Consider the following 55,576-nt stretch of genomic DNA (forward strand, 5'->3'; position numbering starts at 1 on the left):
TGCCGTTCGGCTAGTAGTTCCCCTTACCGGGCCCACAGGGGACTTGCACCCCCAAGTCATCCGGCCAGCACCACCTGTACCAGAACAGCGCCCGTCAAGGCGCTACGCGCCATGCCTGGCGCACCAATAAAAAACCCGCCTCGATCCGAGGCGGGTTTTCACAGCGACCCGCGTGTTCAACGCTTCCGGATCACGACGCTGCCGATCGAATAACCGGCCCCGAAGGAACAGATAACACCCAGGTCACCGCTGTCCAGGTCATCGCGATGCAGGTGGAACGCGATGATCGAACCCGCGGAACTGGTATTGGCGTACTCATCCAGAATGACCGGCGCTTCCTCGATGGTGGCATCCCGGCCCAGCACCCGCCGCGCGATCAGTTGGTTCATGTTCAGGTTGGCCTGATGCAGCCACATCCGGCGCAGGTCCCCGGGCGCCAGTTCCAGCGCCGCCAGATGGCCCTGGATGGTTTCGGCGACCAGGGGCGAAACCTCCTTGAACACCTTGCGACCCTGCTGGATAAAGAGCTTGTCCGGCTGGCCGATGCCCTCTTCGGCAGCCCGGTTCAGGAAGCCGAAATTGTTACGGATGTTGTTGGAGAACTGGGTCTTCAGGCGCGTGCCCAGAATGTCGAAGCCCTGTCCGTCGGCCACCCGGTCACTGCGCTCCACCAGGATGGCGGTGCAGGCGTCACCAAAGATGAAGTGGCTGTCCCGGTCCCGGAAGTTCAGGTGGCCGGAACAGATCTCCGGGCTGATCACCAGTACCGCGTTGGCGGTGCCGTTCTCCACCGCGTTGACGGCCGCCTGCAAACCGAAGGTCGCCGAGCTGCAGGCCACGTTCATGTCATAGGCAAAGCCGTCGATCCCCAGTGCGGCCTGGACCTCGATGGAAACCGCCGGATACGCCCGCTGCAGGTTCGAACAGGCCACGATGACCGCGTCCACGTCATCGGTGCTGCGACCGGCCTGCTCCAGTGCCTGCCGGGCGGCAACGACGGACATGTCGCACTGGACACTGGGCTCGTCGTTGGAGCGCTCGGGAATCCGCGGGCACATGCGCTCGGGGTCCAGGATGCCGTCCTTGTCGATGACATGGCGGCGCTTGATGCCAGACGCCTTCTCGATGAAGTCCGGTGCCGACGGCAGAAGGGCTTCGCATTCACCGCGTTCGATTTCCCCGGCATGGTCCTGGTTGAAACGTTCGACATAGGCGTTGAACGCCTGGACCAGCTCTTCGTTATCGATAAACGCTGGCGGGGTATACAGCCCGGTTCCGCTGATGACGGCTTTGATCACGTGACACTCCAGAATTCAGATGTAATGGCGCCAAGATGTCGTTGCACGAAATAGTAACACACGGAGCCCGTTCTGCAGCCGTAGCGACCCATCACGAACATGGGGACCATCCGGCAACCGCGTCAGGTACTGACCTTCTCCCACTGCCGCTCCAGCCGCTGGACGGATACGGTCATCGCGGTGCCCAGTTGCTGCGCGAAGAACGATACCCGATACTCCTCCAGCATCCAGCGATAAAGCTGTAGCTCGGGATCGCTGATGCCCTGCTTTTCGTGCGCCTCAAGACGTTTGGCATAACGGGACCAGAGTCCTTCGAATTCGTGCAGGAAGGTCCGTTCCCGGCCCATCTCGCGGGGCATTTTTTCCATGCGCACGTCGACGGCGTCCAGGTAACGCGGAATGCGCGCCAGCCATTCGCCCGGCGTCGCCACCAGGAACCCCGGATAGACCAGTTGTGAAAGCTGGAACTTCACGTCGGCCATACTGTTGGCCAGCGCCAGCGGAATCTTGCCCTTGAGCTGTTTCATCAGGCCGTTGTAGCCCTTGAGGATTGCGTGCACCAGTCGGGTCCGCCCTTCCAGGAACGGGATGAAGTCGCCACGATGGGCATCGAACACGGCATCAAAGGCCGCTTTATCCCGCGGCAGCGTTTCCCCCAGAAAATGATCGATCACCGATGAGATCAACAGATCATCCCTCAGTTGCTCCGCCTTGCCGACGGGCGCAAACAGCAGGGCCGCATTCTTAAACTCCGGCAACTTGCGCTCGATGCCTTCCAGCGTGCTGCCAAACCGGTTCACGATCAGTCTTGCGACGCCGCGCTCAGTCACCCGCCGGCTCGTAAGCGGGTCCAGGCAACGTATGGGGCGCACCTGACGTCCCAGGTCTTCCAGCGCCGGATAGACCCGCACGCGCATGCCGCCCTTTTCCGTGTCGACCGAGTCGGGCAACGTGCCGAACGACCAGCGGTCGGCAGGTTCGCTGTCCTGCGAGCGGCCGATCTCCGGCGCCTGCGACAGGGCTTCCTCGGCCCGCCCCTCCAGGCGGGACTGGATATCGGCCACGTCCCGCCCCTCGGCCAGCTTGCTGCCCTGATCGTCCACCACACGGATGTTCATGCGGAGATGAGCCGGCAACTCGATGCCCTGCCAGGCTTCCGGATCGATGCGTACGCCGGTCATCCGGCGCAGTTGCTCCGCCAGTTTCTCGGTCAGGGGCTCGTTGGAGGGCGTCATGTTGGCCAGCGCCGCATCGACGAAGTCCGGCACCGGCACGAAATTCCGGCGGATCGCCTTGGGCAGGCCCTTCACCAGGTGAATGCATTTCTCCCGCAGCAAACCGGGCACCAGCCAATCCACCCGGTGGGCCGGCACCTGCTTGAGGGCCATCAGCGGCACCTGCAATGTCACGCCGTCGTCCTGGCTGGTGGGTTCGAACTGGTAGCTCAGCGGGTAATGGACGCCTTCCCACTGCAACTCGTCCGGGTATTCGGAGGCCAGACCCTCGTCCGGGGCACGCTGGAGGATATCCGCCTCCGTCAGCTCAAGGGCCTTGATGTCCTTTGCCGATAACCCTTTCCACCAGCTCTCGAAATGCTGGCCGCTCACGATCGTGTCCGGCAGGCGCTCGTCGTAGAAGGCGACCAGCGTTTCCTCGTCCACCAGCAGGTCCCGCCGCCGGGATTTGCGCTCCAGGTCCTCGACCGTATCCAGCATGTCCCGGTTATGCCGGATGAACGGTGCGCGGGTGCTGTAGTCGCCCTCCACCAACGCCCGCCGGATGAACAACTGACGCGCCTCCACGGGGTCGACCTTGGCGTAGCCGATACGCCGGCGCGGCACGATGTCCAGGCCATACAGGCTGACTTTCTCGTAGCCCACGACCTGGGCCCGCTTCCGCTCCCAGTGAGGCTCGAAGTAATGGCGCTTGACCACATGTTCGGCCAGCGGCTCGACCCACTCCGGCTCAATCCGCGCCAGCATGCGGGCAAAGACCCGGCTGGTTTCGACGATTTCCGCGGCCACGATCCACTTCGGCGTGGTCTTCGCCACCTTCGAACCGGGGAACAGCATCACCTTGCGGTTACGCGTGGCCAGGTACTCCCGCTTTTCGTACTTGGTCGCCACCTGCCCCAACAGACCGGAGAGGATCGCCTTGTGCAGGGCCTCATAGCTGGCTGTCCTGTTGTTGACGGGCAGCTTCTGGTCCCGGCAGAGCAGCGTCAGCTGGCGATGGACGTCCCGCCATTCCCGCATCCGCATATAGGACAGGTACGACTTCTGACACAGCCGGCGCAACTGATTCTGGGACAGTTCCTGGCGCTGCTCCTCATAGAACGTCCAGATATTGAGCAGCGTGACGAAATCGGATTCCTTGTCGTTGAACGGCGCGTGGGCCTGGTCGGCAGCCTGCTGTTTGTCCTGCGGGCGTTCGCGGGGATCCTGCACACTGAGCCCCGCGATCACCACCAGCACCTCGGCCAGGCTGCCGTGTTCGGCACCCGCCACCAGCATCCGCGCCAGCCTCGGGTCCACCGGCAGGCGCGCCATGGTGCGGCCCAGTTTGGTCAAATGACGCTTCGGACTGACCGCCCCCAGCTCCTCCAACAGCTTGTAACCGTCGTTCACCAACCGGTTGTCCGGCGCCTCCAGGAACGGGAAGTTGCGGATATCGCCAAGGCCGGACACTGCCATCTGCAGGATGACGGAAGCCAGGTTGGTGCGCAGGATCTCCGGATCGGTGTATTCCGGCCGGCTGAGGAAATCGGCCTCATCGTAGAGCCGGAAACAGATACCGGGCGCCACCCGGCCGCAGCGTCCCTTGCGCTGGTTGGCGCTGGCCTGGGAGATGGGTTCGACCGGCAGGCGCTGGATCTTCGAGCGCACGCTGTAGCGGCTGATCCGGGCGACGCCGGTGTCAATCACATAGCGGATGCCGGGCACCGTCAGCGACGTTTCCGCGACGTTGGTGGACAGCACGATCCGGCGGCCGGCGTGCCCCTGGAAAATCCGGTTCTGTTCGCGGGCACTCAGCCGGGAATACAGCGGCAGGACTTCGGTATGACGCAGCTCGGCATGGCGCAGGGCCTTGCTCATCTCGCGGATTTCGCGCTCGCCGGGCAGGAACACCAGGACATCGCCGGGACGCTGGCCGCTGCTGCGCTCGTGGGCCTCGATTTCCTCCAACGCTTCCACCACGCCATCGGACCAGCCCTGATCCTTGTCATCGTCCTCACCCACCAGCGGCCGGTAGCGGACTTCCACGGGATACGTCCGTCCGGACACCTCGATCACCGGCGCATCGCTGAAGAACGCGCTGAAGCGATCCACCTCGATGGTCGCCGAGGTGATGATGACCTTGAGATCGGGCCGCCTGGGCAGCAGGTTGCGCAGGTAACCCAGCAGGAAGTCGATGTTCAGGCTGCGCTCGTGGGCTTCATCGATGATCAGCGTGTCGTAGCGATCCAGGAAGCGATCGTGCTGGATCTCCGACAGCAGGATGCCGTCCGTCATTACCTTGATCAGCGAATCGGCACTGGTGTTGTCGGTAAAGCGGACCTGGTAGCCCACGCGCCGGCCGACCGGCTCACCGATTTCCTCGGCGATGCGGGACGACACACTGCGTGCGGCAATCCGCCGGGGCTGGGTGTGGCCGATCAGACCTCGTGTGCCACGGCCGGCCTCCAGGCAGATCTTGGGAATCTGGGTGGTCTTGCCCGAGCCGGTTTCCCCGGCGACGATCACCACCTGATGGTCGTCCAGTGCCTGCCGAATGTCCGCCACCCGCTCGGCCACCGGGAGTTCCGCCGGATATTCGATGCGCGGCCGCAGATCGACGCGGCGCTGGTAATCGGCCTCACCCTCATCCAGCCAGCGGCATATCTTCGCGCGCTCCGCCTCACCCGGGCGCCCCTTGCTTCGGGCCAACTGTTTTTTGATCCGCGCGACGTACCGCTGCGGCATGGCCGCAAAACGGGCTTCCAGCGCGGATCCAGACGGGATTTCGGTGGTGGGGTCGGGGCTGATCGTCTTGCTCATTGAACCTGCGGGTTTCGGATTGGAACGATTAAAATCTGGGGACACGATAACAGATCCGGAAAAAAAGCGGCCTCACCAACAAAAAACCCTGTCGCCGGCCGGGCCGGGACAGGGTTTCGTCTCCCGCGGGACACTTACTCCGCGGTCGCCTCGTCGCGCAGTTCACGGCGCAGGATCTTGCCGACGTTGGTTTTCGGCAGCTCATCGCGGAACTCGAAGAACTTCGGCACCTTGTAGGCCGTCAGACGCTCGCGGCAGAACTCCTTCAGCTCGGACTCCTTGAGATCCGGTGACTTGCTGACCAGGAACACCTTCACGGCCTCACCGCTCTTCTCGTCAGCTACGCCAACGGCGGCGCACTCGACCACCTGCGGGTGGCTGGACACCACGTCCTCGATTTCATTCGGGAAGACGTTGAAGCCGGACACAATGATCATGTCCTTCTTGCGGTCCACGATGCGGATGTAGCCGTCTTCCTGGATCAGCGCGATGTCGCCACTGCGATAGTAACCGTCCTCGGTGAACGACTTCTTGGTCTCTTCCGGACGCTGCCAGTAGCCCTTCATCACCTGCGGACCTTTCACGCAGAGTTCACCCGGCTCACCGATCGGCGTCCCGTTGCCCTCTTCGTCGATGGTCTTGATCTGGGTGGCGCAGATCGGCAGGCCGATGGTACCCAGCTGGATTGCACTCGGCGGGTTGAAGGTGACGACCGGGGATGTCTCGGTCATGCCGTAGCCTTCGGTGATTTCACAGCCGGTGACCTGCTTCCACAGTTTGGCGGTGGAGCTGGTCAGCGCCATACCGCCGGACGCGGTCATTTTCAGGGCGCTGAAGTCCAGGTTCTTGAAATCCTCGTTGTTGCACAGGGCGACGAACAGCGTGTTCAGACCCAGGAACGAGGTGAACTTGTAGTTCTTGATCTCCTTCACGAAACCGGCAATGTCGCGCGGGTTCGGAATGAGCACACTGTGGGCACCGGATTCCAGCATGATGCCGCAGTTCAGCGTGAAGGAGTAGATGTGGTAGAGCGGCAGCGGCGCGATGACAATCTCTTTGCCCTCTTCCACGTTGTCTTCCATCATCGGGCGGGTCTGCAGCAGGTTGGCGACCAGGTTGCCCTGGGTCAGCATCGCGCCCTTGGCCACACCCGTGGTGCCGCCGGTGTACTGCAGCACGGCAATGTCGTCACGCTTGACGGCGACCGGTGTCAGCTTGCACCTGGCGCCGGCACTCAGCACCTTGGGCAGGCTGTGGGCATTGGGCAGGTTGTATTCCGGCACCATCTTCTTCAGGTACCTGACCGCCGCGTTCATCAGCGTGCGCTTGAGCGGCTTATGCATGTCCGCGACTTCGGTAATGATGACATGCTCGATGCCCGTATGCGGCAGGACTTTCTCGACCTTGTCCGCCATGTTGGCCAGCACCACCAGCGCCTTGGCACCGGAATCGTTGAACTGGTGCTCCATCTCGCGCTCGGTATACAGCGGGTTGGTGTTGACGACGATCAGGCCGGCCCGCATGGCACCAAACACCGCAACCGGGTACTGGGTCACGTTCGGCATCTGCATGGCGATACGGTCGCCGGGCTTGAGATTGGTCTTGTTCTGGATCCAGGCGGCAAAATTGCGGGACTGGGTATCGAGATCACGGTAAGTCAGCGTAACGCCAACGGCACTGAAAGCAGGGCGATCGGCAAATTTCTTGACGGCCGTCTCGAGCACGTCGAGCATGCTTTCATATTTGTTCAGATCGATCTCGTTCTTGACCCCGGGCGGGTATTTATCCTGGTAGAACTGCTCCAAATCCATCACACCATCTCCTGTGTATTGCAATTATGCTTGTAGTGACTGAGGCGTCTTCTTCTTTGTGTCTGTGTTTTCGATTTCTGCCTGTTCGTGGTCATTGTGCGGTGGTGTTGCACGCTGGCTGCGGTTCTTTTTAATCGGCGCCCCGGCGCTGTTCCGGGGGGCACCGTTGCGACACAGTCCAAGCCCGTTAAGGCACCACCACGCCCGGGTCTGGCGGTTGGCCGTCAGACTTTGCGGGGAGGCGCCTTAACCCACAAAAAGTGACGAGAGAATACCAGTTTTCAATGAAATGAGGTAGACGGCACAGACATCGTCGCAAAAGCCTGTCCCGACAGGCACCGCCTGGAAAATTCGAGAGATGGCGCACACATTTTGTGCTCTGGACTGTATCGTTGAAATGTACACTCACTACTTGACGTCCATCATTCACAGATTGCAGGAAGCACCCGTGCCCCAATCCAACACCGCGCCTTCGCCCCAGGCTCCGGCAACGGCGTTTCCCGACGAGCCTTTTGTCCAGACAGACCTGCCAGCGGCCGACGGTCACCGGGTTCCGGTCTATGTCTGGCGTGCCCGGGCGCCCCGCGCCGTCATTCATATCGCCCACGGCATGGCGGAGCACGCGCAACGCTACCGGTATCTTGCCCGGGATATGGTTCAACAGGGCTATACCGTGGTGGCGCACGATCACCGGGGGCACGGCCCCGCCACGCCGGATGACGAACTGGGCCACTTCGCCGACGACAACGGTTGGCAGCGGGTGATGGAAGACCTCGGGCAGGTCCAAAGCTGGATACGGGATACCTTCGCCGATCTGCCCTGCTATCTGCTGGGCCACAGTATGGGGTCGTTCATTGCCCAAAGCTACCTCACCACGGCGAAGGAGATCGAGTGGCCCGCGGGGCTGATCCTGTCCGGCTCCAATCGGGATTCGCGCCTCAAGCTCCAGGCGCTGCGACTGATCGTGGCCCTGGCGGCCCGTTTCCAGGGCCGGCACCAGTCGAGTACGCTGGTCCATGCCCTGACATTCGGGGCTTTCGCCAAACAGGTGCCCCATGCCAATACCGACTTCGACTGGCTCAGCACCGATGAAGCCGCCGTGAAAGCCTACATGAGCGACCCGCATTGCGGTTTTGACTGTACCAATCAGCTCTGGAGTGACCTGGGCAGCGGCCTTGCCGGCTTGCTGAAAAGGGGCCGCCTGCAGCGCATTCCCGCCCGGCTGCCGATCCTGATCCTGTCCGGCGCGCAGGACCCCGTCGGCGAGTTCGGCCGGGGCACCCGCAGACTGGCCAGTGCGTACCGGGCATCGGGCCATACCGACGTTACCTCCCTGGTCTTCGAGGGCATGCGCCATGAACCCTTCAACGAACGCAATCGTTCCGAAGTGCTGGACCGCCTCCTGGCATGGCTTGCCCGGCAGCGGCCGACTCCGCATAATCCACAAACGACTCAATGAGAACTGGCAAAGCAGTCGCGCGCTGACGTATGGAACGTCATCGATAAAGGGAGCCTCTCAGGACAGAGACACATGGATAATCTGGAAAACATCGTCTATGACGATCTGAATGTCGGCGATACCGCCTCCTACACCCGCTCGCTGACGGAAGAGGAACTGATCCTCTTTGCGGCGGTTTCGGGCGACGTCAACCCGGTCCATCTGGATCCGGCCTTCGCCGCCAACAGTATGTTCAAGGAACGGATTGCCCACGGCATGTGGAGCGGTTCATTGATCTCCGCCGCACTGGCGACCGTGATGCCCGGCCCAGGCACCATTTACCTGGAGCAGAGCCTCAACTTCAAGCGCCCGGTCAAACTCGACGACACCCTCACCGTAAAGCTCACGGTGGCCAGCAAGGACCGACGGAACCGGGTCACGATCGACTGCGTGGTCACCAACCAGCGGAACGAGGAGGTGGTCGTTGGCGAAGCCAAGGTCATCGCCCCGACCGAGAAGATGTCGTTACCCAAGCCACAGCTGCCGCGTATCACCATCCGCTGAGCGCCGGGCCGTCATGACGGCAGGAAATTGATCGGGAAGCGAACCCTGCGCGTTTCGACATCGGCCGCGCCGAAGTTGAACAGGCGCACGCGCATCAGGATTTTCTGCTCCAGGCCCGGCGCGTCCAGTTCCGAACTGACAATCCGGCAGTTGGACACATGCCCGTCCGGCTCCACCGTGACTTCCAGCAGAACTTCACCTTCCAGTGCAGGATTCTTTCGTAACTCCCTGTTGTACAGAGAAAAGAGAACCGATTTCTGCTGATCGAAAACCCGCCGAATGTTGGCCATTGAGCGTTCTTCCGGTCCCGGATCCGGGGCGGCTTTCGCCCTGGTTTGCGGTTTCCGGGCCGGCTCCGGCGCGGCAACCTGCTTGACCTGGTGCTCCGCCAGGGCCACCTGCTCCGTCGGTCCCCTGACGTCCTGCACGCCGCCGCTGCGCTGCAGGGCGTCCGGTTCAGCCGTCTTTTTGGCCGCCGTGGCATGACGGGTATCGACGTTGGCCGACAGCCCAGTGTCGCCGGGTTCCGCGGCCAACGACTGCATGGCCGAGAGATCGTCCGACAACGCCATCAACCCGGATTTTGCAGCGACCGTTCGCGCCTGCTCCACCGTTTGTTTCGCCGGCTCGGCGGCAACCGCCGGTTTGGGTTTGGGCCCGGGCCTGGCAACGGGCTCGTGCTTGGGCGCTGGTTTCGGTTCAGGCTGAGGCTTCACCTCGGGCTTGGGCTTCTCCGGCTCCGGTTGGACAACCGGCTTGGGTTCCGGCTTTTCCTGGATCAAGCGGGCCAGTTGGGGCGGCACCTGCTCCCGGGTCTGCCGATCCGGCTCCGGCAGGTCAATGCGCGGGATCCAGATGGCCAGCGGCACGAACAGCGCCAGGAACAGCAGCAACGACAATCCGAGACGCAGCCGCTCACCGGGCTCCCGGTCCCAGGGCAAACGCAGGGTCACGCTGCCGGCGCCGGTCGTTGCCAGGGCCGCCTGATGCACGTCGATCCGGCTACCCATTGGCCGCCCCTGCTTCGCCGGCTTGATGTTCCACAGCCAACCGAACCCGCCGGTAATCGGCATCGACACAGGTCTGCATGATACGACGCAGGTTATGGTACGCGGTGCCCTGGTCGGCCATCACGGTGATCTCCAGGCCTTCCGGCGGTACCCTATCCCGACGCTGTTTCTGATGCTGCAGCTCATCGAACAACCCGGCAACGTGATCGTCCCCGGCGCCGACCTCCTCCAGCCGCGCCACTTCCCGCCCCTGGACCCGGATCGAATCCCCGCTCACCTCGACCAGCAACGCCTCCTCACTGGGCTTTTCCGCGGTGGAGACCGGCAGTGACACATCACTCGCCTGCTGCATCACCTTCACGTCGGAAGAATTCACCATCAGGAAGAAGACGAGGATGGTGAAGATATCCATCAGTGACACGAGATTCAGGCCGCCAGCGCGATGCATGCGGCTGTAGTGACGCTGGATCCGGCGGGCCCGGCGTGACGACCTCATGGCCGGCCTCCGGTGAGCGGATGGTCCGTCACGGCGCTGATCCGGAGATCGTCCGGGGCATCGCCCAGTGACACGTCCGGAAACAGCTCGGCTTCCACGACGCTGGCGGCCACCACCGCGGGATAGGAGCGCACCGTATCCATGGCCGTGACCAGGGTCTGGTAGTCCACCGCGCCGCCAAGCCGCAGGACGATGTCGGTCTTCTCCGGCATCCGCTGCTTGATGGCCTGGAGGGTGGTCCTGAGGCCCGCAAAATCCTGCTTCCCCTCCCGCAACGGCAGACTGCGAATGATGCCGCGCTCACTGTCGGCTACCCGCATGCCACCGGGCACCAACACCACTTCCAGACGGAAATGGTCCGGGTCCGGCACCTCGCCTTTCGCCAGCCCGGGAAAATCCAGCTCGATCATCCGGATCTGGGTAAATACCATGCCCAGCAGCAGAACCGGCACCAGCACGATCATCAGGTTCATGAAGGCGGTGATATCCAGTTCCGGAGTGCTGTTCAGTCGACGGTGTCTGCGTCGCATGGGCGCGCGATCCCTGTCAGGAGGCCTGGGCCTGGTGTTCGGAGACGGTGTTCAGGAACTTGACGCCGGCCATTTCGAAGCTATCGACCAGCTCGTTGGTGCGGGTCTGGAGCAAGGCGTGGAAGAGCAGCAACGGAATCGCCGCTATCAGGCCAAAGGCGGTGGTGTTCATGGCGACGGAAATACTCTGGGACAGCAGGGTCGCCTTCTCGGCGGGGTCGGCATTGGCGACGGCGGTAAAGGCGGCGATCAGGCCGATGATGGTGCCCAGCAAACCCAGCAGCGTGGAGATGTTGGCTAGGGTCGCCAGGTATTGGGTGCGTTTTTCCAGGCGGGGCAACACTTCCATCAGCCCCTCCTCCATGGCGTACTCGATCTCCTCCCGGCGCTGGTTGCCCAGCAACCGCCCCAACCCCGCGCCCAGGATGCCGGCGATGGCGCTGCCGGAGCTGTTGGCCGCCTGCATCGCCCGCTTGTAATCCCGCTTCTGCAGCAGCGGCAGGATACCCGTTTCAAAGGCCCGTCGGTTGGCACGGCGCACCATCGCCAGGTAGACAAAGCGCTCCAGCGCAATCGCCAGGCCGACGATCAGCACCAGCGCGATGGGATACATGAACGGGCCGCCGTTCTGGAAAAAGCGAATGATGGTTTCAAGCATGGGATGAGCTCCGCCGTCTGCTACGGTCTTGTTCCTGGCGCCCCTGAAGGCCGGAGATCACTCCGGCGACATTCAGGGGCTTCCTTGTTCGGATGAATTGGCTAGTGTCCCGCCCCGAGTGGCTCACCCAGGGGATCCAGCGTCCGTCGAAACGCGCCGTGGCGCTTCAGGGCGTAGGGATCGACCGGATCCAGCAGGCCATCCGGGGCCAGCCGAAGCGGCTCGCGGTTGCGCCGGGAGATGCTGGGCGGCTGCCAGGGCAGGATGTTGAGTACCCGGGGATAGTCATCGTCCGCCTGTACCGAAATGCCCTCCACGGTCAGCGCAACCGGGGCCTCGGACGTCGACGACGCCTTCCTGGGCGCCGCATCGGCCCAAACCGGTACACCTGTGCCAATCGCCGTGATCCAGCATGCCAGTATTGGCGCCCGAAAAACGCGATGGATATCAAAGATCGCCATTTCAGTTCACCCGCCGTTCCAGATCCGCAATCCACCCGGCGACCTGGGCCTTGCGCTCGTCCGTCAGCGTCTGGTAGATGCGGTAATGTTCCAGGGCCGTGGGCAGGTCCAGCAGGTAAAGTTCCGCCAGTACGGCCAGGTTGAAATGCAACTGCGGTGAGTCCGGATGCCGCGCCAGCGCCGTCTGCAGCAGGTCCCGGGCCTCGGTAAACTGCCCCTGCCTCTCGAGCATCAACGCCAGGTTATTGGCCGCCATGGACTCCGCCGGATCCAGCGCCAATGCCGCCCGATAGGCGGCCATTGCCGGGTCCCTCCGGTCTTCCTGCTGCAGGATCCATCCCAGGCGCGCGGCGACGACGGCACTGTCCGGACGTTCCCCGCGCAACTGGCGCAGGCGCTGCTCGGCACCGGGCAGGTCGCCGACGGCACTGCGCTTGAGCGCCTCGTCCAACTGGAGGTGCTGGGCCTCCGTCAGAGGTTCAGCAACCTTGGGCGGCGCCTTTGTTGTCTCCGCCCGGGATGGCTCCCCGGTTCCGGGGGTGGACGCACAGCCGGCCATAAGCAGCACCAGGGCCATCCAAACAACGCCCGTCCGGACTCCCGCCAGGCCTCTACCGGGTGTCGGCGCGGGCATAATCCACCTCCCCTGTGGTCCAGTTGATCCACTCCGCATCCCGCTTGTAGCGGCCGGGGTACATCTGCCCCAGTACGTCGAGACTGCGACGCACCCACCGGTTGTAGACGCCATCGGCGATAAGCTGGTGATTGCGGGCGTGCAGGTCGATCGCCTTTTCCTCGAACGGATACGCCTGTTCTTCCAGCAACACGCCATACTGGGCCTGCTCCAGTTCATTGAGCGTGCCGGGGCGTTCAGAATCCATGATGTCCCGGGCCAGCTTGCGGAACAGCTCCGCCTCGCCATACAGCGCCTGGGAGCGGGCGGTATCATCGCCGAGCCTGCGGGCCTGGTCGTATCTCGCGACAGCGGCTTCCAGGGCACGGCGCTTGGCTTTCAGCGATGTTTTCAGTGGCAGGACAAGGGCGATGCCATTAAAGCGTTCAGCTTCCCGGTCGGCCAACACCAGCGCAGCGTTGGCCGCCCACGCCAGGGTCTCCGGGGAATGCCACTCGCTGGCGAGTTCCTGCTCCAGCAACGCCTGGCGCATGGCCGGCGCGGATGACGACGCCACGATGAGCTGATGGCGCAAACGCTGCTGACGTCCGTGTTCTTCGGCGTTGCCCGGCGCCGGCGCCTGGGCCAGGTAATCGCTGATGATCGCGTGTGCCCGCCCCGCATCCCCGGCGTCCAGCAACAGGTCGGCGGCCTGCAGGCGATCGTCCCAGGGCGCCGGGGCATTTTCGGCACGCTGGAGCAGTTCCTCCGCCGCCTGCGCCGGTTGCCCGGCCGAAGTGTAGGCCAGCACCAGTTTGCCGCTGACGCCTTCGGTCAGCTCCGCCCCGGGATAGTCGTGACGGAAGGCCTGCAACGCATCGATAGCCGGCTCCCACTGCGCCGACTCGAGCATCATCGTGGCAGCATCGTAACGGGCGTTCATGGCAATTTTCGCGTCCGGGGACACCGCCGGAATGCGTTGGAGGGAGGCAATGGCCTCTGCATTCTGGCCATTGGCCTCCTGCACCTCCGCCTGCCGGTAGATCGACCGGGCCAGTTGGTTCCGGGTTTCGGCGACCTCCGCCGCAGGCATCGGGCGGCTGTCCGACGCCGCCAGTGCCAGGGCCTGCCGGTAGGCCTGTTCCGCCTCGGGGTATTGACTGGTCTGGTAGGCAATCTGGCCCAGAACCAGATAGGCGGCTCGTTGGTCCTCCACCGCGGCCTGCCCGGATTCGGTGACCTGCAGCGCCTCCCGACGAGCCTCGGCGTCATTACCCGCGGCCAGCAACCGGTTCGCCAGGTCCGCCCGGGCTGGTGCTGCCCGTTGATCGTCCGGGAACACCCGGGCAAACCGGTCGACAGCTTCCGTCAGGGACTCGTCAGCGGCCGGTGATGGCTGCTTACGGTATTCCAGTACCGCCGCCCAGGCCGCATCCGCCGCGCCGCCGAAATCCGGGGCCTGGTAGCCGGCCTTCTCGAAGAAGGCCGTGGCCCGGTCACTGTTGCCGGCCTGGAGCCAGGCGTCCCCGGCCAGACGCCAGAAACGTCCGGCGTCTGTCGGGGTGCCCGCCTGCCCATTCACATCCCCCAGACGGCCGTAGTAGCGGCCGGCATCGGCAAAGCCCTTTGAGCCTGCCGCACCGGCTTTCCGGCCGGATGCATGGTAGAGCGCGTCGGCCACCTGCCCTGCCAGCTTCCGCCAGGTAACCTGCTCGCTTGCCGAAAGTGCGGCGTAGGCGGCTGGTGCGGCGTAAGCCTGTACGTAATCTTCCCGGGCCTGCCGGGCTTCCCGATCAAACCCGCCGGCCTCCCAGACTGCCACAATCTGGGCCCGCATGGCCGCCGCCCGGGGGTGTGCCGGATTCCGGTCGATAAAATGCCGGTTGACGGCAGCACTGTCGGCATAGCGTTGCTTGGCCAGGTAGTAATCCGCCAGTCGGTCGTAAAGGAGGTAGTCGTAGGCGCGCCCGCCTTCGCGAGCGAGCATCCGATCGAGGGTCCCGGCCCCGTCGCGCTGGGCGGCCATCAGCGCCAGGATGCGGAAGGTGTCGTTGACCAGGTCCTCGCTCCCACCGGCCAGTGCCGCGAAATTATCGGACCGGTCGCGATAGCCATCCAGCACCGCCAGGAACGTGTGACTGGCCCGCTCCCGGGCCTGCTGCTTGTACTGGCTCCAACCGAGCATGTACAGCGCCTTCTGCTGCAGCCCGGCGTTGTCACCACCGTCGATGACCCGCTGGTACGCCTGCTCGGCCTCGGCGTAGGCGCCGCGGGAAAACGCATCCTCGGCAATCCGGAAACGGGCCTCGGTAGCCAGCGAGGACTGCGGATACAGCCCCACCAGCTGCCGCAGTCGCTTGATGGACTGCTCGTCCTCGCCAATGAACGCGTAGGCCTTGGCAGTCTGGTAGAGCAGCTCGTCCAGGCGCCCCTGGTAGCGCCCTTCGCTGACGATCATCTCGTAGCTCTTCAGCGCTTCCCGGTAGATCACCGCTTCCTGCTGGGGCGTCAGCTCCAGGCTGGCGCCGGCCCGTGAATGCAAACTGGTGAGCCGGTGCAACGCGTCGATCCGCACTTCCGGTTCTTCCGCTTCCTCGAACAGCCGCTTGTAGCGCCGCGCCACTTCTTTCACGGAGATGGCCGGTAGCTGCTGGGAGGACATCTCCAGGAAGATCGGTCGCATCTCGCCGATGGTTTCGCCGTCCTCGCCCAGGTTCACCTGGAAACTGCCCTTGCCACCGGCGCCGTAACACCCCAGCGGCAGCAGCAGGCCCAGCAGGGTCACCATCAGCCGCCGGCTCACTGGTCACCTCCGGTCCTGCCGGATGCCGCGTTATTCAGTGCCAGGTGTTCATACAGGTGGGCCAATTGCTGCTCGCTGCGATCCAGGTGGGCATTCATTTGGGATGCCTGGTCGTCCAGGAACGCCATCAAGCGCTGGTCCAGTTGGTCACCCACCTGCTCGCGCATCGACTCTACCCGCATAATCAGCGACTGCGTTTGCGAACGGGCCGCTTTCACCCGGCTCAGCAGTTCGCGGAAACGCTCCGGGGTCCGGTTCAATTCGCTGTCAAACCGCTTGTAGGCGGTTTTGGCCGCATCCAGCGAGCCTGAAATCGAAGCCAGATGGCTGGCGTGCTCCCGCCGGGCACGGTCAAACCCTTCCTGGGCCTTCCAGGTCAGCACCCCTTCCAGGCGATCCAGCCGCGCCTGTTCTTCCGGTGTCAGGTTCTTTTGCGAGCGGATCCGGCGAATCCGGGCCAGTTTATCAGCGGTTTCGCCGGTCGCCAGATCCGCCACCTGCCCCTGTTCGCCGGCATCGTCAAGCCGGGCCTGCAGGGTTTGCAGTCGCTGGCTCAGCCGCTCGATACCCTCACCCACCCGGGCGATCCGGGCGCTGTTACCCTGGTGGGAGACCTGCTTGAGCCGCCCCTTCAACATGCCCTCAAAGACATCCAGGTCCGACAGGCGACGCTGCAACTGTCGTTCCATGCGGGTCAACCCGGCGACGTCCCTGACCGCCTGCTGGGCATCGGGGTGTTCCATGAAGTGTATGAGGTAGGCCAGCCGCGGCTGGGTCAGGGTTTTACTGTCGACCAGGAACCACTCCACGTCATCCCGGCCGGCGGAGCGGACCATTGCTTCATAGCCACCCTGTTCACGGACCTGCCCGCGCAGCGTGCGCAGGGTCACCAGTTCCCCTTCGAAAGCGGAAATGGCCGCCAGATAGGCTTCGCCGGCCTGGCCCAGGTAGCCGGATTCGTCGTAACCGCGCCCCATACCCAGCCAGGCGTCCGCCGCGCCGGGAAAACCCAGGGGGAATTTGCGGGCGCGGTGCCAGGACTGCATGGCGCTGCGGTAGTTGTCCTTGCGGGCCAGGGCCAGGCCATGAAGATAAAGGGCCTGTGGAGTGTAGTAGCCGTTCAGGGTCACCTTGTTGAGGAACGACAGCGCTTTATCCGGGTCGTCACTGCGCAGGGCCAGGTAGCCCGCGGTCACCTGGATACGCTGGAGCAGTTCCGGATAGTCGGTCGCGGCCTCATCACCCAGCATGGCGCGCGCAACCCGCAACGCAATCAGGCTGCGGGCGGTATCGCTATCCTGGCGGGCGTAGGCGGTCGCCAGATTCAGGTAGCCCATCGCCGTCCAATAGCCATCCGGGCTTTTCCCCAGGATCTGCCCGGCCCGATCGTAGGCTTCCGATTCGATGGCGGCCTCAGCCAACAGGTAGGCGGCCTCCAGGCCTTCAGCCTGGCGTGAACGCCGCACCAGGACGGTCAGGGCGTCGTAGGCGGCCTGGTTGTCACCCAGTTGAAGCTGGCTCCTGGCCAGGGCCAGCAACGCAGGGTCGGACAACGCCTGGCCGTCGCTCCGGACCGCCAGCAAGGCATCGCGGGCCTTCGCGGCAATCCCCATCCGGGCGTAGGCCTCGCCCCGCAGCATACCGGACTGCGGTGAGGTATCGTTCCAGATCTCATGCAACGCTCGATCGGCGTGACCGACCAGCAGCTCATAGCGCGCCACGTCCCGGATCCGGTCACTGCGATTCACGGCATCGGCCCGGGCCGGCCCCGTGGGCAGCATGGTGGCGGCGAAGACAAGCGACAGCACAGCTCTCATGCCGAACCGCCTCAATCCCACTGCTTGATGCGCATGGCCGGCTCGAAAGCGGGTGCCCGCGCGTCAATCACCAGCTCGTACTGGGCCTTGCCGGTGGCCTTCCGGATGGTGAAGCTGGCGTCCTTGCGGTAGTAGTGGTCGTTCGCGCCCTGCCCGTTGAACACCGCACTCAGTTCATGCTCGCCGGCCGCCAGGTTGCCGAGGTAGAGGCGTTGCACACCGCCCTGCTCGAGTGCCTTGCGTTCCCGTTCGCTGTACAGGTGGGACACCGCCGGATGGCCGTCGAGGGCCAGTTCTACGGAGTCGAGAACGAAATAGTCGCGGGCGTTGAAGGACAGATAGACCGCCACCTGGGTGTTGGCCGGGTTGAGGATGTCCTCTTCCAACTGGAATAGCGTGTGATTGAGAGCGGCAACATCCGCCTTGAGTGAGGCGATATCGTCACTGAGGGGTTCGGCCGCCAGCGCACCGGTGACCAGCAGGCCGGTGATCAGCAGGATAAGGCGCATCGGTAATCTCTCGATCGGTGTCCTGAAGGTTCACGGAGCCCAAAGACAGCAGGCTTTCGGTAACAAAGCGTAACACCGGCCCGCCCGCTGAAACGGTACCTGGATCACCAAATGAAAAGTCGAAGCGCCCGCCCAGGGACAAACTGTCGACAACATTTACACATACCCTTACAAAGAGTAGGCCGGTAAACAGTGAGGACGTGTAAAACTGGATTAGGAGGCTGTTTTTGATGTCTTTTTTTCAGGCTGGCAAAGCACGTGCTTTGATCGTATTGCGGTGTAATTCTTCGATGAAGGGTAAACCGTTCGATATGCCGAGCTTCGCCGATGCGCCTCAACCGCATCGGCTTTTTTTTGCTCTGCGATGCATGAATGCGCTAACAGGCAGGTGGGTTGGTACTGACGCAGGAAGCCCAACGGGGCAAGACAACAGGTCACCCCATCCTCGCCCGATTGTTTGTTGGGCTTCCTGCGTCAGCGCCAACCTACGAAGCGGAAGGGTAACCACAGTGTTTCCGGTGGCAGTTGCGCGCCGGGGATGGGAGCCTCGGCGCGCCACTGCCCGTCGGATTATTTGCTGAGGAACCGCATAGCCGATTCCAGCCCGTCAATGGTCAGCGGATACATGTGATCCCCAACCAACTGGCGGGTCATGCCGATGGAACCACCGGTTCCCCAGTAGTTCTCCGGCAACGGATTGAGCCAGACCACCTTGCGGAAATGGTCCTGCAGGCGCTGGAACCAGACCGCGCCGGCTTCCTCGTTCCAGTGCTCGATGGAGCCACCGGGATGGGATATCTCATACGGTGCCATGCTCGCGTCACCGACAAAGATCACCTTATAGTCCGGCGAGTACTTGTGGAGGATATCCCAGGTGCTGGTGGTCTCGTTGAGTCGCCGCACGTTGTTCGTCCACACGCTTTCATAGATGAAGTTGTGGAAGTAGAAGTACTCCATGTGCTTGAACTCAACGCGGGCGGCCGAGAACAGTTCCTCGCAGACGCGGATGTGCGGATCCATGGAACCGCCCACATCGAAGAACAGCAGGACCTTGACCGCATTGTGGCGCTCCGGAACCATTTTCAGGTCCAGGTAGCCGGCGTTTCGGGCCGTGGACCGAATCGTGTCGTCCATATCCAGTTGATCGGCGGCACCCTGTCGGGCAAATTTACGTAACCGTCTCAGCGCAACCTTGATGTTGCGGATACCCAGCGTGATGCTGTCATCCAGGTCCTTGAAGCCCCGCTTTTCCCAGACCTTGAGCGCCCGGCCATGACGTCCCTTCTCCTGGCCGATGCGGAAACCTTCCGGGTTGTAGCCGTGGGCCCCGAACGGCGAGGTGCCGCCGGTCCCGATCTGGCGGTTGCCGCCCTGGTGGCGCTCTTTCTGGTTTTCCAGGCGATCCTTGAAGGCATCGATCAGCTCCTGCAAACCACCGAGCGAATCAATCTTCGCCTTTTCCTCTTCTGACAACTGCTTCTCGAATTCCTTGCGCAGCCAGTCTTCCGGGATCAGCTGCTGTATCAGGTCGTCGAGATTTTCGATGCCGTCGAAGTAAGTGGTGAACGCCCGGTCAAACTTGTCGTAATGCCGCTCGTCCTTCACCAGGCACAGGCGTGCCAGGTAATAGAACTCCTCCATGTCGGCGAAGGCCAGACGGTGCTGCAGCGCGTCCACCAGATCGAGATACTCACGCAGGCTGGCCGGCACCCGGGCACGGCGGACCTCCATGAAAAAATCAATCAGCATAGTGTCCTCCTTACAGAGGCCGTCGGATCAGCTCCGGCGACGCGCCATGAAGGCCAGTTTCTGCAACAGGTGAACGTCCTGCTCGTTCTTGACCAGGGCACCATAGAGTGGCGGCAGCGCCGAGGAAGTGTCCTTTTCCTGCAACATCTTGGCGGACAGTTCGTCGGCCATCAGCAGCTTGAGCCAGTCCACCAGCTCGGAGGTGGACGGTTTTTTCTTCAGCCCGGGCACCTTGCGCACGTCGAAGAAGACTTCCAGGGCATCGCGCACGATCTGTTGCTGCACATTGGGGAAATGCACGTCGACGATGCTCTTCATCGTGTCGTGATCCGGGAAGCTGATGTAGTGGAAGAAGCAGCGGCGCAGGAAAGCGTCCGGCAACTCTTTCTCGTTGTTGCTGGTGATGACCACGATCGGCCGGCGCTCCGCCTTGACCACTTTCTGGGTCTCGTAGACGTAGAACTCCATGCGATCGAGTTCCAGCAGCAGGTCGTTGGGAAATTCGATGTCCGCCTTGTCGATCTCGTCGATCAACAGCACCACCTGCTCGTCCGCCTCGAACGCTTCCCACAGCTTGCCCTTGACGATGTAGTTGCTGATGTCGTGCACCTTGTCGTCACCGAGCTGGGAGTCGCGCAAGCGGGATACGGCATCGTATTCATAAAGCCCCTGCTGGGCCTTGGTGGTGGACTTGATGTGCCAGGTAATCAGCCTTGCGCCGACACCTTCAGCCAGCTCTTCGGCCAGCATGGTCTTGCCGGTGCCCGGCTCGCCCTTGATCAGTAGCGGGCGCTGCAGGGTGATGGCGGCGTTGACGGCCATCTGGAGGTCTTCGGTGGCAACGTATTTATCGGTACCCGTAAACTTCATGGTGTCTGTCCTTTTTCTGGGTCAGGTGTGGTTCTCACATGCCTGAGGAGCGCACAGGATCCCAACGTTATTCTGATTTTTTGTCGTCGGGATCCTCACCCTCCGAGTCACCTCGCTTGCGTTCCTCGTCTTCGAGGTCCGGCAGGTCGTCGATGTCGGAGAGGTCAAAATCTTCAAGGGAATAGTCGTCTTCCTCATCCTCCGTTCCCGCGGGATCGGCCAGGATGTCCTCATCCGCCGCGGCGAGGTCCGCCTCGTCCCGGCGGGCTTCTTCCAGGAAACGTTCGATATCGTCAGCCGTCTCGTCCGCTTCCCGGGGCAAGGCTCCGGGTTCCTCGTCGGTCGGCCACTCCTCGTCGGCGGCGGGGATTTCAGGCGGCTGTTCGTCCAGCGTCGGAATCTCCTCATCGACGTCCCCTGCCGTCGGTTCGGCGGTCTCGGAGGCCAACGGCGGCTCGGCCTCTTCCTCGGCAGCCGGCATCCCGTCCGGGGTCGGTTCCTCTGCGAGAGGGGGTTCCTCCTCGACCACCGGCGGTATTTCCGTTTCCTCTTCCGGCGCCTCCCCGGTCACCGCGTCGTCCGCGACGGCAACCGGAGGCTCTTCACTGTCCGCCTCGGGTTCCACCTGCTCTTCGGGCTCTTCATCCACTGCTGGCTCGGACGGCTCATCGGCATCTGCCCGGGCGTCCGGGTCCCCGTCAGCCTTGCTGCCCTTACGACGCGCACGGACGACGGCGAAAGCCATCGCGGCGATGGCCAACAGGCCGCCGCCCGCCCCCCAGGCCCATGCGGGAATACTCGCCAGCAACGATGCCTCCTCGGACTTCTGCGGTTCGGGTGCCGCCTTGGGCTCGGGTTCAGCCGCCGGCGCGGGTGAAGGCTCGGGCTCAGCCGGCGTCTCGACCTGCGATGTATCAATGGGCGGTGCTATCGCCGGCTCGGACGTCGCCGCTTCCGCGGGGGGCTCATCACCGGATTCGTCCGCTGTCGGTTCCTGCGCCGCCGGCTCGGGCGTAGCGGCAGCCTCGGACAACAACGGCTGCCCGGTCGTGGACGACTCCGGCGCGGTGCCGGCCGGCTGCTCATCGCCCGCCTGCGTCACCGTTTCGGCACTCAACGAGGTATAGGCCGCCTGGTCGCCGCCCTGACGGGGGAAGGTCGCGGTGAAGGCCGGCGGCGAATAATTCAGTGGCTGCCCGGAATCCGTGCTTCCCTGGAAACGCACACTGATTTGATAGTCACCGTCACCGGACGACGGTTTGATCACCTTACGCCAGACGCCGGCCTGCTCGTCGAACGGCACCTTATCGAACCCGGTATCGTCGCCCTGACCGGGCGCCTGGACCCGGACGCCGACCATCGTATTGTGGCGGTCCAGGTCCGGATGCTCCGGCCGGACTTCGAGCACATACTGGCTGTCACTGCCCTGGCCCTCACCTTCGACCGTCACGCTGACCGGCGGACGCAGGGTGATGCGGGCGCTGAACTGGCGGGCGAAGGTCTTGCCGTCTGCGACCAGTTTGAGATCGTAGGTGCCGGGTTCGCTGAGCTTGTCGATGGTATCCGAGTACACCCCATCGGCAGGCGGCGTCTCGCCCGACAGCCGCTTGGTTCCGGACCGGCCATCCTGGGTCGAGAGTGTCAGGGAGACATCCAGCACCCCCAGGAAATCCGGGTTGGTGATGGGCTTGTCGTGATCGTAGAAAGAGGCGTCGACCGACACCGGCTGGCCGGTGTAGAAGAAATTCGGCAGCGGCGACACCGCCATGCGCAGATCGCTGACCACCGTCACCCGGGATTGCGCCCCGAGTTCACCGTCAACCTGCCATTCGCCTTCGGCCGGCTTGTCGACCGTGATCAGGTCGTAGGCCTCTTCCGAATACCAGCGCACATTGTCCGGATGCCGGTCGTGGGTCACTCGCTTGCGATCGGGCGTCATCAGTGCCAGGGGCTGGTCGTCGCCCTCGTGAAAGATCAGTGCGGTGAATTCGTGAACGTCTTCGCTGATCCGGAAGCGTTTATTCTCGATCGGCACTTCCGGTTGCGGTGCGGCGGTATTGAGCGTTTCGGCGAAGACGCGGTTCAGGGCATCGGCATCCGGTGCCACCGAGAAAGTCCCCCCGGTCTCCACGGCAAGGCGTTCCAGCAGCGCCAGGTCGGCGTTGTCGGACAGCGCAATGGTGTGGATGGTCGCACCTCGCGAGCGGATGCGATCCACAACCTCGTCCAGGATGCGGTTACGCTCGCGGGCATTGACGGCGGCGTCCCGGGAAATGTCCACGACGCCATCGGTCAACAGGATGAAGTGGGTGTTGTCGAAACGACGATCGCCGTAGAAGTCGTCGCTGGCGACTTCCAGGGCCTCGCCGATATTGGTCCGTAACGCGACCGAATTGATCTCAGGGGACCGCTTGACGGCCATCTCGCGCCACTTTGGCGTGACCTCGCCCGACGGCACCAGCATGTTGACGTACTGGCCGAACGTCCACACGCCACCACGGGCGTCGTCCGGCAACATCCGGGCCAGCAGGCGGACGGCCGGCCGGCGCAGGTTGTTCGGGTCGCTGTCCTTCATGCTCCCGGAGATATCCACCACAATGCGGACATCCTGGGGTTCCGGCAACGCCGGCGACTTGGCCCCATCGGCCGACTGGGCCATCGCCCGGGAAGCCTGAAAACCAAACAGAACCAATAAGAGGAAAAGCAGAGAGCGGGGCCAGTGAGCTGTCATCATAGGGGATTAAACTGTCGCGCCGATTAACGTGTCTGACGGAGGTTAGCGCAAGCAGGGCCGCCCCGAAAAGCGGTTTCACCTGCCCAGGGCCTGGAACGCGTTACGATTTCCCGCCCCGGACCAACGTTCTCCGATACCAAAAGACGTACAGGCGGCGCCTCTGATGCCGGCAGGACTCAGGCCTCCCGGCGCCAGATCCGGACCCGAACCAGGTCCAGTATCCATACGATCAGGACACAACCGCCGACCAACACCATGTTGGAAAAGGCGCGGGCAGCCTCGCCAGCGTCGCCGAGTATGGATTCATAGCCTCCATGCAACCAGGCCGGAATCCACCAGTTGGCCGCCTCGGTGGATTCCACCGGCGTCAGCAGCAATACGGCGAAGGCGGCCAGGATCAGGGTTCGAATGCCGTACACCGGGATGATGCGCAGCATGCGCGACATCAGGAAAAAGAAAATCAGAAAGCCAACGGCATAGAGCGCCCAGAATATCAGGTAGGCCGCCTGGGCCTGCGAGTCCATCTGAATTGGTAAATCGATCACTTAAAGCACCCAATGAATGATGTGTTCTTCCCAGTCCGCTTCCGGCACGCTGGCGTTGGAAACGGTGCGGTGGCGCACGGAAACCTGGGCCCGATGGACACTGTCAGGATCACCGGATACCAGAGGATGCCACTCCGGCAACGGTTTGTCCTCCGCCAGCAGGCGGTAGGCGCAGGTCTGCGGCAGCCAGTGGAAATCGCCCACGCTGTCCGGAGTCAGGACAATGCAATCCGGCACCTTTTCCTGGCGCCGGCTGTAGACCGTGCACTGGCAGCTGTCGCCGTCCATGTATTCGCAGGCCAGATCGGTGTAGTACACCTCGCCCGTGTCCTCGTCCTCGAGTTTGGTCAGGCAGCACTTGCCACAGCCGTCGCAGAGCGATTCCCACTCTTCACGCGTCATCTCGTGAAAGTGCTTACGTTGCCAGAAAGGGATCGCCGCGATCATTACTCTTTCTTCAGCTTTTGCTTGAACTCAACGATGTAATCGTCCTGCTCCTGGGGCATCTGCAGGTAGAAGTCCTTTTCCTCGATGGCCGAGAGCACCTCTTCGCCGGTGGCGCGCGCCAGCTTGCGGTCCGGGGTCAGAAGCAGGTCCATGGTGTGCTGCGGCGTCCCGAAGATGCTGCGCAGTCCCTCCGGCAACTCGTCCCAGACCTGGTTGCGACGGACAAACAGGTAGGTGTCGGCTTTCTTGCTGCTGCGGAATACGGATACAAACTGCCGGTTCATTCGCTCAATACTCTCGATACGTCGTCCAGGACGGGCGCCAGCATTTCACCGCGCCATCCCTCCGTGAAAAAACGGGCCGCGTCGTCATCGCTGTGCCAGCGGCGGATACAGGCCTCAATGCGCTTGCGCGGGGCCACCAGTTCGATCGGCACGTCGCTCGCTTCCGCCTCGTGCCGGAACAGTCGCTTGACCTGTTTGAACAGTCCCTGCTCCTCGCGGGTCAACGGCGTCTCAATTCTATCAGCAATGTCACCGGAGGATCTGCCACGCTCGACGCAGGCCAGCAATATCTCACCGTAGCGACGCACCACCACCGGAGGCACGTCCTCGATGGCGCCCAGCGCGCCCTTGCTCTCCGGCAGGCGCTCGGCGATGCGGATCAGCGCGGCATCGGACAGGACGCGGTTGCGAGGCCTGTCGCGCAGTCGGCATTCCTGTTCGCGCCAGGCTGCCAGCTCCCGGAGGACCGCCTGCTGACGCGGCTTGAGCTGCCAGCCGCCGCGTATTTTCAGGTAGTACTCCTGCGGCTCGCCCTGGTGGGCCAGATCCCTGGCGAATCGCTCGTTTTCTTCCAGCCAGGCGCTGTAGAAGCCCCGCTTTTCCAGCAACGCCTTGAGGTGCTCGAACATCGGCTCCAGGTAGCGGATATCCTCCAGGGCGTACTGGCACTGTGCGTCCGTCAGCGGCCTCGCCAGCCAGTCCGAACGGGTCGCGGACTTGTCGACGGTCACGTTGAACAGCGTTTCCACCAGCTTGGCGTAACCGACCGAAAAGCCCAGCCCGGCGAGGGCACAGGCCAGTTGCAGATCGAGCACAGCCCGGGGCTCGAGATCCAGCCAGTGCCGGAACAGTTCCATGTCCTCGCTCATGGCATACAGCAACTTGGGCCGCTCCGTGCCTGCCAGGCATTCACGGAAAGCCTGCGACGCCTCCGCCACGGCGGGTTCCACCAGTCGCAGGTCGTCGCCGAGGCCCAACTGCACCAGCCCCGGGATCGGGAAAAAGGTGCTGACCCGCTCGAACTCGGTGTCCAGGGCCAGCGGGCGATCCGGCGCCTGCGCCAGCCAGTTGTCGAGTTCGTCGGGCGTTTCCAGCCAGCGCACGGTGGGGGTATCGGTCATGAAGCTATCCAGGTTGAATGGGAGGCGTTTCGGGTGGAGGGAATCATTCGCTGAGTGGTTTGCGGCCGCGGAAGGCGTGGCCGAGGGTGAAGCCATCCACATACCCCAACTCACCGCCCACCGGTATGCCGTGAGCCAGCCGCGTGATCAGGACATTCTGACCATCCAGGCGGTCGGCGATGTAATGGGCCGTTGCCTCGCCCTCGACGGTCGGATTGGTGGCCAGGATCAACTCCGTCACCCCTTCATCGCGGATCCGGCGCAGCAGCTGCTCGATGCCGATCTCCTCGGGACCGATACCGTCAATCGGTGAGAGGTGCCCCATCAGCACGAAATAGCTGCCGTCGTAGTAGCCAGCCTGTTCGATCGCCAGCAGGTCGGATGGACTCTCCACCACGCACAGGGTGCCGGTGCGCCGCCTTTCATCGGCGCACAGGTTGCACAGGTCCGCATCGGCAAAATTCTGGCAGGATTGGCAACGCTGGACGCCGGCCATGGCGCCCTGCAACGCACTTGCCAGACGCTCACCACCACTGCGCCCGCGCTCCAGCAGGTGGAACGCCATGCGTTGTGCGGTTTTCTGGCCTACGCCGGGTAAACAGCGCAACGATTCAACAAGCTCATCAACCAGCGGACTGAAAGCCATCCGGATTCCTCTACTGCTTCTTCTATTATCAGGAGCGCAAGACTAAAACGGCATCTTGAAGCCCGGTGGCACGCCCATCTCGGAGGCCATACCGGACATGCGCTCCTTCTGATGCTCTTCCACGCGGCGTACGGCATCGTTCACCGCGGCTGCCAGCAGGTCCTCCAGGATTTCCTTGTCCTCCGTCAGCAGGGACGGGTCGATGTCGACCTTGCTCACGTCGTGACGACCGTTCATGGTGACCTTCACCAGCCCGGCACCGGACTCTCCGGTCACCTCGGCTTTCGCCACCTCTTCCTGCACTCGCTTGAACTCGTCCTGCATCTGCTGGGCCTGTTTCATCAGGTCGCCCATACCTTTAAACATGAGTAGCACCTCGGTCATGAATTTGGGATCAAAGCCCCTTACCCTGACGGCGTTGTGCGGCTTTCCGGCAGGAATTCAACCCTGCCCGCGCATGTTTTCAAACGTTCGTCAGTGACTTCTTGGACAGCCGCCTATTTCACCGGTTCGATGCTGCCGTCCACGATCGCGCCGTCAAAGCGCTGCATGATCGATTGTACGATCGGATCACCGGCAATCGATGACTCCGCCGCACGCTGGCGGGCAATACGGGCACGTTCGGCGAACGCAGCCGGCGTTGCCTCGCCGGGTTCGCCCTCCTGCAACGTCACCCTGACGGTTTCACCGAAGAAGGTACCCAGCGCTTCGGTGATCCGGGTGACGTGCCGATCGTTCAGTAATCGCGCGTGGCCACTGTCGAGCGTCAGCACCACGTCGGTGCCGTTCTTCTTGAAGGCCGCCTGGCTGGCCAAGTTACCGGCCATGCCGCTCAGGCCCAGGGCGCGGAAATCCCGCTGCCATTCAAAGCTCGCCGGGTCGGCCGTTTCCTGCGGTTCCTGGACCGGACCGGCCGGTGTTTCGGCGACAGGCGCCGGTTTGTCTTCTGCGGCCGGCATCGGGGGCGACGGCTGCGCTGATGCCTGGGGCTGCGGTTCCGGCTCCGGAGTCACCTCACCCGTCCCGGCCTCTGCCGGACGCTCCGATGGCAATGGTGGTTCATTGGGCACATCAACATCCATCTCGCCATCGGCCGTCAGGGATGGATCGTCGTAGGCGCTCAGCGGGACGGATTCCTCCGGCTGCCGCGGGGGAACCTGTGCCGGCTCCGGCTCGCTGGCAACCTGAGATTCAGGTTCAGGCTCATGCGCCGGCGGCACGGGAGAGGACCCCGAAGGTTCCGCCTGCTCGGCGGCTTCTTGAACGGCGGACGTTTCCGGGTCCGCGGCAGGCGCCGGCTCAGGCGCTATTTCCGCCGTGGCAGCCGCTACAGCCAATTCGGGGGCAGGCGTTGCCGGCGCAGGTTCGGGATCGTCCCCGGGGGCGCCGGCGCTGCCCGCTTCACGGCGCTCGCTACTCTGCACCACCGGCGGATCGCGACGATCAGCACCCGGACGGAACGTCAGCATCCGCAGCAGCGCCATTTCGAAGCCCATGCGGGCGTCCGGTGTAATAGCCAGGTCTTTGCGCCCCACCAGGGCGGCCTGATAGAACAGCTGGGCATCCTCGGCGCTCAACTGCCGTGCCATCGCCTTGACGTGCTCCGCATCACCCATGGCGTTGTCGGCGCTGCCGGGGACGACCTGCTCGAGGGTGACCCGATGGAACAGCGACAGCAGATCGCTGAGGATGACGCTGTAGTCCGGCGCAAACTCGGCAATCCGGTGGATTTCGGAGAGCATCGCCGGACCATCGCTGCGCACCAGTGCATCCACGATCCGATGAATGTCCCGTTGATCGATCGTGCCCAGCATGGCGCTGACATCGCTGGCCGCCAGCTTCTGGTTGCCAAAGGCGATGGCCTGGTCGGTCAGGCTCAGGGCGTCCCGCATACTACCGTCGGCAGCGCGGGCCAGCAGCCACAGTGCCGGCTCCTCGTAGGGAATGCCCTCCTCGGTCAGCACGTAGTTCAGGTGGCCGACGATATGCTCCGGCGTCATCCGCTTGAGATTGAACTGCAGACAGCGTGACAGGATGGTCACCGGCAGCTTCTGCGGATCGGTGGTCGCAAACAGGAATTTGACGTGATCGGGCGGCTCTTCCAGTGTCTTCAACAGGGCGTTGAAACTGGAGTTGGAGAGCATGTGGACTTCGTCGATCAGGTAGATCTTGAAGCGGCCCCGGGTCGGCGCGTACTGGACGTTGTCCAGCAGCTCGCGCATGTCCTCGACCTTGGTACGGGAAGCGGCGTCGATTTCGATGAGGTCCACAAACCGGCCACCCAGGATTTCCTGGCAGCTGTCACACTCACCGCACGGGGATGACGTAATCCCGGTCTCGCAGTTCAGGCAGCGGGCCAGGAGCCGACCGATGGTGGTCTTCCCCACCCCGCGGGTCCCGGTGAATAGATAGGCATGGTGCAGGCGCTCATGGTCCAGCGCGTGAACCAGGGCCTTGAGCACATGCTCCTGCCCCACCATGTCCTGAAACGTTTTTGGCCGCCATTTTCGGGCCAGAACCTGATAGCTCATCGAATGCGTCACGTCCCGTTCAAACCGGGCTTAACGATAGCATGGACAGCCGGTGATAAGAAGGAAACCGCTCGCGAATACCGCCCACGCCGAGGTCACGTGCATATAGCGTAGCCCGCTGATTTGAATGGACTTTAATCAAAAAACGATCGGGGATGTTCATGAGGGAGGAAACTGGGGGTGACTCCACCAGCGACACTCCGGCACCCAAGTCCACCGCTGCGGCTGCTCCCTTCCGGGCCTGACCGGGTTCACGGTTTATTGTTGCGGAGGCACCGGCGGAGCCACCATAACGATCCGGTATTGCCCCGGATGCGGCGCGCATCTTAGCAGGCCGCACCGGCGGCATCAACGCCTTTTTAAAGATGGATTTACAGGGCAATGCCCTGGATCGGATCCCGGCGGAACCAGCAGGCGATGCTGTAGCGGGTCCGCTGGGCCGCGAGCACTTCGTGGGGAATGTCTTCGCTGACGAAAAGCGCCACGCGTCCAGCCTCCGGCAGCACCTGACCGCAGACTTCATCGGGGTTTTCCGGGTTGAAGATCTGCAACTGACCGCCGTCGGCCGCCTGCCAGCCTTCGTTGAGGTACAGCACCAGGCTGATGATGCGTGATGAACGGCCGCGAAAACTGTCCACGTGGCACCGGTAGAAATCACCCGGCTCGTAGGTCGCGTAATGGGCCTCGAAACGCTTCAATCCCAGGAACAGGCGCTGGTTCAGGCCATCCTGGATGGATTGGAAAAGGGCATACAACCGGCCTTGAGGCCCGGTCTCGCCATTAAGCCAGGCAATCCGGTCGCGGCGGACCGAGCGGTCGTGGGTGTGATCCTTACCCCGGCCGACACCCGCCGTGTCCAGCGCTTGCGAGCGGTGAAGCGTTTGCACTTCACTGCGCAGCTCCCCCATCAGGCCTTCCGGAATCAGCGGCAGGACGGACTGGCTGGTCCAGCCGAACTCTGACAGCTCATCGCATACGTTATCCAGCCACCGATCGAGAACCGTCGGAGCAGCTGGCTGTGGCTGCGCAAGATCGACCGCGGCCGCGGTATCGAAGGGAACGGAGGGCATAGCGATTCCTCAATCAGTATGTCGGCAGTCTACGTCGAAACCACCACCATCGCCCTGTTTTTTTCACCCGGCCGGATAGGGAATGGCCCCTACCCGACTTTCTGTCATGGACGGGCGACTTCGCTGAGTTTGCCTTCCGAGCATTCCGCCAGGGCCTTGATGGCGTCGCCGTCGAAGGCGTCCACGCGGATGACGTCGTACAGGGCGCTGAGCGCTTCGATCAGGGTGTCGCGCTCGTCCTCACGCACCACGTTTTTCTCGACCGCCCAATCCACCAGCTCGGAACGCTGGTGGGACATCAGCATCTCGATGTCCTGCAGCTCGTCCGGATCGGTCTTGCGGATGGCCTCGTTGAGGCGCTCGCGGGCGTCGCGGCAGGCGTTGGCCATGTTATAGGCATGCAGCACGCGGCCGACGGGATCGTCGGGATTCACCGGTTGGTAGACGCCACGTACGATCCGCTCGCGAACCGGCGCGTCCTTCACGATGGACAGCGCCACCTCTTCGCCCAGCCGGTCGTCCGGCACCTTCAGCCAGGCACCGATCGGGAACACCAGCCGCTTCAGGGGCCAGCGCAGGGCCGGCACCGGGAAGTTCTCGATCAGCGCCTTCATGGCGGTCTGGAAATCGTAGAGGCAGCGCTGCAACCCCCATTCGACCACCGGCCGATTGTCCGCCGGGTATCCCTCCTCGTGCCATTGCTTGATGATGGCCGAGGCGTAGTACAACGCCACCAGACAATCCGCCATGCGACCGGACAGACGCTGCCGGGCCTTCAGGCCGCCGCCGATGGCCAGCAGGGTCACGTCGGTCAGTACCGAGAAGGCCGACGAGAAGCGGGCCAACTGACGGTAATAGCGCTGCAGCCCGCCCCGGCCGGGGGTCGGCTCCAGCCGGCCGTGGCTGAGGCCCAGCACGAACGAGCGGAGGGCGTTGCGGGTGGTGTGCGCCATGTGGTCGAAGAAGACGTCATCAAAGGCACGAACAGCCTTGCGCTCGTCGTCCATGCCAGCGGCTTCGATCTCCCGGACGATGTACGGGTGGCAGCGTATGGCACCCTGGCCGAAGATCATCAGGCTGCGGGTCAGGATGTTGGCCCCCTCTACGGTGATGCCGATGGGCACCGCCTGATAGGCCCGGGCCAGGAAATTGCGCGGCCCGGTGATCACCCCACGACCGGCCACCACATCCATGGCGTGGTTGATCACCTGACGCATCAGATCGGTGTTGCGATACTTCAGCACCGCAGACGGCACCGACGGGCGTACGCCGCGATCCAGCATACCGGACGTCAGCAGCCGTCCGGCATCCATCATGTAGGTGTAGCCGGCGACGGGCTCCAGGGCTTCCTGCACGCCTTCGAAATGGCTGATGGAGCGACCGAACTGCTCGCGAATCCCGGCGTAGGCCCCGGTGGTCAGGCAGGCGAGCTTACCCGCCCCGGTGCCCAGTGCCGGCAGGGAAATCGAACGGCCGATGGACAGGCACTCCAGCAGCATGGTCCAGCCGCGACCCACCATGCCCTCGCCGCCAATGACCTGGGTCAGGGGGATAAAGACGTCCTCGCCCCAGGTCGGCCCATTCATGAAGACGGTGTTCATGGGCAGGTGTCGGGCGCCGTGATTCACGCCCTTGAGATCATGGGGAATCATGACACAGGTGACGCCCAGGTCTTCCTCGCCGCCCATCAGGCCTTCCGGATCGTAAACCTTGATGGCCAGGCCGATCAGCGTCGCCACCGGCGCCAGGGTGATGTAGCGTTTGTTCCAGGTGACCTTGAGGCCCAGCACCTCCTCGCCATTCCACTGGCCGCGACAGACGATGCCCTTGTCCGGGATGGCCCCGGCATCGGAACCGGCGACCGGCGAGGTCAGCGCGAAACAGGGCACCTCCTCCCCTTTCGCCAGGCGCGGCAGGTAATACTGCTTCTGTTCGTCGGTGCCGTAATGCATCAGCAGTTCGCCGGGGCCCAGGGAGTTGGGCACCATCACGGTCACTGCGGCAGATACGCTGCGCGTGGACACCTTCATCACGATTTCCGAGTGGGCGGTGGCGGAGAATCCCTTCCCCCCATACTCCTCGGGAATCACCAGCCCGAAGAACCCCTCCTTCTTGATAAACTCCCAGGCCTCCGGGGGTAAATCATAGAGTTCGTTGGTGATCTTCCAGTCATCCAGCATGCCGCAGAGTTCTTCCACCGGGCCATCGACAAAGGCCTGTTCGGCTTTGCTCAAGTGGGCGTGGGGGGCATCCAGCAATTTGTTCCAGTCGGGGCGGCCGGAAAACAGCTCGCCATCCCAATCGACACTGCCGGATTTCAGCGCTTCGGCTTCGGTATCCGACAGTGACGGCAGGCGATCACGCACCCACGCCAGCAGCGGCCGGCTCAGGCTATTGCGACGCAGCCCCCCGGGGAAGACGAGTATCAGTGCGAGGGCAAGGAAGACACCGCCAAACAGGATGCTCAGGACATGCCAGTGGTCCTCGAACATGCCAAACAGCGTGGCCAGTGTCATCACGACACCGGCGACGGTACCGCCGATACCGAAATAAAGCAGGACTAACGCACTGATCAGTAGAAACAGGACACTCATGCAGGCTCCTCCATTTACCGACACGGTACAGAATGATGGGTCCGGAGGCGCCCCTGGTCCATGCCGCCTCATTTTCCTCTGCGGGGGGCTGGCCAGGAACCGGACGCGGACACTATGATCACAAAATCATAGAAGACACAAACCAAATAACGAGCCACCCGGCATGGGGAAGCCAACGGCCCTCCATCATAGGCGTCAAAAGGAACAAACTGGATGACTTCAAGCAAATCCGATGCACTTTTCACTGCCCGCACCACCCAAGGCGACCTGGACGCCATTGAAGTCACCCACCCCCGATTCTCCGCCCGCATCTTTCTGCAGGGTGCCCACCTGACCCATTTTGCCCCCAAGGGCGAAGATAATTGGCTCTGGATGAGCCCGGACGCCCGATTCAAGCACGGGCACGCCATCCGCGGCGGCATTCCCGTCTGCTGGCCCTGGTTCGGCGACCCACAGCGAAACCCGGATCCCGTCGCACAACGGGCGCAGGCGGATCTGGCCCATGGCTTCGCCCGCACGAGCCTCTGGACCCTGGCCGACATCCGCGAGTCGGAAAAGGATGTGGAGATCAGCCTGACGCTGGATGCAGCCAAGTGCGGCGATATTGGCCGCGACTGGCCGTTGCTGGCGCGCATCACCTTCCGCTTTAACGCCGGGCATTGCCAGATCCTGCTGACCACCCACAACTCCGGCCCATCTCCGGTGGAATACACGGAAGCGCTCCACACCTATTTTCCGACGCTCGACGTCACCCGAAGTTTCCTCAGCGGCCTGGAGCAGGCACACTACATCGACACGATCCACGACTGGCAGGAAATCCAGCAGGACGGCGATGTCCGGTTCCGTGGCGAGACCGACCGCATCTATCAGCGAGGCGGCCCCATTCTGGTGCATACCCCCAACCAGGTTACCCGGATCGAAACCCAGGGCAGCGAGTCCACCGTGGTCTGGAACCCGGGTCCCGAGAAGGCCAGGCGATTGTCGGATTTTCCGGATGACGGCTGGAAAACCATGCTTTGCGTCGAAACCGCCAATGCATGGCCTCACTTTATCCGTTTAATGAAGGGTGAGAGCCACACCACGGAACTGGTGCTGTCACGTTGTTAAACAGAAAGGCACGTATCCTGCACGTCGACACAGAGCAGACAATGACCCCATCAATCGGGAAGCGCTGATGAGCCTGAGATCCTTCATCAAGGAAAAAGTCGTTCCGCAATCGCTGGAAGACCAGATCAACCGGATTCGCAAACCGCTGGGATCCCTGGGCTATGACCCCTGGGGCTACAACAACGATTCGCTGAAGATCGGTTTTTCGCTGGCCCGACAGATTTACGAGAAGTATTTCCGGGTCGTTGCCGACGGCGTGGAAAACGTGCCGGATGAGGGGCCGGTGCTGCTGATTGCCAACCACAGTGGCCAACTGCCGATCGATGGCCTGCTGATCGGTGTCGCCGTGGCCTCCCGGCCGAAGAACCCACGCCTGCCCCGCGCCATGATCGAGCGTTTCTTTCCGACCGTTCCCTACCTGGGCAACATGCTGAACCAGATCGGCGCGGTGCTGGGCGACCCGGTCAACTGCGCCAAGATGCTGGCCAACAACGAAGCCATTATCGTGTTCCCGGAAGGGATCCGCGGCTCCGGCAAACTCTACAGCGACCGCTATCAACTCAAGCGGTTCGGCAACGGCTTCATGCGCCTGGCGATGCAGTACAACGCCACCATCGTGCCGGTGGGCGTGGTGGGTTGCGAGGAAACCATCCCGGCAGTGGCCAACATACGGCCGCTGGCAAAGGCCCTGGGGCTGCCCTATGTCCCGCTGGCCGTGCCGTTCGTCTTCCCGGCCAAGGTCTACCTCAAATTCGGTAAGCCCATGCACTTCGACAATGCCGATATACCGGAAGAAAAGGTCACCGAGCGGGTCGAGGTGGTCAAGGCCGAGATCAACGAGTTGATCAACCAGGGATTGAGCGAAAGGAAAAGGCTGTTCTGATGACGAACGAACGTAAACCGCAAATCCTGGTCACCGGAGCCGCGGGCGCCCTGGCCCAGCAGGTCATCAACCGCCTGCGCGACAACTACCAGCTGGTGGCCGTCGACTTCCGGGAGCAGGTCTATCTCGGTGACGACATCCCCAGCTACTGCATCGACTTCAACAAACGGGTCTTCGAGGACCTGTTCCGCCGCTTCCAATTCGAGGGCATCATCCACCTGGGCCGCATCATGTCCAGCCAGGAAACCCGCATGCGGCGCTACAACGCCAACGTCCTGGGCAGCCAGAAGCTGCTGAACCTGGCCCATAAGTACGGCATCCGCCGGGTCATCGTACTTTCCACCTACCATGTCTACGGCGCCAGCGCCTATAACCCCGCGCTGATCGACGAACAGGCGCCGCTCAAGGGGGTCGGCCTGAGCATGGACCTGGTCGACTCCATCGAGCTGGAGAACCTGGCCAACATCTATCTGTGGCGCTATCCGGACCTGAACATTACGGTGCTGCGACCCTGCAACATCGTCGGCCCCGGCGTGCGCAACTCGATCAGCACGCTGCTGGCCAGCCGGCGTGCGCCAGTCCTTGCCGGTTTTTCGCCAATGATGCAGTTCATCCACATCGATGACATGGCCGACGCCATCGTCCTGGCCTATCGCAATACGGTCCGGGGCGTATTCAACGTCGCGCCGGACGACTGGATCGCCTATCAGCATGCCCTTCAGCTCAGCGGCTGCACACGTGTGCCGATCCCCTCCATTCCGCCGGTCCTGCCCCGGACCATTGCACGGCTGCTGAAGATGAAAAGCTTCCCGTCGTACCTGATGAGTTTCTTCAAGTACCCGGTGGTTATCGACGGGCGCACCTTCCGCGACACGTTCGGGTTCAAACCCAAGCGGCCACTCAAGGAGATCTTCCGCTATTACCGGGAGAACAAGCACCCGGTCTAGCGTCCTTGTCGTATCCGCTGTCCACAAACGGGGCGCCTGAAAACCTGACGTTCAGGCGTTCCGGACCGCAGACTGTGTGCATCCGCGACAGGATTGCTTTTATACTAGTCGAAAAACCGGCGCGACATCCCGTGTCATCGCGCCATTGTGCTTGGTCAGAGGCTCCTATACTCAAAGGATGAGTCCCATGAGCATCGACTTCAGTCTGGTGAGCCATTCCGCAGCGGCACTCGCCTACGCGGCCCTGGCCATCCTGGTCGGATCCAAATACCTGAGGCGCCACACGGATCGTGCGCTTATGCTGGCCGCTATGGTCTCGACCATATGGGCCACTTCCCTCGTGGGCCAGATGATCTGGAACCAGCCTCCTTTCTTTATCCGTTATCTGCTTGAACTGCTTCGTGACGCGGCCTGGGTTGCCGTGCTGTTTGCCCTGATCCGGGACAGCAAGCGGTCCGGGCAGATGGCGACCAAGCTGCGCAGGGTCCTGGGCCCCGCCATCGGCCTGCTGATTCTGACGCTGCTGACCTGCGGCGCACTCGAATACGCCCTGGGCTGGCAATTACTGGACGGCAAGACCAAGGTCATCGGCCAGATTGCCCTGTCACTGCTGGGCGTCTGCCTGATCGAACAGATCTGGCGCAATTCCCTATCCTTTGGCCGTTCGAGCATGAAGTACCTGTGCATCGGTATCGGCGGCATCTTCGTCTATGACTTTTTCATGTACTCCGATGCCCTGCTCTTCGGCCAGCTATCGGACTCCTTCTGGAGTGCCCGCGGCGCCGCCAATGCCTTCCTGGCGCCCCTGTTTGCCGTTAACGTGATCAACACCCGCAAACAGCCGGTGGATTTCCAGCTCTCCCGCAACGCAGTCTTCCATGCCGGTGCCATTGCCGTTGCCGGCGCCTACCTGCTTTTCGTCGCCATCGGCGGATACTACGTCAGGGCCCTCGGCGGCGACTGGGGCGAAGCCCTGCAGGTTCTCTTCCTGACCATCTTCCTGGTGCTGTTTGTCGCCCTGTTGAGCTCCAGCCGGTTCCGGGCCCGCCTGATGATTTTCATCAGCCAGAACTTCTTCGACTATAAGTACGACTACCGGGAAGAATGGCTGAAAATGACGCAGATCTTCGCCAACCTGGCGGAGGATCCTCCACTCCCCGAGCGTGTGGTCCGCATCATGGCGGACCTGGTGGAGAGCAATTCCGGCGCGCTCTGGATTCGTGACGAGGACAGCAACTACATCCTATACAATACGGTCAACCTGACGCCACCGCGCCACACCATGATCGACCGGGACGCCAACATCATCAACTTCTTCAAGGAGAAGGAGTGGATCGTCGATCTGTCCGAATACCAGGTCGATCCCATACGCTACGAACTGCTGGAAATACCGGACGAGATCCTCAAGTTCCCCGATGGCTGGCTGGTCATCCCGTTGTACCTTGGCGACGAGCTCTACGGCATCTGCCTGGTCGGCTCCCCTTATGCCAAAGTGGAGCTCAACTGGGAGAACTTCGACCTGATTCGCGTCGTGGCCCGCCAGACCTGTAACGTGCTGGCCCAGGCCGACGCCCAGAACCGGCTGTCCCGGGCCATGCAGTTCGAGGCCGTGTCGAAGGCATCGGCGTTCCTGGTCCACGACCTGAAAACGATGATTGCCCAGCTCTCATTACTGGTCAAAAACGCGGAACGCCATCGGCACAATCCCGAATTCATCGACGACATGATTCGTACGACCGAGCATGCCGTCACCAAGCTGTCCGGCCTGGTGGACCATATCCGCAAACCGACCATCAACGAGATGCCCGTCCGCCCGATCGAACTGGGAGCCATGCTGTCAGAGCTGGTGCATCACCATACCCGGGCCGAACCGAACCCGGTTTTCCACGCCGCCGACGAACAGATCTGGGTCCGTGCCGATCCGGAGCAGCTGCGCAGCGTCATTGGCCACCTGATCCAGAACGCTCAGGACGCAACCTCTCCGACCGGTGAAGTCACGCTGAACATGAAGAAAAGCGCGGATCATGTGGTGATCTTTATCCAGGACACCGGTGCCGGCATGAACGAGGACTTCATCAAGATGAAGCTGTTCAAGCCATTCGAGAGCACGAAGGGGCTGGCCGGCATGGGCATTGGCGCCTACCAGGCGCGGGAATACGTCCGTCAGATCGGCGGCAATATCGACGTCACCAGCGAACCGGGCTTGGGCTCCTGCTTCTCGGTGAGACTGCCGCTGGGGAAGCCCGAAGCCCGGCGCGGCGATATCGATGAGCCACCCCAGCCAATCGCAGAGAATGCGTGAAACCGATCTATCAACGGGCAGACGTTAAATGTTTGTCAAATTTTCATCGAATTCAAAAAGGCGCAATGCATTACAGTTGATTTCCGTCAAAATACAGCCAGAATCGATGTTACAGTATGTTAACAAGTGAGTCCCAGACTGACTGCCTATACCAACAAGAAGCGTCTCGTACGGTGTTCAGGGTTGATTACCCGACGCCCTATGTCACTGACCAGAAAAAAGGATTTGGTTCTGTCGTGAATAAGCGTCTTTTGATTGTCGAAGATGATCCTGGCCTGCAAAGCCAGATGCGCTGGTGCTTCACGGACGATGTTGAAGTCGTCGTGGCCAGTGATCGTGGTGCGGCCCTTACCGCCCTGCGCCGGTTCGAGCCCCAGGTCGTGACCCTGGATCTCGGCCTGCCTCCGGACCCGGGTGGCGCCAAGGAAGGGTTTGCGCTGCTGGATGACATCGTCCGCCTGTCGCCGGCCACCAAGGTTGTTGTCGTCACCGGCCGCGAGGACCGGGAGAACGCCGTACGCGCGATTGGCATGGGAGCCAGCGACTACTACCAGAAACCGCTGGATGCGGACATCCTCACCTTTGTGGTCAACCGCGCGTTCCGCCTGGCCGAACTCGAACAGGAAAACCGCGAGCTGAGCCAGAACCGCAACGGCACCACCATCAAGGGCATCGTGGCCGCCAGCCCACAGATGCTTTCCCTGTGCCGGATGGTCGAGAAGGTCGCGCCGGCTGACGTCACGACCCTCATCATTGGAGAAACCGGTACCGGCAAGGAGCTGCTGGCCCGGGCCATCCACGACATGAGCCATCGCGCCGACCACACCTTTGCCGCCATCAACTGTGCCGCCATACCGGAAAACCTGCTGGAAAGCGAACTGTTCGGCTTCGAGAAAGGCGCCTTTACCGGCGCCACCCAGAGCAAGAAGGGCAAGATCGAGATGGCCAACGGCGGCACGCTGTTCCTGGACGAGATCGGCGACATGCCGATGCCGTTACAGGCCAAGCTGCTGCGTTTCCTGCAGGAGCGGGTGATCGATCGCGTGGGCGCGGTCAACCCGGTCCATGTGGATGTCCGGGTGGTCTGCGCCACCCACCGTAATGTGGAAGAGCTCGTGTCCACCGGCGCGTTCCGCGAGGATCTCTACTACCGGATCAGCGAGATCACCCTGGACGTACCGGCCGTGCGGGAGCGGGACGGCGACGCCATCGTTATTGCCCAGTCGCTGCTCAAGTCCCTGGGGCGCCAGCTCGACCGCCCCAACCTGGGATTCTCCGAAGATGCGATCCTGGCCATTCAGGGCTACAGCTGGCCCGGGAACGTGCGGGAAATGATCAACAAGATCAAGCGGGCCATCATCATGGCCGAGGGCAAGCGCGTGTCCGCCAGCGACCTGCAGCTGCGCTGCGACGATTTCGTCCATGACGGCAACGTACTCAACCTGCGCCAAGTACGTGAGGACGCGGAACGCGCGGCCATAAACCACGCGCTGAAGACCAGCAACTTCAATATGGCGCAAGCCGCCCGGCTGCTGGGCATTACCCGACCAACGCTGTACAACCTGACGGACAAGTACAAAATCGAGACGTCGCCCGCTGTATCCGGTGCCTGACCGGCACATGCGGCAGTAAGGACGCCCCGTATCTGGATGACAAGGACCTGACAATGAAGTGGAAGACGCTGTTTCGTATTACCCTGCTGGCCGTAGCCTTTACTTCCCTGCTGACCGGGTGTGGTGACGACAAGGAGGAAATGAGCCAACAGGAACTGCAGTACCTTAGCCATCTGGACCAGTCCCGTTTCTTCCAGCGCCAGGGCGAACTGAAGGCCAGCACCCTGGAAGCCCGCAGCGCCATCGACCTCAACCCGAAAAAGGTCGACCCCTATTTCGTCATCATCGATAACCTGATCACCGCCGGCGATGCTGTCTCGGCCGCCCGCCAGGTCAAGGAGATCGAGAAGCGGCTGCAGGAGAAAGGAACCACCGATGACATCCACAACCGGATCCAGCTCATCCTGGCCAGGACCTACCTCATGCGCCAGGACACGGAAGCCGCACTGGACGCCCTGGACAAGCTGAAGTCACCGGATCGCACCCAGCAGGTCCGGGCCGACCTGCTGCGTGGGGATATCCTGCTGGCGGCCAAGCAATACCAGCAGGCGGAATCCGCCTACCAGAAGGCGCTGGATAGCGACGCCACCTCGACGCTGGCGCTGATCGGGTTGTCCCGCGTGGCCCAGGCCCAGGGCAACACCGAGCTCGCCCGGCAGAAGATCAAGCAGGCTGAGGACGAGGATGCCAACGATCCCGAACTGTGGCTCTGGAAGGCCCAACTGGCCCAGCAGCAGAAACAGTGGAGGAAGTCCGAGGAAGCCTACATTCGCGCCCTGGAGGACATTGGCAAGTACGACATCATGACGTACCGGAAGTACACCACGATTTCGTCACTGGTGGATGTCCTGCGTGAGGAAGGCAAATCGTCAGAAGCCTTCGTCTACGAGGAAATCCTCGCCAAGTCGGCTCCCGGCACCGTCAAGAGCAATTTCGAGGCGGCCCAGGAAGCCTACCGGAAAGGCGATCTTGAGAAAGCGGCCCGTTACCTCAATGAAGTGCTCAAACAGGCACCGAGTCACGTCCAGAGCTCCATCATGCTGGGCCTGATCCGCTTCCAGCAGGGCCGCGTCGAAGAGGCGCAGGAACTGCTCGAACCCATCAGCCAGATCCAGGACTCCCCGGCCGCCAGCAAGCTGTTGGCGGCCACACAGTTGCGCCTGCAACGGCCGGATGAAGCCCGCAAGCTGCTGGAAAACCTGGACGACAAACAGTCCGATCCCGGCGTCCTGGCCCTGATCGGCATTGCCCACCTGGCCAGCGGCGACGATGAGGCCGGACGCACCTACATCGAGAAAGCCCTCCAGCTCGACCCGGGCAACGACGACCTCCGCCTGCGCTACGCCAACTACCTGGTGGAACAGGGCGACACGGAGGCGGCCATCAAGCAGGCCAGCCAGGTGATGGACGCCCATCCGGACAATGACCAGGCACGCCGCATGATCATCAACGCCTATGTGCGGGGCGGCGACACCCAGGCGGCCGAGGAGTCGGCCAGTGCCTGGGTCAAGGAGCAGCCGAAAAATATCAGTGCCCTGCTCGTCAGCGGCAGTCTGGCCGCCCGTGCCGACGATGCCTCACAGGCAAGACAGTATTACAGGCAGGCCCTGGAACTGTCGGACACCGATCCACGGGCCAACAACGCGCTGGGAGCCCTGGCAGCAAGCCAGGACAACACCGAGGAAGCCATCCGCCAGTTCAGGACGGCCATCGACAAGGCCCCGGATAATCGTCCGGCGATCCAGGGGCTGGCCCAGGTCACCTCACCGGATCAGTTGCAGACCTACCTGGAAAAGGTCACGAAGGACCATCCCGATGCCCTGGCCCCCAAGCTCGCCCTGCTGGAACTGGCGTTGCGGGCGAACAACATCAACCGGGCCGATGAGCTCTCCGCGGCCCTGCTCGAACCGGTCAGCGAAACCGAGTTGTCCCCCCATACCGGCAGCGTGGCTGATGTCTACAGCGCCGTCGCCGGGAGCAAGCTCAAGGCCAACAACAAGGACGCGGCCCTCGCCATCATGAAACGGGCGCAGGTCCTGTTCCCGGATAATGAAGCCATCGCCCTGCAGACGGCACAGGTCTACTTTGAAATGGATAATGAGAAGGCGGCCAGGGACATCCTTCAGGAGGTCCGCCTGAAGCATCCCGACTCCGCCCAGCCATACCTCGTCGAGGCCGCTCATGAAAAGGGCAAGGAGCGCTTTGGCAAGGCCGCGGATCTCTATGAACTGGCCCTGGCGAAGGACAGCTCGCCGCAGCTCACCCTGCTCTTTGTGGATGCGCTCGAGCAAAGCCAGCAGGCCATGCGCGCCATCAAGGCACTTGAAAACGGCCTGGAAGACCATCCTGGCAACGAGACGCTGCAGATGCGGCTTGCCATGGCCTACCAGACGAGCGGCGACGCCCAGAAAGCGATGGACGCCTACCAGACGGTCCTGAAATCGTCGCCCCAAAACGTCGTCGCGCTGAACAACCTGGCCTGGCTGTATCACGAGTCCGGTAAACAGGATGCCCGCCAGCTTGCCGAAAAAGCTTACAGCCTCAAACCCGATTCCGCCGCCGTGGCCGATACCTACGGCTGGATCCTGTTCCAGCAGGGAGACCACAGCCAGAGCCTGCCGGTGCTGGAAAAAGCCTACAAACTCTCACCGCAAACCCCTGAAATTGCGCAGCATCTTGCCGAGGCCTACAAGTCGACCGGACGGCCGGACGAAGCCGAGAAGATACTGTCCAAGCTCTAGTGACGTGTTACGCGACCTGTCGGACCGTTTTACAACACGGTTCGGCAGGCGTCGCGTAAGCGCTTGACTGTGAAGCCTATCCAACCAATGGCACGTATATGGCAAGCCTTTGCTTCCCCAAGCAGTTGGCAGGAGGAGGCTCCGCCATGCGTATCCCAACCAATGGATTGGCACTTGCTCTATCACTGGGGTTGTTCTCGGTAAGCGCGAGTGCAACGGTTATTTCAGCCACCGAGATTGCTTCAGGCTATGGTGGCGGCCTGACCTTCACCGCGACCGGCGGAGAGCTCGGTACCAAAACCGAACACGGTGTGACAGCGGCCGGCGTCGGCGTTGCGGGTGATTCCGGAACCAACGAAATAGGCCTGCGTGAAAGCCTGACCGCCAGTTCCTCATCGGGCTTCGTCCTGGGCGGTTTCTCACTGGCGTTTCTGTACGATGGCCCGGAGTTCGGTGACGTCGAGGAAGTTGCCCGGATTACCGCCACGTTCCTGGATGGCAGCTCCAGCGTCGCCGTACTGAAGAACGTGTATCTCAATCCCGGCGATGACTTCCTGACCCTGACCGTCGACGGCGTGTCCGGACTGTCTCCCCTGGGTGCGAGTACCGCCGTATTCGGATCACCGGGCACAGTGGATGTCGGCGCCATTTTCGGTAAGAACCTGATCGGCTCCCTGACATTCGACGCCCTCTACTCGAACACGTGCGGCGCCGGAAAGTGCAATAACCAGAGCGACTTCTCGATCCTGCAAATCATCTCTGTGCCGGAACCGGCCAGCTTTGCGCTGTTCCTTCTCGGGCTGGGAGGCCTTCTCTCCGTCCGGCGACGTTGCTGAGGAACCCTCCCCAACACGCCCAAAACCTGCCCGCCAATCGCGGGCATCGACCTCTGTTGCCGGGCAATTTTTTGCTCATTGTTTAAACGAATAACGTACCCCCCTAAAGATCAAAAGATTCCTAAAGTCACGTGGCAGGGCGATCCGGCGGGAACGATACTTTGGGTGACTGCCCCCAAATGCCTGTACTGCATCGACATGATACCGACGCAGTACGATATTCAGGTGACGACTTATGCATAACGCCAAGGTTTTGCTGATAGGTAGCACCATCGCATTTATCCATGGTTGTCAGATGTGGCCGTCCCAGGTGGAGCAACTGCCACCGACGGCGGCGCTGCCAGCGACCAGTGAACCGGGGAAAGTGCAGTTCCGGATCTGGACCGGTATTACAGGCTCTGACGTATCCGACCTGACGAGTATCGATGCCTACCCGGATAACCCGAACACCGTTAACGAACTGACATCCCTTGATAACCCGGGCGGGCTGGGCAACTACTACGGCAGCCTGGTGCGTGGCTATATCGTCCCGCCCACCAGCGGTGAATACACGTTTTACGTCTCCGGCGACGACGAGACCCAGTTCCTGTTCAGCACGGACGAGTCCGCGTCCAATGCCCAGGTCATTGCCTCCGTGCCGAGCTACTCATCGCCATACAACTACACAAAGTACAGCTCCCAGACCTCCGGCACCCAGACCCTGGAAGCCAATAAGCGCTATTACTTCGAGATCCGACACAAACAGGGCTCGGGCGGCGAGCACTTCGCTGTAGCCTGGCAGGGGCCGGGCATCTCCCAGCAGGTGATTTCCGGCGATTACCTCTACAGCGAAGGGCAATCCGGCAACTACGACAACGTGTCCACCACGGAAGCCTATTCACTCGGTTACCGGGTCGGCTACTTCGACTCGACCCAGGGGCTCGCGTTCAATACCGATTACCCGCCGCTCGACAACGACCGTGATGGTCTCTACGACAACTGGGAAACCGTCAACGGGCTGGATCCATCCAACTCGAACGACGCCGACACCGATCCCGATGGCGACTTCCTCACGGCGGCCGACGAATTCCTGATCGGAACCAAGGAGAACAACGCCGATACCGATGGCGACGGGATTCCCGACGGCCAGGAGTTCGCCTACAACCTGAACCCGCTGAATGGCAGCGACGCTGCCCGCGATGCGGACGGCGACGGCTACACCAACCTCCAGGAATACCAGGCCGGTACCGACCCGAATAACAGCGATGACGTGCCGCAGGAGACCGGCGGCGGCTCATCCGCCACAACAACCAGCGGCTTCGTGGGGCAATACTTCAGCGGCATGGCGTTCGACGATTTCGTCGCCACCCGGCAGGATGCCACGGTGGATTTCAACTGGGGATCGGGTTCTCCGATGACCGGTATCGGCAATGACAAATTCAGTGCCCGCTGGACCGGTACCTTTACCGCTCCGCACAGCAGCGGTAACCGAGACTACACCTTCAACCTCAGCACCGACGACGGCACCCGGCTCTACATCAATGGCGACCGTGTGATTAACGACTGGTCGAATCACGCCACCGAGACGTTCTCGTACACCCGGAGCATGCAGGCGGGCGAATCCGCCAATATCAACATCGAGTACTATGAAAATTCCGGTGACGCGGTAGCGCAGTTCTCCATCGTCGACCAATCCAGCGGCAACACCGTTGCCCAGGAAAGCACGATCACGGTACCCGATCCGGATATGGCCAGCACCCAGGATACGGATTCCGATGGCATTCCGGATACCTGGGAGCTCAGCTACGGGCTGAACCCCTGGGTCAATGACGCCTCACAGGTCAACAACAGCAGCGGCGTCACCAATCTCGACGCCTACCAGAGCGAACTGGACCCCTGGACACTGGAATCCACCTCGACCAGTTCAGGCAGTACAGAGCCCGAACCGACAGCGCCGCCAACGACCACCGGCAACGTGACGCTGTCCTGGACGGCGCCCTCCACCCGTCTGGATGGCTCCTCCATCGCCCTGAGCGAGATCGACCACTACGTCATCAGTTACGGTCAGCAGTCCGGCAACCTTGGGCAGACCCAGGACGTCGATGCCGGGACGACCAGCTACACGTTCGACGGACTCGCAACCGGTACCTGGTACTTCACCGTGCAGACCGTGGACACGGACGGCCTGATCAGCCCGCCCTCCGACGAGGTGTCACAGGAGGTTCAGTAATACGGATCAGTCCCGCTTGAGATAGACCCCGTCGAGATACCGTTGCGCCCGGCTCCGAATGTCGGGCGCAATGGTTTCCAGGTCCGCCTGCCCGTCACAGTCATCACACCGGACAGCCACAACCAGTAACGACGCATCGGTGCGCCGGTTGAGGGCCCCGGGCAGTTGGGCCAGCTTGGCCTGCAGTTCGTTGGTTTCCCAGCGCCCCTCCACGTAGTAGGCGTAGGCCAGGTAGATCGGCGTGGCGTCGTCGTGGGCCGAGATGGTCACGCCGGACATGATCGGTTCCGCCCCACCGACGTCAAAGGCCTGACTCGGCACGAACCCCTCGCCGTCGTATAGGCGATTGCCGTACTGGACGACCTCCCCACCCTGACGCTGATGGTCGTAGCTGTAGAGGCCGACGAAATAGTGGGGCGCCTGCTGCCGGCCATCCTCGTCAATCGTTCCGCGCTGGACGTAGGTCTGCTCGAAGGACCGGTCCGGCCGCTCGACGATGGGATGCCAACGGGCCAGACCGCTGCCGAACAATGGCAGCCATTGCGACGAGTCAAAAACCTCCAGCCCACGATATTGAACGTGCGTGGCCATATTGCCGGCTTTGGATATGGTGCCCGGCCAGAACGCGATCGCCAGCAGCATCAACGGTACGGCCGACGTCGATAACCCGGCCAGCGCCGAAGCCCGTCCGGACTTCGACGCGTCCGCGTCGGGCCCGGCGGGTTTTGCGGCGGCCCCCTCCCGCTTTTCCAGCCAGCGCGCGAAGACGAACAACGGCACCAGGGTCGCGGCAAACACCCACCAGCCAAACGTATCGTGATGATTCACCAGTGATGAGGTCATCCTGGTGGCGTAGCCGGTGTGGATGATGACGAAAACCCTCACCCAGTTCGCCACCAGGGCGAGAAAGACGCCCACGGCAATCAGGGTCACCCGGGCCCTCAGTGTCACCAGATTGAGTTCGCTGTAGAGGAACGTCAGCGTCAGGCCCACCAGCAGGTAGCGCAGACCGGAGCAACCGTGGGCGATCTCGAAGGCGCCGATCCCGGGGAAATAGACAAACACACCCTCGACGACAAAGTTGATCCCCAACTGCGACAGGAAGAACTGGTTGACCGCCACGGTGATCAATTGCAGGTACCACGCCAGGTAATCCCAGAACGGAATCGCGAAGACGATCAGACCAATCGGGATCAGGAACGGGATGGTCTGGCGCCAGCCCCACTGCACGAGCAAACCTGAAAACAGGATCGGCAGGAGCATCACCTGCTGGAGCGCTTCAACCCGGAGCAATCCGCCAATCCCGTAGAGGATGGCGGAAAGGACGAGCGGCACCAGCCAGGGCCAGTAGAAGCCGGCCACCGGCCGAACCCGCCGCAACTTCTGGAAGGTCAGGTAGAGGCAGACCAACAGCAGGATGATGCCGTGGGAATAGGCCTCGTCCCACTTGACCCACCGCTCGGCAATGCCGGCCAGGATCGGGTACGTCCCTGCGATGAAGGCCCCGAGAAACACCAGGGGAGACCAGATACTGATACGTGACACCGCGTTCCCTCGATCCATGTTCGACGTCCCAACCTATTGCGCTTTCAAACCCACGTGCGATACCGCGTTGTCTCGCGGACCCAACCGATTATCTTTAATCTGCCTTCACCCGGTAAAGCCACTTGTAAAAGGCCGACCGGACCAGCATGACGGACACCAGCGGCACATGCCCTGTCGCGATGTGCTGCTTGTAATTGCTGTTCTTGCCCTGCCCCGCCAACAGATCGAACAGGGCGGTGCCGGGCTCCCTGAAAGCATCCTCGATGGCGTAGCCCAGATGCAATGACCCGAGCGCCACCTTCCGGTGAAAATTCTCGACGAAACCGGACTGGAGGTTATAGGTGCGCCCCTCAAAGCGGACGTTGTAAAGGACCGAGACCGGCTCCCCGTTCACCCTCAGCAAGGACAGCTCCGGAGCCCCGCCTTCCGCCGCGAGGCCATCGAGGAAACGACGATGGAACCGGAGGCTGTCGCGCCCGAAACAGGGGCTGCCCCAGCGGTCGACGTGAAAATCATTCAAGCATTCAAAAAAAACGGCCGGATCCGCCTCCCAGGCGTTCGTGATCGAAAGATCGCCCAGGGATTCCAGCACCTTGCGCCGATTGAAGAAACGAAGACGGGTATTGCGGCCCAGGCCAGCGACATAATCCTCGAAATCACCCGAGGTGTCGACGTGGTAGGCCGCATCGCTGGCTACCTCGCGCCATGCCAGGCCCCTTTCCTGTGCCAGTCGCTGCAATGCCTGATGGTCGGCGGCGTCCTGGACGATGTCCCTGAAAACCGCTTCGGACCACGGAAAATCCATCAACGAGGCATAGTCACCCGGGATTCCGCCGGCGGCGTCCTGACCGGAGCCAGCCAGACCATTGTATTCGGTCCGCGGGGTGGAGAGACGGCGGTAATTCGTCCCGATGAACTGCAGGCAGCGGATCGGCAGGACGCCGCGAAACCGGTACCGGTCGACATACAGACCCGACCCTTTGCCCTGCCCTTCACGGACCAGCCTGAAGCCCGGCGTATTGCCCCACACGGACCACCAGGCATCCTGCCAGGCACGGGTTTGAAAGAGCGTCATAGCGGGTATCCATCCATTCGCATCGAGCCCAGGGAGCCCTCGATCCTTGTCGAAAAAACTTACATGCCTGTCGCCTTTACAGACAGAAAAAGCAGGTTATCACACTGTATTCCTTACCGGATCTCCCCGCCTGGCATTTTATATGCGAATCCGCCCGAGTGGAGTGTCTGCTTTGTCGGGAGGGTTTGTCCTAATGCAACAATTACTCGGCACATTCGCTACAACGTCCGGACATCATACAAGAGCAAACCGGCGTTATCCCTCTATCCAGCTTCTGTTTCGCTGGCTCCTGCTTCTCATGCTGCTGGGCGGTTCCGGCATTGCCGCCGCCGCGCCCTCGCTGCTGGTCAGCACCCATCCGGACCGCTCGGCTGCCACCAGCCTCAGCGGCACGGAACTGACGGATGACGTTTACATCTTCGTCGCGCCTATAGACGGCATAAAACGCGTGGAGTTCTATCTTGACGCGCCACCGCCCTCCACCCTGCTCAAACGGGAAAACATTGCTCCCTTCGATCTTGGCGGAACAGCCGATAATGACCTGGCGCTCCCGTTCAACACCAACAGCATTGCCGACGGCCAGCACACACTTTACGCCAAGGTGACCTACACCAGTGGCGCGACGGAAATCCTGTCGGCCGCCTTTACGGTCAACAATGCCGTACCACAGCTGTCCTTCTCGAACGCCAGCTTCAGCTTCCTGGCGACGGAGAACGATACCCAGACCCAGTCCGCCAACGTCTCCCTGGAGACCAACCAGAGTGCCGACGCCGACTTCTCCATCAGTGACAACGCCAACTGGCTCAGCGTCAACCCAACCACCGGCACCACCCCGGATGTCCTGACACTCACCGTGTCGCCCGATGGGCTGGCTCCGGGAACCTACACGGGCATCGTCACAGCAACGGCGGATGGCTTTGCCAGTGATTCAGTCACCGTGGCGCTGGAGATCGTACCCGACGACAGCAGCGTCTACCCCATCGTATACAGCCTGGCGGCCAACCGCAGCGGCGCGACCGGCCTGCAGGGGGCGACCGTGTCCGGGGACATCTACGCCTTCGTGCCGGACAACCAATCCATCACCCGGGTTTACTTCTACATCAACGACCCGCTGAAGACCCGCTCGCCGTCCAAGACCGAAAACCTGCCGCCCTATGACCTGGCCGGCACCACCGCGACAGACCTGGCGATTCCGTTCGACACGACCACGCTGCCCGAAGGCGACAACACACTGACGGCGGTTGTCATCGCCAAGGATGGCAGCACACACGAGACCACCGTTTTCTTTACCGTGTCCAACGAGTCCGCCACCCTGAACTTTGCGCAGACCAGCCTGGCAGGATCACGGCCCGTGGGCAGCACCGATGCCCTGCAGCAGAACGTAAACCTGACCAGCAGTGATGGTTCCGGAGCGCCGTTCACGATCACGTCGAACGCCTCCTGGCTGACATCCACCGCCAACTCCGGAACCACGCCGGCAACCATCACGGTCAAGGCGGCGCCCGATGGCCTGGCCGCCGGCAACTACACCGGCAAACTCACCGCCGATGCCGACGGCTACATTGCCGGTGAACTGGTCTACACACTGACCATCACCGATGACCCGGACACCATCGTGGCCAGCCCGGCCAGCCTGGTATTCTCGGGTACACCGGGCTCTTCGATTGCGGCCCAGACCCTGAACGTGACGCACTCCAACAGTGAGGCCCACGCCTTCAGTGTCAGCACCAATATGCCCTGGCTGCACGCCTCGCCGACCTCCGGCGACACGCCGGATAGCGTTCAGGTGAGTGTCGACAGTGCCGGCATGGCCTCGGGCAGCTACGGCGCCACGCTGACCATTACCGCCAGCGGATTCCCCAACCTGGATGTCCCGGTGACCCTCAACCTGACCAGCAACGACAAGTGCGCCCCGGTGGTCTGCTCCGACGTCAAAGTCGACCTGCCCTACCAGCTCACCTTCACCGAGAGCCAGGGCCACCTGATGGATCGTAATGGTCTCGGCACCGGCTTTACCTGGGTGGACCAGCCCACCGCGGGCACCGGCTATATCCCGGACAACCTGGAAATGGACTTCCTGGACGGCGTGCTGAACCTGACCACCACCTCCGGCATCCAGTACCTGTCCAACAATTCCCAGGACAACGCGCTGGGTGTCGGCTTTGCGGCTCCCAACCAGATCACCCGCATTACCACACAGCTCAAGAACGTGCCCACAGGTACCGGTAACTACGAGCAGGCGGGTCTTTGGTTCGGTACCGATGAAGACAACTACATCAAGCTGGTGATCATTTCCCGGCCGGAAGGCCCGCGCCTGCACTACCTGATGGAACTGGGCGGACTGACCGCCGTCGAGCGCACCGTCTCGGCCGGTGACCTGTATGGTAAAGACATCACCTTCATGATGGTCGTGAACCCGTATACCCGGACCGTCGAAGTCCACTACGCCATCGAAGGCGGCACCACCAACCAGTTGGCGACGCTGTCCCCGCCGGATGAGTTCTTCAGTTTCGACGCCGCCGGTATCGATCCGGAAATCGGTACCCGGAGCTTCGCCGGTATCTTTGCCACCAACCGGGGCAGTTCGACACCGCAGACCTACCAGTTCGATGAATTCACGCTGGAAGTCGGCGGCACTCCGGAATCCCCGTCGTCCAGCCTTGATTTCGTGCGCAAGAACTACAACGTCGACTACCCGACCTCCATGGTCTGGGGCCCCGACAACCGGCTCTACGTGGCCCAACTGTTTGGTTCGGTGGAGGCCCTCACCTTCGATGACGACTTCAACATCATCGACCAGCAGACCATCACCTCCCTGCAGGACGCCATCGGCCCGCGCCTGACGCTCGGCATTACCACCTCGCCGACGTCGACAGCCAGCAATGTCGAATTGTGGCTGGCGCATTCCAGCCCATCGGTCGACAACGGCGAGCCGAACTCCGGCATGGTCAGCCGCCTCTACGGCACCAACTTCTCCCAGGTCCAGCACGTGATCACCGGCCTGCCCAGGGCGAAGGCGAACCACTCCATCAACTCGATCCACTTTGGCGCGGACAACCGGCTGTACATCGCCATGGGCGGCAACACCGGCGCCGGCGCGCCCAATAACTCGAACTCCGAGTTCGGCACCATGCAGGAGCAACCGCTCAGCGCCGCCATCCTGGTGGCCGATGTATTCGCCGCCGGTTTTGATGGCACCTGCGCCAACACCAGCGATATCTTCGGGCCACCGCCCTGCGACGTGCAGACCTACGCCACCGGCCTGCGCAACAGCTACGACTTCGTGTTCCACTCCAACGGCAAAATGTACGCCACCGATAATGGGCTCGGCGTCACCGGTACCTATCCGCCCACGCCAACACCGCCCTGCCTCGGCTTCGGCGATACGGCCAGCTACCTCAATGGTGGCGACAACCCGGGCGTCCAGCCGGACCTGCTGCACCTGGTCAACGAAGGGGACTATTTCGGGCATCCGAACCCGTACCGTGACGAGTGCGTCTTCAAGGACGGCCACTATCAAGGCGTTGCGCCGCTGCCCAACTATGTCGAGCCGTTCTTTAACCTGGGGGATCACAAATCCGCTAACGGCATCATCGAGTACAAGGGCGCCACCGGCTGCGTCGGTGATTTCCTCAACGGGCAGTTGCTGATTGCCGATTACTCCATTGGCGACGACGTTTTCCGCGTCCAGCTGAGTGAGGACGGCAACAGCGTGATCGAAGGCACGCCCCTGATTACCGGGTTCAACGATCCGCTGCCTCTCGCGCAAACGCCAAATGGCGTCATCTTCGTGGGCCAGTTCGGTGGCGACAAGCTCACGTCACTGCAGCCGGTCAGTCTGGGATGCTGGGGCAACGACGCCAACCTGCCGGTCAGCATTCTCGATGCGGCTGGTGCGGCGATCGGCGACAAGATGTACGTCGTCGGCGGCAAGAACAGCAGCGGCCACCTCACCAGCCTCTGGATCTATAACGCCAGCAGCAACAGCTGGAGCCAGGGCGCCAACCTGCCGGGCGTGGGTGTCGAGAACGCCGCCGTCGTCGCCCACAACGGCCAACTGTATGTCTTCGGCGGCTCGACCGAGCCCTTCTCCGGTGCCGTCAGCAATGCCGCCGTCTACAATCCGGGCAGCAACAGCTGGACCAGCCTGCCGGCCATGCCAACGGCCCGCGGTGGCGCGACCGCGCAAGTCATCAACGGCGTGATCTACGTCGTCGGCGGCATGAATGGCAGCGGCGCCTCCCTGGCCACTGTTGAAGCCTATACCCCCGCCAGCGGTACCTGGCAAACTGTCACGCCGCTCCAGACACGGCGTGACAACCCCGGATCGGCCGTCATCAATAACGAGCTTTACGTGTTCGGCGGCCGTATCCGTAATGCGGACGGTTCAACGACCGACCCGACGCTGGTCAGCATGGAGAAATACTCGCCGGCGACCGGCACCTGGACCGGCCAGACACCCATGCCCACAGGACGCCGGGCCATGGCCGTCGGTACCGCCAATGGTCGCATCCAGGTGATCGGAGGCGAGCAGAATCCGGACAGCCCGTCCGGCGTGTTCGAACAGAACGAGGAATACGATCCGGACACCCAGACCTGGCGCAGCCTGGTCAGGATCCCGAGCCCACGCCATGGACCGGCGTCCGCCACCATCAACAACAGCGTGCATGTTGTCGGTGGCGGGCTGTCCACCGGCACCACCTTCAGTACGCTGCATGAGGTGCTGAGTTTCTAGACCCACCACTCGACAAAAAAGGGGCTGATCGTTCGATCGGCCCCTTTTTGATGTTTGTAGTGGTCAACTAATCCCGGACAGTATTTTAAGGTTTTCCTCAGCTGCAACGGGCGGAATGCCATCGTTGAATGTGTGAGGTCGCGGGTCATTAAGCCGTACCGGGTTTTCTCCGCCTCCGGCACCGTAAAGCGCAGTTGCAGGTGGTCCTCATCCTCCGGGATGGTCATGGACCCGATGACCTCTGCCGCGCAGCGCTCCCAGGTCTCCGGGGCCCGCTTGAACATGCCCGACTGGGCCGGCTGCACGTGCCAGGCGGAGACCGACAGGCGACAGGGGGCCGGGGCCCGCAGGCCGAGACGGTTGACCAGGGCCGTGCGCGGCCAGGCCGATATATTCAGGGCCACCGCGTCTGGCTCACTGTCATCGAAGGGGCACTAGATTGGAACTGCCGTCTCGGGCCGCTGCTTCCGGTAAACCTCCATGTCGACTTGCCCCAACTTCGGCGTTAATTGGCAGCGCCGTTGGCCCCAGGGGAATTGCGCCTGGACCCTGGCCAGTTCGGCACCTTCACTTACTTTCCAGGCTTCCAGATCGAGATCTCGCCAATAACGGGGTGGGCGGTTGGTTTTTCGGTCGTACTCGGCCGTAACGGGGTCCAGATGGCGAAACGGCTCGAATCGGGGCATGTCGGGGATTGGCTGTGAGACATCCATAAACCGTTGCAGCATATCCCAAAGTGCAAGAACCTCATGTTTGCTGGCTTCGACGCCGCTGAGCCAGGTTTTGTTGAAAATCTTGCCGGTGTAGCGATGGACAAACATCAGCCGGTAGAAGATACCGCCCCGCTGGACGACCCGCTCGACGTAGGCATCAAACTCGATAAACGGGGCTTCGAAATATCGGCCCTTGCCCAAAGCGAACCTGGCCTGGCCGGTGACGCGATTGAATTCGCTCATGCCGTCGGCGAGGGATTTGTCGACCTTTTTCTGGAGGGATTTCTCAAACGGCTTAAGGAGTAGGCCTATGCCGTTGCTCATAATCCAGTTTGTGGTATTGGCAATTATGTATATCGAAAGAAATATCCAAGAGGCGGAGAAAAGCAGTAGCAAAACGACAAATAGCAACGCAGGAAGCCCCCAAAATTGAGATGCTTCAATAATTCCCCATATGCCTAGGGCTGCTCCTCCGAAGAAAATCGTTGATGCCCAAATAACAGGAATCAACAGCAAAAGGACTTTTAGCCCTTGTTTATTGTTGAGGAAACGTAATTTTTGGTGATTCCATCCCCACCACTCGTCTTTATAGAACTCCGGGTTACCTTTTTCGTTGGTCTGGACATCCTTCACATCAGAAGTAATTTTTTCAAACGGATTGATGCTGGCGTAATCCCCCCATGGTTGCAGCTCTTCGCCAGCCCTTTCTCGTTTATTGCTATCAGGCAAAGGAGGCGTGGATTCTGCATTAAAGGCAGTAGAGGCGTATTCTCCGGTTTTTTCGAGGGTCATACCTCAACCTCGGTGACGAACCAGTACGGGACAGCGTCGTTGGAATACGGGGCCCAAAAGCTCCGCTCCTTGGGGGGTGCCTGTCCGTTAATGTCAGGATTATAAGGAACAAAGGACCCAAGAAGCGGGGTAGGGTACACCATTGTTCCAGCTTCGGAAGCAATGGCGGCTTGAATGCCAACTCTCAAAGTGATTTCTGTTGATTGTTTATAAAATAGACTGTCGTAGGAGCTCTCCTGCAAGTCCCTTTTGACAAGGAAGCGGATGGCGTTCTGGGTTGGCAGAGACTGGCGTGCCGTGATCCGTGTTAGATCTGTCACTTTAGTTTGAGTTACCTGACCAACAGTTCCGACACCTGCTTGACCTGTTTCCATCTGAGCTTCCGTGTAGGCAACTTCCTGAACTACTATGCTGAAAGTGCGCACCGGTTCTCCTGGTCGGCTTTCACCTGCATGGCGTAGTTGGCCAATCAAGGGTGTTGTGAGGGTGACAACGTAGTCATCTGGTTGCGGTGCATAGTTCGGGTTGCTGTGAGTCAGTTCAGGGGCCGGTTCGGCATCGGCGTAGCGCTGTACTCTGGTCTGAACAGGGTTCAGTAGTGTAAGGAGCTGGCCATAGTAATCCACGTCTGAAGGCATAGGATCGTAATTGAGAGGATGATTACCCAACGGGCCATTTTTTAGTAGGCGCTCGAAACTGTCATCTTTAGCATTGTCGGCAAACATTGATCCACCGACAGCCATACTGATACCTAAGATCGCCCAACCCCAACCAGGAATAGCCAGTAATCCGGTCATCACTGGTGCTGCAAGGAAAATGCTGCCGCCCACCATTGCGATGGCATGGCCTTGTGCAGCATCAGTATCACCACGGGACAGACTAAGGCGCATATCCCAGGCGCTGATTCCTACCGTGATAACTCCGCCTGCAAATGAAACGGCGCTAACAGTTCGTACCAGTGTGGGTGCACCAACTTTTAGCAGTCGAGCTCCAACCACGGGAGCACTTTTCATGTCGAACAAAGGGAAGTTTGAAAACCTGTAAAACTTTGACGTAGCCGAGAGATTGTACCCTGATAGGTTCGCTGTAATGATTCTGAGCTTCATTGAAGCGGCAGTCAGATCTACGAAGCCGCCAAATATTTTGGTCGCCGTAATTCCTTGAATTTGTCCTTTGTCATATTGGTGATATGCGACTCTTGACTCCATAAATATATTAAACATCGCCAACGCTACCAAGCTTGCTGAAACCGATGGCCCGTCTACTACTTTTCCGATCCGCTCGGCGAGATCCACTTTAAACAAGCTGAGCTTCCGCGCCTCAGGGTGACCCGAAGGAACAGCAAACACCCAGGCGTCCATCGACACCTGCTTGATCCCTTCCTCAATCGCTTCGGCGGCCTGCCGAGTACTGGTGGAACCGGTAACCTCGCCGCTTTCGTT

General features: G+C 61.9%; 40 protein-coding genes and 1 other RNA gene. 11 read left to right on the forward strand and 30 right to left on the reverse strand.

From position 1 onward, the window contains the following. Nucleotides 1-176: 176 nt before the first annotated feature. The 3 genes from EZI54_RS18525 to EZI54_RS18535 all read right to left on the reverse strand — a co-directional run bounded on the left by EZI54_RS18525 (nt 177) and on the right by EZI54_RS18535 (nt 7,146). Nucleotides 177-1,298, reverse strand: coding sequence for a beta-ketoacyl-ACP synthase III (locus tag EZI54_RS18525; protein ID WP_131483373.1), 1,122 nt, complete (start codon nt 1,296-1,298; stop codon nt 177-179). Between the two features lie 122 nt (nt 1,299-1,420). Beyond that, nucleotides 1,421-5,260: an ATP-dependent RNA helicase HrpA gene (gene hrpA / locus EZI54_RS18530; RefSeq protein WP_131483410.1), complete on the reverse strand. Its 3,840-nt coding sequence runs from the start codon at nt 5,258-5,260 to the stop codon at nt 1,421-1,423. Nucleotides 5,261-5,469: 209 nt separating this feature from the next. Continuing rightward, nucleotides 5,470-7,146, reverse strand: a complete 1,677-nt coding sequence (locus EZI54_RS18535; RefSeq protein WP_131483374.1) for an AMP-binding protein — start codon at nt 7,144-7,146, stop codon at nt 5,470-5,472. A 448-nt stretch (nt 7,147-7,594) separates the two neighbouring features. On the opposite strand from EZI54_RS18535, the gene EZI54_RS18540 reads away from it, so the two are divergent. Together EZI54_RS18540 and EZI54_RS18545 are read left to right on the forward strand one after the other, a co-directional pair. Further along, nucleotides 7,595-8,605 (forward strand): alpha/beta fold hydrolase, encoded by a 1,011-nt coding sequence (locus EZI54_RS18540; RefSeq protein WP_165495800.1) that lies wholly within the window; start codon nt 7,595-7,597, stop codon nt 8,603-8,605. 72 nt (nt 8,606-8,677) lie between these two features. Beyond that, nucleotides 8,678-9,148: a MaoC/PaaZ C-terminal domain-containing protein gene (locus EZI54_RS18545; protein WP_131483376.1), complete on the forward strand. Its 471-nt coding sequence runs from the start codon at nt 8,678-8,680 to the stop codon at nt 9,146-9,148. An 11-nt stretch (nt 9,149-9,159) separates the two neighbouring features. Here the strand turns inward: EZI54_RS18545 and EZI54_RS18550 are convergent, their stop codons facing one another. From EZI54_RS18550 to EZI54_RS18655, 22 genes are all read right to left on the reverse strand, one after another. Continuing rightward, on the reverse strand, nt 9,160-10,158 hold the full coding sequence (locus EZI54_RS18550; protein ID WP_131483377.1) for a TonB family protein: 999 nt from the start codon (nt 10,156-10,158) through the stop codon (nt 9,160-9,162). Then, entirely contained in the window at nt 10,151-10,654 is a 504-nt protein-coding gene (locus EZI54_RS18555; RefSeq protein WP_131483378.1) for an ExbD/TolR family protein, read from the reverse strand. The genes EZI54_RS18550 and EZI54_RS18555 overlap by 8 nt, the downstream gene beginning before the upstream one ends. Continuing rightward, nucleotides 10,651-11,184: an ExbD/TolR family protein gene (locus EZI54_RS18560; protein WP_131483379.1), complete on the reverse strand. Its 534-nt coding sequence runs from the start codon at nt 11,182-11,184 to the stop codon at nt 10,651-10,653. The genes EZI54_RS18555 and EZI54_RS18560 overlap by 4 nt, the downstream gene beginning before the upstream one ends. Nucleotides 11,185-11,200: 16 nt before the next feature. After that, the gene (locus tag EZI54_RS18565; RefSeq protein WP_131483380.1) at nt 11,201-11,842 is read right to left on the reverse strand and encodes a MotA/TolQ/ExbB proton channel family protein; all 642 of its coding nucleotides are present in this window, start codon (nt 11,840-11,842) and stop codon (nt 11,201-11,203) included. A gap of 101 nt (nt 11,843-11,943) precedes the next feature. After that, a complete protein-coding gene (locus EZI54_RS18570; RefSeq protein ID WP_131483381.1) occupies nt 11,944-12,303 on the reverse strand; it encodes a hypothetical protein in 360 nt (119 codons plus the stop codon). A gap of 1 nt (nt 12,304) precedes the next feature. Beyond that, complete coding sequence (locus tag EZI54_RS24495; protein WP_165495801.1) at nt 12,305-12,880, reverse strand: tetratricopeptide repeat protein; 576 nt, start codon at nt 12,878-12,880, stop codon at nt 12,305-12,307. 34 nt (nt 12,881-12,914) lie between these two features. Next, nucleotides 12,915-15,719: a tetratricopeptide repeat protein gene (locus tag EZI54_RS18580; RefSeq protein ID WP_131483383.1), complete on the reverse strand. Its 2,805-nt coding sequence runs from the start codon at nt 15,717-15,719 to the stop codon at nt 12,915-12,917. Beyond that, nucleotides 15,716-17,536: a tetratricopeptide repeat protein gene (locus tag EZI54_RS18585; protein WP_131483384.1), complete on the reverse strand. Its 1,821-nt coding sequence runs from the start codon at nt 17,534-17,536 to the stop codon at nt 15,716-15,718. Before EZI54_RS18585 ends, EZI54_RS18580 begins: the two co-directional genes overlap by 4 nt. A gap of 11 nt (nt 17,537-17,547) precedes the next feature. Then, nucleotides 17,548-18,045, reverse strand: a complete 498-nt coding sequence (locus tag EZI54_RS18590) for an AraC family transcriptional regulator (RefSeq protein WP_131483385.1) — start codon at nt 18,043-18,045, stop codon at nt 17,548-17,550. Nucleotides 18,046-18,615: 570 nt separating this feature from the next. Further along, a complete protein-coding gene (locus EZI54_RS18595) occupies nt 18,616-19,794 on the reverse strand; it encodes a vWA domain-containing protein (protein ID WP_131483386.1) in 1,179 nt (392 codons plus the stop codon). A gap of 27 nt (nt 19,795-19,821) precedes the next feature. Next, complete coding sequence (locus EZI54_RS18600; protein ID WP_131483387.1) at nt 19,822-20,664, reverse strand: AAA family ATPase; 843 nt, start codon at nt 20,662-20,664, stop codon at nt 19,822-19,824. A gap of 67 nt (nt 20,665-20,731) precedes the next feature. Further along, nucleotides 20,732-23,323, reverse strand: a complete 2,592-nt coding sequence (locus tag EZI54_RS18605) for a VWA domain-containing protein (protein WP_165495802.1) — start codon at nt 23,321-23,323, stop codon at nt 20,732-20,734. A gap of 251 nt (nt 23,324-23,574) precedes the next feature. Continuing rightward, on the reverse strand, nt 23,575-23,943 hold the full coding sequence (locus tag EZI54_RS18610) for a hypothetical protein (RefSeq protein ID WP_341352861.1): 369 nt from the start codon (nt 23,941-23,943) through the stop codon (nt 23,575-23,577). Next, on the reverse strand, nt 23,944-24,390 hold the full coding sequence (locus tag EZI54_RS18615) for a YcgN family cysteine cluster protein (protein WP_131483389.1): 447 nt from the start codon (nt 24,388-24,390) through the stop codon (nt 23,944-23,946). It abuts the gene before it with no gap. After that, the gene (locus tag EZI54_RS18620; RefSeq protein ID WP_131483390.1) at nt 24,390-24,674 is read right to left on the reverse strand and encodes a YcgL domain-containing protein; all 285 of its coding nucleotides are present in this window, start codon (nt 24,672-24,674) and stop codon (nt 24,390-24,392) included. Before EZI54_RS18620 ends, EZI54_RS18615 begins: the two co-directional genes overlap by 1 nt. Beyond that, entirely contained in the window at nt 24,671-25,795 is a 1,125-nt protein-coding gene (gene rnd, locus EZI54_RS18625) for a ribonuclease D (RefSeq protein WP_131483391.1), read from the reverse strand. The genes EZI54_RS18620 and rnd overlap by 4 nt, the downstream gene beginning before the upstream one ends. A 43-nt stretch (nt 25,796-25,838) precedes the next feature. Next, a complete protein-coding gene (gene recR, locus EZI54_RS18630; RefSeq protein WP_131483392.1) occupies nt 25,839-26,441 on the reverse strand; it encodes a recombination mediator RecR in 603 nt (200 codons plus the stop codon). A 42-nt stretch (nt 26,442-26,483) separates the two neighbouring features. Further along, on the reverse strand, nt 26,484-26,807 hold the full coding sequence (locus tag EZI54_RS18635) for a YbaB/EbfC family nucleoid-associated protein (protein ID WP_131483393.1): 324 nt from the start codon (nt 26,805-26,807) through the stop codon (nt 26,484-26,486). 131 nt (nt 26,808-26,938) lie between these two features. Beyond that, entirely contained in the window at nt 26,939-28,972 is a 2,034-nt protein-coding gene (gene dnaX, locus EZI54_RS18640) for a DNA polymerase III subunit gamma/tau (protein ID WP_131483394.1), read from the reverse strand. A gap of 184 nt (nt 28,973-29,156) precedes the next feature. Then, an RNA gene (gene ffs, locus EZI54_RS18645) (signal recognition particle sRNA small type) lies at nt 29,157-29,253 on the reverse strand. Between the two features lie 90 nt (nt 29,254-29,343). Further along, the gene (locus EZI54_RS18650) at nt 29,344-30,042 is read right to left on the reverse strand and encodes a 2OG-Fe(II) oxygenase (protein ID WP_131483395.1); all 699 of its coding nucleotides are present in this window, start codon (nt 30,040-30,042) and stop codon (nt 29,344-29,346) included. 104 nt (nt 30,043-30,146) lie between these two features. Continuing rightward, a complete protein-coding gene (locus tag EZI54_RS18655) occupies nt 30,147-32,636 on the reverse strand; it encodes an acyl-CoA dehydrogenase (RefSeq protein ID WP_131483396.1) in 2,490 nt (829 codons plus the stop codon). A 213-nt stretch (nt 32,637-32,849) separates the two neighbouring features. On the opposite strand from EZI54_RS18655, the gene EZI54_RS18660 reads away from it, so the two are divergent. From EZI54_RS18660 to EZI54_RS18695, 8 genes are all read left to right on the forward strand, one after another. Next, a complete protein-coding gene (locus tag EZI54_RS18660; protein ID WP_131483397.1) occupies nt 32,850-33,743 on the forward strand; it encodes a D-hexose-6-phosphate mutarotase in 894 nt (297 codons plus the stop codon). A gap of 67 nt (nt 33,744-33,810) precedes the next feature. Continuing rightward, entirely contained in the window at nt 33,811-34,626 is an 816-nt protein-coding gene (locus tag EZI54_RS18665) for a lysophospholipid acyltransferase family protein (protein WP_131483398.1), read from the forward strand. Beyond that, nucleotides 34,626-35,573, forward strand: coding sequence for an SDR family oxidoreductase (locus tag EZI54_RS18670; protein ID WP_131483399.1), 948 nt, complete (start codon nt 34,626-34,628; stop codon nt 35,571-35,573). The genes EZI54_RS18665 and EZI54_RS18670 overlap by 1 nt, the downstream gene beginning before the upstream one ends. Before the next feature lie 187 nt (nt 35,574-35,760). Continuing rightward, nucleotides 35,761-37,875, forward strand: coding sequence for an XrtA/PEP-CTERM system histidine kinase PrsK (gene prsK, locus EZI54_RS18675; protein WP_131483400.1), 2,115 nt, complete (start codon nt 35,761-35,763; stop codon nt 37,873-37,875). 236 nt (nt 37,876-38,111) lie between these two features. Then, nucleotides 38,112-39,488, forward strand: coding sequence for a PEP-CTERM-box response regulator transcription factor (prsR, locus tag EZI54_RS18680; RefSeq protein ID WP_278248733.1), 1,377 nt, complete (start codon nt 38,112-38,114; stop codon nt 39,486-39,488). Between the two features lie 53 nt (nt 39,489-39,541). Further along, nucleotides 39,542-42,229, forward strand: a complete 2,688-nt coding sequence (locus tag EZI54_RS18685; protein ID WP_131483402.1) for a tetratricopeptide repeat protein — start codon at nt 39,542-39,544, stop codon at nt 42,227-42,229. 146 nt (nt 42,230-42,375) lie between these two features. After that, entirely contained in the window at nt 42,376-43,065 is a 690-nt protein-coding gene (locus EZI54_RS18690; RefSeq protein WP_165495803.1) for a PEP-CTERM sorting domain-containing protein, read from the forward strand. A gap of 235 nt (nt 43,066-43,300) precedes the next feature. After that, the gene (locus EZI54_RS18695; protein WP_131483404.1) at nt 43,301-45,274 is read left to right on the forward strand and encodes a PA14 domain-containing protein; all 1,974 of its coding nucleotides are present in this window, start codon (nt 43,301-43,303) and stop codon (nt 45,272-45,274) included. A 6-nt stretch (nt 45,275-45,280) separates the two neighbouring features. Here the strand turns inward: EZI54_RS18695 and xrt are convergent, their stop codons facing one another. Together xrt and EZI54_RS18705 are read right to left on the reverse strand one after the other, a co-directional pair. Beyond that, nucleotides 45,281-46,837, reverse strand: coding sequence for an exosortase (xrt, locus tag EZI54_RS18700; RefSeq protein WP_131483405.1), 1,557 nt, complete (start codon nt 46,835-46,837; stop codon nt 45,281-45,283). 76 nt (nt 46,838-46,913) lie between these two features. Beyond that, nucleotides 46,914-47,894 (reverse strand): GNAT family N-acetyltransferase, encoded by a 981-nt coding sequence (locus EZI54_RS18705; protein WP_131483406.1) that lies wholly within the window; start codon nt 47,892-47,894, stop codon nt 46,914-46,916. Between the two features lie 298 nt (nt 47,895-48,192). On the opposite strand from EZI54_RS18705, the gene EZI54_RS18710 reads away from it, so the two are divergent. Then, nucleotides 48,193-52,629, forward strand: coding sequence for a Kelch repeat-containing protein (locus EZI54_RS18710; RefSeq protein ID WP_165495804.1), 4,437 nt, complete (start codon nt 48,193-48,195; stop codon nt 52,627-52,629). On the opposite strand, the gene EZI54_RS18715 is transcribed toward EZI54_RS18710, so the two are convergent. From EZI54_RS18715 to EZI54_RS24500, 3 genes are all read right to left on the reverse strand, one after another. Further along, nucleotides 52,626-53,033: a hypothetical protein gene (locus EZI54_RS18715; RefSeq protein WP_131483408.1), complete on the reverse strand. Its 408-nt coding sequence runs from the start codon at nt 53,031-53,033 to the stop codon at nt 52,626-52,628. The genes EZI54_RS18710 and EZI54_RS18715 overlap by 4 nt on opposite strands. A 30-nt stretch (nt 53,034-53,063) precedes the next feature. Further along, nucleotides 53,064-54,134 (reverse strand): hypothetical protein, encoded by a 1,071-nt coding sequence (locus tag EZI54_RS18720; protein WP_131483409.1) that lies wholly within the window; start codon nt 54,132-54,134, stop codon nt 53,064-53,066. After that, nucleotides 54,131-55,576: hypothetical protein (locus tag EZI54_RS24500; RefSeq protein ID WP_207389273.1), on the reverse strand; the 1,446-nt coding region annotated here is incomplete at its 5' end. The genes EZI54_RS18720 and EZI54_RS24500, both read right to left, overlap by 4 nt.

This window comes from Marinobacter halodurans, assembly GCF_004327985.1.
In the GTDB taxonomy this organism is placed as follows: Bacteria; Pseudomonadota; Gammaproteobacteria; order Pseudomonadales; family Oleiphilaceae; genus Marinobacter_A; species Marinobacter_A halodurans.

Coding starts and splice junctions, on each gene's coding strand:
- xrt (WP_131483405.1), bottom strand. CDS start 46,837: ATGGATCGAGGGAACGCGGTGTCACGTATCAGTATCTGGTCTCCCCTG.
- EZI54_RS18705 (WP_131483406.1), bottom strand. CDS start 47,894: ATGACGCTCTTTCAAACCCGTGCCTGGCAGGATGCCTGGTGGTCCGTG.
- EZI54_RS18605 (WP_165495802.1), bottom strand. CDS start 23,323: ATGGCCCAGTCGGCCGATGGGGCCAAGTCGCCGGCGTTGCCGGAACCC.
- EZI54_RS18600 (WP_131483387.1), bottom strand. CDS start 20,664: ATGAAGTTTACGGGTACCGATAAATACGTTGCCACCGAAGACCTCCAG.
- rnd (WP_131483391.1), bottom strand. CDS start 25,795: ATGACCGATACCCCCACCGTGCGCTGGCTGGAAACGCCCGACGAACTC.
- EZI54_RS18635 (WP_131483393.1), bottom strand. CDS start 26,807: ATGTTTAAAGGTATGGGCGACCTGATGAAACAGGCCCAGCAGATGCAG.
- EZI54_RS18590 (WP_131483385.1), bottom strand. CDS start 18,045: ATGCGCCTTATCCTGCTGATCACCGGCCTGCTGGTCACCGGTGCGCTG.
- EZI54_RS18545 (WP_131483376.1), top strand. CDS start 8,678: ATGGATAATCTGGAAAACATCGTCTATGACGATCTGAATGTCGGCGAT.
- EZI54_RS18685 (WP_131483402.1), top strand. CDS start 39,542: ATGAAGTGGAAGACGCTGTTTCGTATTACCCTGCTGGCCGTAGCCTTT.
- EZI54_RS18595 (WP_131483386.1), bottom strand. CDS start 19,794: ATGCTGATTGATTTTTTCATGGAGGTCCGCCGTGCCCGGGTGCCGGCC.
- EZI54_RS18660 (WP_131483397.1), top strand. CDS start 32,850: ATGACTTCAAGCAAATCCGATGCACTTTTCACTGCCCGCACCACCCAA.
- EZI54_RS18535 (WP_131483374.1), bottom strand. CDS start 7,146: ATGGATTTGGAGCAGTTCTACCAGGATAAATACCCGCCCGGGGTCAAG.
- EZI54_RS18550 (WP_131483377.1), bottom strand. CDS start 10,158: ATGGGTAGCCGGATCGACGTGCATCAGGCGGCCCTGGCAACGACCGGC.
- EZI54_RS18670 (WP_131483399.1), top strand. CDS start 34,626: ATGACGAACGAACGTAAACCGCAAATCCTGGTCACCGGAGCCGCGGGC.
- dnaX (WP_131483394.1), bottom strand. CDS start 28,972: ATGAGCTATCAGGTTCTGGCCCGAAAATGGCGGCCAAAAACGTTTCAG.
- prsK (WP_131483400.1), top strand. CDS start 35,761: ATGAGCATCGACTTCAGTCTGGTGAGCCATTCCGCAGCGGCACTCGCC.
- EZI54_RS18560 (WP_131483379.1), bottom strand. CDS start 11,184: ATGCGACGCAGACACCGTCGACTGAACAGCACTCCGGAACTGGATATC.
- EZI54_RS18710 (WP_165495804.1), top strand. CDS start 48,193: ATGCTGCTGGGCGGTTCCGGCATTGCCGCCGCCGCGCCCTCGCTGCTG.
- EZI54_RS18585 (WP_131483384.1), bottom strand. CDS start 17,536: ATGAGAGCTGTGCTGTCGCTTGTCTTCGCCGCCACCATGCTGCCCACG.
- EZI54_RS18655 (WP_131483396.1), bottom strand. CDS start 32,636: ATGAGTGTCCTGTTTCTACTGATCAGTGCGTTAGTCCTGCTTTATTTC.
- EZI54_RS18615 (WP_131483389.1), bottom strand. CDS start 24,390: ATGATCGCGGCGATCCCTTTCTGGCAACGTAAGCACTTTCACGAGATG.
- hrpA (WP_131483410.1), bottom strand. CDS start 5,260: ATGCCGCAGCGGTACGTCGCGCGGATCAAAAAACAGTTGGCCCGAAGC.
- EZI54_RS18565 (WP_131483380.1), bottom strand. CDS start 11,842: ATGCTTGAAACCATCATTCGCTTTTTCCAGAACGGCGGCCCGTTCATG.
- EZI54_RS24495 (WP_165495801.1), bottom strand. CDS start 12,880: ATGGCCCTGGTGCTGCTTATGGCCGGCTGTGCGTCCACCCCCGGAACC.
- EZI54_RS18720 (WP_131483409.1), bottom strand. CDS start 54,134: ATGACCCTCGAAAAAACCGGAGAATACGCCTCTACTGCCTTTAATGCA.
- recR (WP_131483392.1), bottom strand. CDS start 26,441: ATGGCTTTCAGTCCGCTGGTTGATGAGCTTGTTGAATCGTTGCGCTGT.
- EZI54_RS18555 (WP_131483378.1), bottom strand. CDS start 10,654: ATGAGGTCGTCACGCCGGGCCCGCCGGATCCAGCGTCACTACAGCCGC.
- EZI54_RS18665 (WP_131483398.1), top strand. CDS start 33,811: ATGAGCCTGAGATCCTTCATCAAGGAAAAAGTCGTTCCGCAATCGCTG.
- EZI54_RS18690 (WP_165495803.1), top strand. CDS start 42,376: ATGCGTATCCCAACCAATGGATTGGCACTTGCTCTATCACTGGGGTTG.
- EZI54_RS18620 (WP_131483390.1), bottom strand. CDS start 24,674: ATGAACCGGCAGTTTGTATCCGTATTCCGCAGCAGCAAGAAAGCCGAC.
- EZI54_RS18570 (WP_131483381.1), bottom strand. CDS start 12,303: ATGGCGATCTTTGATATCCATCGCGTTTTTCGGGCGCCAATACTGGCA.
- EZI54_RS18650 (WP_131483395.1), bottom strand. CDS start 30,042: ATGCCCTCCGTTCCCTTCGATACCGCGGCCGCGGTCGATCTTGCGCAG.
- EZI54_RS18695 (WP_131483404.1), top strand. CDS start 43,301: ATGCATAACGCCAAGGTTTTGCTGATAGGTAGCACCATCGCATTTATC.